Annotated in this window: 41 protein-coding genes and 1 pseudogene (1 of these 42 cut by a window edge); 26 read left to right on the top strand and 16 right to left on the bottom strand. The window is 60.3% G+C overall.

Annotated features, from left to right (window positions below):
* Positions 1-292 precede the first annotated feature (292 nt).
* The 5 genes from VQ071_RS26630 to VQ071_RS26610 all read left to right on the top strand — a co-directional run bounded on the left by VQ071_RS26630 (position 293) and on the right by VQ071_RS26610 (position 6,506).
* Positions 293-1,423 (top strand): deoxyribonuclease IV, encoded by a 1,131-nt coding sequence (locus VQ071_RS26630; protein WP_340517552.1) that lies wholly within the window; start codon positions 293-295, stop codon positions 1,421-1,423.
* 39 nt (positions 1,424-1,462) lie between these two features.
* Positions 1,463-2,365 carry a formyltetrahydrofolate deformylase gene (gene purU, locus VQ071_RS26625; RefSeq protein WP_340517550.1) on the top strand — a complete coding sequence of 301 codons (903 nt, stop codon included), beginning with the start codon at positions 1,463-1,465 and terminating at the stop codon, positions 2,363-2,365.
* 228 nt (positions 2,366-2,593) lie between these two features.
* Positions 2,594-4,606, top strand: a complete 2,013-nt coding sequence (gene tkt, locus VQ071_RS26620; RefSeq protein ID WP_340517548.1) for a transketolase — start codon at positions 2,594-2,596, stop codon at positions 4,604-4,606.
* Positions 4,607-4,802: 196 nt separating this feature from the next.
* Positions 4,803-5,120: a pyrimidine/purine nucleoside phosphorylase gene (ppnP, locus tag VQ071_RS26615; RefSeq protein ID WP_090114161.1), complete on the top strand. Its 318-nt coding sequence runs from the start codon at positions 4,803-4,805 to the stop codon at positions 5,118-5,120.
* A gap of 117 nt (positions 5,121-5,237) precedes the next feature.
* Positions 5,238-6,506, top strand: coding sequence for an IS91 family transposase (locus VQ071_RS26610; RefSeq protein WP_340517545.1), 1,269 nt, complete (start codon positions 5,238-5,240; stop codon positions 6,504-6,506).
* A 628-nt stretch (positions 6,507-7,134) separates the two neighbouring features.
* On the opposite strand, the gene VQ071_RS26605 is transcribed toward VQ071_RS26610, so the two are convergent.
* Both VQ071_RS26605 and VQ071_RS26600 read right to left on the bottom strand, forming a co-directional pair.
* A complete protein-coding gene (locus VQ071_RS26605; protein WP_340517562.1) occupies positions 7,135-7,548 on the bottom strand; it encodes a PilZ domain-containing protein in 414 nt (137 codons plus the stop codon).
* Positions 7,534-8,424, bottom strand: a pseudogene (locus tag VQ071_RS26600) (NAD(P)-dependent oxidoreductase); the annotation flags it as partial. The pseudogene VQ071_RS26600 and the gene VQ071_RS26605, both read right to left, overlap by 15 nt.
* A gap of 203 nt (positions 8,425-8,627) precedes the next feature.
* Here VQ071_RS26600 and VQ071_RS26595 point away from each other — a divergent pair.
* From VQ071_RS26595 to VQ071_RS26580, 4 genes are all read left to right on the top strand, one after another.
* Entirely contained in the window at positions 8,628-10,817 is a 2,190-nt protein-coding gene (locus VQ071_RS26595) for an alpha-galactosidase (RefSeq protein WP_340517544.1), read from the top strand.
* A 204-nt stretch (positions 10,818-11,021) separates the two neighbouring features.
* Positions 11,022-11,516, top strand: a complete 495-nt coding sequence (locus VQ071_RS26590; RefSeq protein WP_340517542.1) for a DinB family protein — start codon at positions 11,022-11,024, stop codon at positions 11,514-11,516.
* A 128-nt stretch (positions 11,517-11,644) separates the two neighbouring features.
* Positions 11,645-12,994 carry a glucose-6-phosphate isomerase gene (locus VQ071_RS26585; protein WP_340517540.1) on the top strand — a complete coding sequence of 450 codons (1,350 nt, stop codon included), beginning with the start codon at positions 11,645-11,647 and terminating at the stop codon, positions 12,992-12,994.
* A 125-nt stretch (positions 12,995-13,119) separates the two neighbouring features.
* On the top strand, positions 13,120-13,749 hold the full coding sequence (locus VQ071_RS26580) for a YigZ family protein (protein ID WP_340517538.1): 630 nt from the start codon (positions 13,120-13,122) through the stop codon (positions 13,747-13,749).
* Between the two features lie 102 nt (positions 13,750-13,851).
* On the opposite strand, the gene VQ071_RS26575 is transcribed toward VQ071_RS26580, so the two are convergent.
* Positions 13,852-14,253, bottom strand: coding sequence for a secondary thiamine-phosphate synthase enzyme YjbQ (locus VQ071_RS26575; RefSeq protein WP_340517536.1), 402 nt, complete (start codon positions 14,251-14,253; stop codon positions 13,852-13,854).
* A 172-nt stretch (positions 14,254-14,425) separates the two neighbouring features.
* On the opposite strand from VQ071_RS26575, the gene cysT reads away from it, so the two are divergent.
* The 5 genes from cysT to VQ071_RS26550 all read left to right on the top strand — a co-directional run bounded on the left by cysT (position 14,426) and on the right by VQ071_RS26550 (position 18,991).
* Entirely contained in the window at positions 14,426-15,229 is an 804-nt protein-coding gene (cysT, locus tag VQ071_RS26570; RefSeq protein ID WP_445293344.1) for a sulfate ABC transporter permease subunit CysT, read from the top strand.
* Between the two features lie 2 nt (positions 15,230-15,231).
* A complete protein-coding gene (locus VQ071_RS26565) occupies positions 15,232-16,029 on the top strand; it encodes a sulfate ABC transporter permease subunit (protein ID WP_340517560.1) in 798 nt (265 codons plus the stop codon).
* Between the two features lies 1 nt (position 16,030).
* Complete coding sequence (locus VQ071_RS26560) at positions 16,031-17,098, top strand: sulfate/molybdate ABC transporter ATP-binding protein (RefSeq protein ID WP_340517533.1); 1,068 nt, start codon at positions 16,031-16,033, stop codon at positions 17,096-17,098.
* 101 nt (positions 17,099-17,199) lie between these two features.
* On the top strand, positions 17,200-18,291 hold the full coding sequence (locus tag VQ071_RS26555) for a sulfate ABC transporter substrate-binding protein (protein WP_340517531.1): 1,092 nt from the start codon (positions 17,200-17,202) through the stop codon (positions 18,289-18,291).
* A 340-nt stretch (positions 18,292-18,631) separates the two neighbouring features.
* The gene (locus VQ071_RS26550) at positions 18,632-18,991 is read left to right on the top strand and encodes a helix-turn-helix domain-containing protein (RefSeq protein ID WP_340517529.1); all 360 of its coding nucleotides are present in this window, start codon (positions 18,632-18,634) and stop codon (positions 18,989-18,991) included.
* An 80-nt stretch (positions 18,992-19,071) separates the two neighbouring features.
* Here the strand turns inward: VQ071_RS26550 and VQ071_RS26545 are convergent, their stop codons facing one another.
* Positions 19,072-19,875 (bottom strand): Cof-type HAD-IIB family hydrolase, encoded by an 804-nt coding sequence (locus VQ071_RS26545; RefSeq protein ID WP_340517527.1) that lies wholly within the window; start codon positions 19,873-19,875, stop codon positions 19,072-19,074.
* A gap of 229 nt (positions 19,876-20,104) precedes the next feature.
* Between VQ071_RS26545 and VQ071_RS26540 the strand changes: the two genes are divergently transcribed.
* Both VQ071_RS26540 and VQ071_RS26535 read left to right on the top strand, forming a co-directional pair.
* Complete coding sequence (locus tag VQ071_RS26540; RefSeq protein WP_340517525.1) at positions 20,105-21,181, top strand: hypothetical protein; 1,077 nt, start codon at positions 20,105-20,107, stop codon at positions 21,179-21,181.
* Between the two features lie 123 nt (positions 21,182-21,304).
* Positions 21,305-22,651 carry a GH1 family beta-glucosidase gene (locus VQ071_RS26535; protein WP_340517524.1) on the top strand — a complete coding sequence of 449 codons (1,347 nt, stop codon included), beginning with the start codon at positions 21,305-21,307 and terminating at the stop codon, positions 22,649-22,651.
* A 56-nt stretch (positions 22,652-22,707) separates the two neighbouring features.
* Here VQ071_RS26535 and VQ071_RS26530 read toward each other — a convergent pair whose 3' ends face one another.
* Positions 22,708-23,643, bottom strand: a complete 936-nt coding sequence (locus VQ071_RS26530) for an Rpn family recombination-promoting nuclease/putative transposase (RefSeq protein WP_340517523.1) — start codon at positions 23,641-23,643, stop codon at positions 22,708-22,710.
* A gap of 246 nt (positions 23,644-23,889) precedes the next feature.
* Here VQ071_RS26530 and VQ071_RS26525 point away from each other — a divergent pair, with 246 nt between their 5' ends.
* Positions 23,890-25,632, top strand: coding sequence for a B12-binding domain-containing radical SAM protein (locus tag VQ071_RS26525; protein WP_340517521.1), 1,743 nt, complete (start codon positions 23,890-23,892; stop codon positions 25,630-25,632).
* An 88-nt stretch (positions 25,633-25,720) separates the two neighbouring features.
* Here VQ071_RS26525 and VQ071_RS26520 read toward each other — a convergent pair whose 3' ends face one another.
* The gene (locus VQ071_RS26520; RefSeq protein WP_340517519.1) at positions 25,721-26,293 is read right to left on the bottom strand and encodes a TetR/AcrR family transcriptional regulator; all 573 of its coding nucleotides are present in this window, start codon (positions 26,291-26,293) and stop codon (positions 25,721-25,723) included.
* A gap of 151 nt (positions 26,294-26,444) precedes the next feature.
* On the opposite strand from VQ071_RS26520, the gene VQ071_RS26515 reads away from it, so the two are divergent.
* Entirely contained in the window at positions 26,445-27,917 is a 1,473-nt protein-coding gene (locus VQ071_RS26515) for an MDR family MFS transporter (RefSeq protein WP_340517517.1), read from the top strand.
* 531 nt (positions 27,918-28,448) lie between these two features.
* Here VQ071_RS26515 and VQ071_RS26510 read toward each other — a convergent pair.
* From VQ071_RS26510 to VQ071_RS26480, 7 genes are all read right to left on the bottom strand, one after another.
* Positions 28,449-28,919: a MogA/MoaB family molybdenum cofactor biosynthesis protein gene (locus VQ071_RS26510; protein ID WP_340517515.1), complete on the bottom strand. Its 471-nt coding sequence runs from the start codon at positions 28,917-28,919 to the stop codon at positions 28,449-28,451.
* Positions 28,920-29,152: 233 nt separating this feature from the next.
* Entirely contained in the window at positions 29,153-29,635 is a 483-nt protein-coding gene (locus VQ071_RS26505; protein WP_340517513.1) for a hypothetical protein, read from the bottom strand.
* An 80-nt stretch (positions 29,636-29,715) separates the two neighbouring features.
* Positions 29,716-29,913, bottom strand: coding sequence for a hypothetical protein (locus VQ071_RS26500; RefSeq protein WP_340517511.1), 198 nt, complete (start codon positions 29,911-29,913; stop codon positions 29,716-29,718).
* Positions 29,914-30,104: 191 nt separating this feature from the next.
* Positions 30,105-31,082: a type I phosphomannose isomerase catalytic subunit gene (locus VQ071_RS26495; RefSeq protein ID WP_340517509.1), complete on the bottom strand. Its 978-nt coding sequence runs from the start codon at positions 31,080-31,082 to the stop codon at positions 30,105-30,107.
* The gene (locus tag VQ071_RS26490; protein ID WP_340517507.1) at positions 31,079-31,483 is read right to left on the bottom strand and encodes a VOC family protein; all 405 of its coding nucleotides are present in this window, start codon (positions 31,481-31,483) and stop codon (positions 31,079-31,081) included. Before VQ071_RS26490 ends, VQ071_RS26495 begins: the two co-directional genes overlap by 4 nt.
* 15 nt (positions 31,484-31,498) lie before the next feature.
* Positions 31,499-32,116 carry a tRNA (mnm(5)s(2)U34)-methyltransferase gene (locus tag VQ071_RS26485; RefSeq protein ID WP_340517505.1) on the bottom strand — a complete coding sequence of 206 codons (618 nt, stop codon included), beginning with the start codon at positions 32,114-32,116 and terminating at the stop codon, positions 31,499-31,501.
* A 4-nt stretch (positions 32,117-32,120) separates the two neighbouring features.
* Positions 32,121-33,104, bottom strand: a complete 984-nt coding sequence (locus VQ071_RS26480; RefSeq protein WP_340517504.1) for a TIGR01212 family radical SAM protein — start codon at positions 33,102-33,104, stop codon at positions 32,121-32,123.
* Positions 33,105-33,418: 314 nt separating this feature from the next.
* Between VQ071_RS26480 and VQ071_RS26475 the strand changes: the two genes are divergently transcribed.
* The 3 genes from VQ071_RS26475 (at position 33,419) to trmB (ending at position 35,499) form a co-directional block, all read left to right on the top strand.
* A complete protein-coding gene (locus tag VQ071_RS26475; protein WP_340517502.1) occupies positions 33,419-33,607 on the top strand; it encodes a hypothetical protein in 189 nt (62 codons plus the stop codon).
* Between the two features lie 173 nt (positions 33,608-33,780).
* Positions 33,781-34,605 carry an MBL fold metallo-hydrolase gene (locus VQ071_RS26470; protein ID WP_340517501.1) on the top strand — a complete coding sequence of 275 codons (825 nt, stop codon included), beginning with the start codon at positions 33,781-33,783 and terminating at the stop codon, positions 34,603-34,605.
* A gap of 87 nt (positions 34,606-34,692) precedes the next feature.
* On the top strand, positions 34,693-35,499 hold the full coding sequence (gene trmB / locus VQ071_RS26465; protein WP_340517500.1) for a tRNA (guanosine(46)-N7)-methyltransferase TrmB: 807 nt from the start codon (positions 34,693-34,695) through the stop codon (positions 35,497-35,499).
* A 160-nt stretch (positions 35,500-35,659) separates the two neighbouring features.
* Here trmB and VQ071_RS26460 read toward each other — a convergent pair whose 3' ends face one another.
* A complete protein-coding gene (locus tag VQ071_RS26460; protein ID WP_340517498.1) occupies positions 35,660-37,411 on the bottom strand; it encodes a methyl-accepting chemotaxis protein in 1,752 nt (583 codons plus the stop codon).
* 662 nt (positions 37,412-38,073) lie between these two features.
* Here VQ071_RS26460 and VQ071_RS26455 point away from each other — a divergent pair.
* Positions 38,074-39,312, top strand: a complete 1,239-nt coding sequence (locus VQ071_RS26455) for a glycosyltransferase family 2 protein (RefSeq protein WP_340517497.1) — start codon at positions 38,074-38,076, stop codon at positions 39,310-39,312.
* 122 nt (positions 39,313-39,434) lie between these two features.
* On the opposite strand, the gene VQ071_RS26450 is transcribed toward VQ071_RS26455, so the two are convergent.
* On the bottom strand, positions 39,435-39,767 hold the full coding sequence (locus VQ071_RS26450) for a hypothetical protein (protein ID WP_340517495.1): 333 nt from the start codon (positions 39,765-39,767) through the stop codon (positions 39,435-39,437).
* Between VQ071_RS26450 and infC the strand changes: the two genes are divergently transcribed.
* From infC to VQ071_RS26430, 4 genes are all read left to right on the top strand, one after another.
* Positions 39,666-40,136 carry a translation initiation factor IF-3 gene (gene infC, locus VQ071_RS26445; protein ID WP_340517558.1) on the top strand — a complete coding sequence of 157 codons (471 nt, stop codon included), beginning with the start codon at positions 39,666-39,668 and terminating at the stop codon, positions 40,134-40,136. The two genes, VQ071_RS26450 and infC, sit on opposite strands and share 102 nt — an antisense overlap.
* Positions 40,137-40,154: 18 nt before the next feature.
* Complete coding sequence (gene rpmI, locus VQ071_RS26440) at positions 40,155-40,355, top strand: 50S ribosomal protein L35 (RefSeq protein WP_090114073.1); 201 nt, start codon at positions 40,155-40,157, stop codon at positions 40,353-40,355.
* 59 nt (positions 40,356-40,414) lie between these two features.
* Complete coding sequence (gene rplT, locus VQ071_RS26435) at positions 40,415-40,774, top strand: 50S ribosomal protein L20 (protein ID WP_090114071.1); 360 nt, start codon at positions 40,415-40,417, stop codon at positions 40,772-40,774.
* A 204-nt stretch (positions 40,775-40,978) separates the two neighbouring features.
* Entirely contained in the window at positions 40,979-41,260 is a 282-nt protein-coding gene (locus VQ071_RS26430; RefSeq protein ID WP_340517491.1) for a hypothetical protein, read from the top strand.
* A 233-nt stretch (positions 41,261-41,493) separates the two neighbouring features.
* Here the strand turns inward: VQ071_RS26430 and VQ071_RS26425 are convergent, their stop codons facing one another.
* Positions 41,494-42,156 carry the 3' end of a glycoside hydrolase family 9 protein gene (locus tag VQ071_RS26425; protein ID WP_340517489.1) on the bottom strand. 3,558 nt of this gene lie beyond the right edge of the window, so the window shows 663 of its 4,221 coding nt (coding positions 3,559-4,221); the start codon falls outside the window, past its right edge; the stop codon is at positions 41,494-41,496.

The raw sequence follows: 42,156 nt of genomic DNA, 5'->3' as shown, positions 1-42,156 counted from the left end.
GTGATGCCTGAAGCCACCTGATCTGCACCAAAATCTCATACATCCTTTCAAAAAAGTCGTGTTTTTCACGTCTTATTTGTCATGCTCTTTTTCCTTACTGCCTGCTTTCACTCTTGATTTCAGACTTTGTCACCTCGTTACCGGAATTATACCGCATTTCCCCATGTCTGTCCCGTGCGATCCCCATCTCTTGTCTCCTAGATTTATTTCATTGTTCGCGCTACAATAGGTTTTGATTTCATAGGACGGGCCCGGGCAATGACGGGTGCCGCAGACGGAGGGGAGTATAGCCATGCTGAAGATCGGTTCCCATGTGTCTTTCTCGGACAAGGGGTTGCTGACGGCGACGGACGAGGCCAAGTCCTACGGCTCTAGCTCGTTCATGATTTATACGGGGGCACCGCAGAATACGAGGCGCAAGCCTATCGAGAGCTTGTATATTCCCGAGGGCAAGGAAGCGATGGCGGAGGCGGGAATCGGCGAGATTGTCGTGCATGCGCCGTACATTGTCAATCTCGGTTCTTATAAGGAAGATACGTTCGAGCTGGCGGTGAACTTCCTGCAGGAGGAAGTGCGACGGACGGACGCGATCGGCGTGAACAACATCGTGCTTCACCCGGGCGCGTACACGGAGAAGGATCCGGAGTACGGCATCGCGCGTATCGCGGAAGGACTCAACGAGGTGCTGGAAGCGACCAAGCATACGAACGTGAACATTGCGCTTGAGACGATGGCGGGCAAAGGCACGGAGATCGGCCGCAGCTTCGAGGAGCTGGCCGCCATCATCGAGCGCGTTCGCGACAACGACAGGCTCACGATCTGTCTCGATACATGCCACATTCATGATGCGGGCTACGATATCGTGGACGATCTGGACGGCGTGCTGAAGTCGTTCGACGAGACGGTCGGCCTCGATCGCATCGCGGTCATCCATCTGAACGACAGCAAGAACCCGCGCGGAGCGGGCAAGGACCGCCATACGCCGATCGGCTCGGGCTGGATCGGTTACGATGCGATCAACAATTTAGTCGGCCATCCTGCGCTGTCCGGCAAGCCTTTTATTCTCGAGACGCCTTGGATCGGCAAAAAAGCCGGCAAGGAACGTCCGATGTACGAGGCGGAGATCGCGCTGCTGCGCGGCGACGTCGACCTGCGCTTCGGCGGAGAGTTCCTCGAAGACGTCGAGCGCCTGCACCACTTCTTCGGCAAGCAGGACATCGATCACAGAGCCTTCGTCCTGAACACCTGGGAAGTGCTGAAGTCGGACGCCAAGGCACGCAAGGCAGACCCGCGCGAGCCGCTGGAGCGTCTGTACGATCTGGCGATGGAGCATCGCGTGCTGTCTGCCGACTATAGCGAGGAAGCCGTCAACCAACGCCTGACGGCTTATCTGGCGGGCAGGGAATGGCTGGCTAAAGTATAAGGAAGAGAAGTATCCGATAGAGAGGCAGAGGAAACCGTCATGACCCAGAACGTCTACCAACCGCAGGACAGCAAAGGCCGCGAAGAAAACGCGAACCGCGCCAGAATGCTGATCTCCTGCCCCGACCGGCCGGGAATCGTCGCCGCCGTATCGCAATTTTTGTATGAGCAAGGCGCGAACATCTTGCAGTCGGATCAATATACGACCGATCCGGAGAGCGGCATGTTTTTCATGCGCATCGCCTTCGATCTCGCCAATCTGGAGCACAACCTGCCCGTCCTGCAGGAGGACTTCGCGCGCATCGCCGACCGCTTCGAGATGCGGTGGAGCGTCTACCGCGCCGTCCGGCGCAAGCGCCTCGCGATCTTCGTGTCCCGCGAGGACCATTGCCTGCTCGAGCTGCTCTGGCAATGGCAGGCCGGCGATCTCGACGCCGAGATCAGCATGGTCATCAGCAATCACAACGATATGCGCGGGCTCGTCGAGTCGTTCGGCATACCGTTCCACCACATCCCGGTCACGCCGGAGACGAAGGCCGATGCCGAGAAGCGCCAGTTGGAGCTGACCGCCGGCAAGGTGGACCTGGTGATCCTCGCCAGATACATGCAGATCATCACGCCGAAGTTCATCGAGCACTTCACGAACCGGATCATCAACATCCACCATTCCTTCCTGCCCGCCTTCGTCGGGGGCAAGCCGTACCACCAGGCGTACGACCGCGGCGTCAAGCTGATCGGCGCGACGGCGCATTATGTGACCGCCGAGCTGGACGCGGGCCCGATCATCGAGCAGGACGTGCAGCGGGTCAGCCATCGCAACAATGTGGACGAGCTGCGGCGCATGGGCCGCCATATCGAACGCATCGTATTGGCGAGAGCCGTGAAGTGGCATATCGAGGACCGTCTCGTCGTGTACCAGAACAAGACGGTTGCTTTTATCTAATGCTGAGCAGGGCCGGGCGATCGGCCCTCCTCACCATGGATAAAGCGGCAGAGCGATGAGGACGATAACCGGGGAGACTTTGGGATCAGAGGCGGAGCCGGACTTGTCCGTACAAGCGTTATGGAAAACGGACAACCCCCATGGTACAATAGGCAAGGTCGAACTGCGCCGGTTTAACGGACTAATGCACCATAACAACGCAATGCAGATAAAGGAGGTCGTTTCCATATGACAGCAAACGCCAAGACGATTGAACAGCTATCCGTGACGACGATCCGTACGCTCGCGATCGACGCGATCGAAAAAGCAAAATCCGGACATCCCGGCATGCCGATGGGCGCGGCGCCGATGGGGTACCAGCTGTTCGCGAAAACGATGAAGCACAATCCTTCGCAGCCGAGCTGGATCGATCGCGACCGCTTCGTGCTGTCCGCCGGTCACGGCTCCATGCTCCTATACTCGCTGCTGCATCTCTCCGGCTACGATCTGCCGATCGAAGAGCTGCAGAACTTCCGCCAGTGGGGCTCCAAAACGCCGGGTCACCCGGAATTCGGCCACACTGCAGGCGTCGACGCGACGACAGGACCGCTCGGCCAAGGCATCGCGATGGCCGTCGGCATGGCGATGGCGGAGGCGCAGCTGTCGGCTACATACAACCGCGAAGGGTATGAGCTGATCAACCACTTCACCTATTCGATCTGCGGCGACGGCGACCTGTCCGAAGGCATCTCCTCGGAGTCCGCGTCGCTGGCCGGCCACCTGCAGCTTGGCAAGCTGGTCGTGCTGTACGATTCGAACGACATCTCGCTGGACGGCGAGCTGTCCCTGTCCTTCTCCGAATCGGTCGCGAAGCGCTTCGACGGCTACGGCTGGCAAGTGCTGCGCGTCGAGGACGGCAACGATCTGGCGGCGCTCGCCAAGGCGCTCGCCGAGGCGCAGGCCGAGACGAGCAAGCCGACGCTGATCGAAGTGAAGACGGTCATCGGCTACGGCTCGCCGAACAAGGGCGGCAAGGGCGGCCACGCTGGCCCGCACGGCTCGCCGCTCGGCACGGAAGAATCCAAGCTGACGAAGGCGTTCTACGAATGGGATCACCCCGATTTCTTCGTGCCTGACGAGGTGCGCGCGCACTTCGCCGAGGTCAAGAGCCGCGGCGAGCAGGCGTATGCCGCCTGGGAAGAGCAGTTCGCCAAGTACAAGGCGGCTCACCCCGAGCTGGCGCAGCAGTTCGAGGACGCGCTGGCGCGCAAGCTGCCGCAAGGCTGGGACGCCGACCTGCCGAAGTACACGACGGAGGACAAGCCGCTCTCGACGCGTGTCGCATCGGGCAACGCCTTGAACGGCCTCGCCAAAAACGTGCCGAACCTCGTCGGCGGCTCCGCCGACCTGGAAAGCTCCACGATGACGCATCTGAAGGGCCTGCCGGTCTACAGCGCCAAGGACTACAGCGGCCGCAATATCTACTTCGGCGTGCGCGAGTTCGGCATGGCTGCGGCGATGAACGGCATCTCGCTGCATGGCGGCCTGCGCGTGTACGGCGGCACGTTCTTCGTGTTCACGGACTACCTGCGTCCGGCCGTCCGCCTGGCCTCGATCATGGGCCAGCCCGTCGTCTACGTGCTGACCCACGATTCCATCGCCGTCGGCGAAGACGGACCGACGCACGAGCCGATCGAGCAGCTCGCGTCGATTCGCGTCATTCCCGGCCTGACCGTGCTGCGCCCCGGCGACGGCAACGAGACATCCGCAGCATGGGCCTATGCGCTTGAGAATACCGGCAACCCGGTCGCGCTCGTGCTGACGCGCCAGAACCTGCCGATTCTCGAAGGCACGGCCGAGCACGCCCGCGAAGGCATCAAGAAGGGCGGCTACGTGCTGTCCGAGGCAGCCGGCGAAGCGCAGGGCATCCTGATCGCGACCGGCTCCGAAGTCCAGCTCGCCGTCGCCTCCCAGAAGGCGCTCGCCGAGCAGGGCGTTCATGTCCGCGTCGTCAGCCTGCCGAGCTGGGATCTGTTCGAAGCCCAGTCCGCCGAGTATCGCGAGAGCGTGCTGCCGAAGGGCCTCAAGGCGCGCCTGGCGATCGAGATGGCTTCGCCTTTCGGCTGGGAGCGCTATGTCGGAGACGGCGGCGCCGTGCTCGGCATCAGCACCTTCGGCGCTTCCGCACCGGGCGACCGCGTCATCAAGGAATACGGCTTCACGGTCGACAACGTCGTGGCGCAGTTCCGCAAGCTGATCTAAAGCACACCGCGCGCTTGCGATTGCTGTTGTGCAGCGGCTGCGACGATTCAAGGCGTCTAACCGCCGCCGAGATGCCGGCCCCCCTTTGCGGGCGGCCGGCTCTCTTTCGGCCGGCGCGCGTTAGCGCATTGCAAAGGCAATGCAGCTCCGCGCCGCAACGAGATACAAGTTTTTTCATATTAGGAGGCTCTCATTCATGTCCCAATTCGATCAAGTCAGCGTCGTCAAGCAAGCGAACATCTACTTTGACGGCAAGGTCACGAGCCGTACCGTCAAGTTCGCCGACGGCACCCGCAAGACGCTCGGCATCATGCTGCCGGGCGAATACGAGTTCGGCACGGACCAGAAGGAAGTCATGGAGATTCTGGCCGGCGAGCTGACCGTACAGCTGCCGGGCAGCGAAGAGTGGATCTCGATCTCCGGCACCGGCGAATTCACCGTGCCTGCCAACGCCAAGTTCAAGCTGAAGGTGACGCAGGTCGCGGACTACGTCTGCTCGTACCTGGACGCCTGATTTACGAATGCGCCACAAAAAGCCTTCGCCGTCATGAAAATGGCTGCGAAGGCTTTTATTTACATTAAAGAAAGTATATCGCTTTCGGTTTTTAGGCTGAATGGGTAAAATAGCGATATGGAAGCGAATATCTTAAAGCGGATCTTTTTCGATGAGAACCGACATTGGGAACGATTTGTGGAAAAGAACAGATCTCGAGTCCGTACCTGCGTGTTAAAAGAAGTGGAGAAGTTCCGGAAATGCGGAGACCCGCGGAACGGCTTCAAGCTGATGGTGTACGAGGGCTGTCACGATCTGAAAATGGTGCCGTATCGTTGCAAGGGGCGATTCTGCACGACCTGCTCCTGCGGAGAGACGGAGGAATGGAGCCGACTATTGTTAGATGACGTGCTGCAGGTCCATCATCGTCACGTGGTATTTACGATTGACGAGGGGCTGTGGGATGTCTTTTTGGTACACCGTGATTTGCTGAAGAGCTACATGGATGAAGCGGTGCGAGTGGTGCAGGCGTATTTTCAGAAGAAGCGGAAGGTGACGCCGGGAATCATCGCGGGTTTACATACGTTTGGGTCAAGACTGAACTTTAATCCGCATGTACACATGCTGGTGACGATGGGAGGGATGAAGAAGAACGGAGAGTGGGTGACGTACGACTACATCCCGTTTGAGATGCTGCGCAAACAGTGGCAGACGGTGGTACTCAAGCTCATTCGGCGTCAGTTGTCGGAGGAAGAGAAGAAACGAGTACAAGGTCGCTTGCAGAAAGCTTACACGGCCAACGGCGAGGGCTTCTATGTGCATGCGCCGAAACAGCGTGGAGCCGTTCGGCAGCAGTTAGGCTATATCGGTCGGTATATCCGGCGATCGGCTATCGCGGTACACCGAATCAAGGAGTACGACGGGGAATATGTGGAGTTTAGCTACCATGACAAGACGAGCGGAGAAGAGAAGAACGAGCGAATCACGGTGGAAGAATTCATTACGCGGCTGATCCGGCATATCCCGGACGAGCAATTTAAAACGATCCGCTATTATGGGATCTATTCGCGGCGAACGAAAGGGTATAGCAAGAAGAGGATGAAGGCGTGGCAGCAAGTGAGCCGAAAATGGGCAGTAAGGATACAGCGTGCGCTCAAGCGAAGAAATTGGCGGGAGAGAGTGAAGCAAACGACGGGGAAAGACCCGCTGATCTGCCAGCGATGCGAGTGCTACTATGAATATAAGGGAGAAGTGTGTCTACAAGAAGGGGAGCTACGGGTGAAGTATGCCCGTTGCCGGACGACGCATGCCTGTTTGGAGAGGATGATTAACCATCTCACCGATATCGAAGAAACGAAAGCCAGACAAAAAGAAAAAGCCCAATCCGCTTACGAACGGGCAAGTTAAATACCTATGCCTAAGCTGTCGGGAAGCGGAACTCATTCCGTTAAAGGTGGTACGTAACTTTGACCGAATGGAAGGGGGGGATCCGTCGGTACCGCCCCAATTCACGTGTGAATCCTGTGGGGGAACGATGTACCCAGAGCATTATAAAAGCGTTCACGGATATGAATACCACATTTCGGATATTTTCCAAACCTAAAAGGACCGTCAGGGCGATCTTCCCTGACGGTTTTTCTTATTGCAATTCGGGGTTCAGTGCGTCCAGTTAAAGCCTGCATTTTTTGCAGTTTTTCTGGTTGTTGTCTGGGGCTAGGCCGGTCAGCTCCGGCGCCTGGAGATCGGGTTCATCGCGTCCGTCAACTTAAAGCCTGCATCCATACATCTTTTTCGGCCGAATCGCACGATTTTGGAGCAAAAACCTGCAATCGTGCATCCTTTTAGGCGCGCAGCGCGGATAACAGTAGCCTGTCGGACCTAAAGCCTGCATAATTGCAGGTTTTGGGGTGTATGGATCGGCGGCGTGTCTAAAGCCTGCATATTTGCAGGCTTTGGGGTGTATGAATTGGCGGCGTGTCTAAAGCCTGCATATTTGCAGGTTTTTCCGTTGACTTGTGCTGCCGAATACCGATCCCTAACCGTGCGACTCGATGTACTCCTTCAGCTGCAGGCGCTGATACAGGGCAAGTCCGGACAGCAGGCAGCCGTAGTGGAACAGCCCGTCCTTGCGTTCGATCCGGATGATGCGCGCCGTCATCGGCGGCAGGCTCGTCTCCTGCTGGAAATGGATGACGATGAACATGTCCTTCTCGAGCGGGATGGACGTCGCTACCTGAAGGCCGTCCTCGGACACGTCGCTCAGCACGGCGTCCACGCTCTGTCCGGCGAACGATCCCGCCTGCTCCCATTGATAAATGGAGATCATGAGCGGGATGTTCAGGGCGACGCGCTTCTGCCTGCGCCGGTCCGACTCCGCAGCCTCGTCGGCCGTCTCGACTGATTCGGCCGTCGCCGATGTCTGTTCGGCCGCGCCAGGTTCCCGCCCGATCCGCCCGCCGATCCATTGCTCGTACAGCTTGGCCAGCGCCGCCAGATCCTCTTCTCCGTAGCCCGCAGACGCTCCCGCCTGGAACAGGCTCTTGGACGCCTCAAGCATCGGCGTCGGCACGCCGAGCCCGTCGCTCAGCACGGACGAGAGCTTCAGATCCTTGAGCATGAGCGCCAGCGAGAATTGCACGCCGAAGTCGTGCTCGATAATTTTGCGGCCTTTGAGCTCGGCCTGCTTGCTCGCAGCGCCGCCGCCCTGCACGACCTGCAGGAAAGCGGAGGCGTCGATCCCCGCCTTGGCCGCGAGCGCCATGCCCTCGACAAGTCCGGCTGCGTTGATGCCGACGATCGTATTGTGGGCGAGCTTGGCTGCCGCGCCGCTGCCGCTCGGTCCCATGTACAGCACCTCGCGCCCCATCGCCAGCAGCAAAGGCTGCTGCTCGCGCACGATCTGCGCGTCGCCGCCGACCATGAACAGCAGCGTGCCGTCGATGGCCGCCGGCTTGCTGCCCGTCACGGGCGCGTCGAGGAAGTCGCAGAATGCGTCGGCGGCATCTCTCGCGAGCCTGCGCGCAAGCGCGGGTGACACGGTACTGCTGTCGATCAGCACCGTGCCCGGCTTCAGTCCCGCGAACACGCCTTCGGTGCCGTAATACACTTCTTCGACGGCGGCGTCGTTGCTGATCATTGTGATGACGACGTCCGCGCCGCGCGCGGCGGCCAGCGGCGTGGCCGCTTCCTCCGCGCCGAGCTCGAGCAGCTCGCCCGCCTTGCCGGGCGTCCGGTTGTATACGGTGACGGCGTAGGACTTGCGAAGCAGGTTGGCGGCCATCGGCCCGCCCATCGTACCCAGTCCGATAAATGCGATCGTTGGCATGTTTGGTTTCCCTCCACAGTCGAATAACCAGATTCTTTCATTATAGGCAAAGCGCAGGCCCGTGAAAAGCGCCGCCGGGCAGAAATCGACAGAAGCCGCCGCCCCCCACATAAAAACATATATAAGCGTCTTTATTCCATGTATCCGAGTGTTCGATTCCGGTATGCTAACGGGATAGCAATTATCATTCCGAGGAGGCTCATATGACGATTACATTCGACAACGAGCGTCAGACCTTTCATCTGCGGACGCCGAATACGAGCTACATATTGACGATAGTCGAGGGGCAGTATCCCGCGCATGTGTACTGGGGGTCTGGGCTCAGGAGCGCTTCCTGGCCGGGCGGCCTGACGCTGCGCGAGCGCGCAAGCTTCTCTCCGACACCCGATCCGGACAAGTCGCGCCTGTCGCTGGATGCGCTGCCTCAGGAATATCCGGGCTACGGCTCGGGAGACTTCCGCAACCCGGCCTATCAATTCACGCTCGCGGACGGCACGACGGTCGCCGAGCTGGTATATCGCGATCACCGGATATTTGCGGGCAAGCCCAAGCTTGAAGGCTTGCCGTCGACTTACACCGAGTCCGACGACGAGACACAGACGCTGGAGCTGACGCTGCACGACGCGCATTCCGGCATGCTCGCCGTGCTGAGCTATACGACGTTCCGCGATTCTGACGCGATCGCCCGCTCGGTGCGGTACGTCAACGAGAGCGGACAGCCGGTGCGCATCCGGCGGGCGCTCAGCGCCAGCGTGGACTTCAATCGCGACGGCTTCGAGCTGGTGCATCTGAACGGCGCCTGGGCGAACGAGCGGCATATCTCGCGCCGGGCGCTCGTGCAGGGCCAGCAGGGCATCGAGAGCCGCCGCGGCTCCAGCTCGCACCAGCACAACCCGTTCGTGGCGCTCGTATCGCCGGGTGCCGGCGAAGAGCAGGGCGACGCCTACGGCTTCAGCCTCGTATACAGCGGCAGCTTCGCCGCGTCCGCCGAGGTGGATCAATTCCATACGACGCGTGTATCGATCGGCCTCAATCCGTTCGACTTCGAATGGCAGCTTGATCCGGGCCAGTCGTTCCAGGCGCCCGAAGCGGTGCTCGTATATTCGAATGAGGGTCTCGGCGGCATGAGCCGCACGTATCACCGCTTGTATCGCACCCGCCTGTGCCGCGGCGAATTCCGGGACCGCACGCGTCCGGTGCTCGTGAACAATTGGGAGGCGACCTACTTCGACTTCAACGCGGACAAGATCGCGGCGATCGCGGAGGCGGGCAGCCGGCTCGGCATCGAGCTGTTCGTGCTGGACGACGGCTGGTTCGGCCGCCGCAACGACGACACGACATCGCTGGGCGACTGGAAGGTCGACCTGAACAAGCTGCCGCAGGGGCTGGACGATCTGGCGAAAAGGGTGAACGCTCACGGTCTCCAGTTCGGGCTCTGGTTCGAACCGGAGATGATCTCCCCGGACAGCGATCTGTACCGCGCGCATCCGGACTGGTGTCTGCACGTCGAGGGCCGCCGCAGGACGCAGGGCCGCCGTCAGCTTATCCTCGATCTGTCGCGCCAGGACGTGTGCGACTATATTATCGACACGGTCGGCGGGGTGCTGGCGTCCGCGCCGATCGCCTACGTCAAGTGGGACATGAACCGCAACATGACGGAGATCGGCTCCGCGCTGCTGCCGCCGGAGCGTCAGCGCGAGACGGCGCATCGCTACATGCTCGGCCTGTACCGGGTGCTCGAGACGATCACCTCGCGTTTCCCGCATATTTTGTTCGAGAGCTGCTCCGGCGGGGGCGGACGGTTCGATCCGGGCATGCTCCACTATATGCCGCAGACGTGGACAAGCGACAACTCGGACGCCGTCTGCCGGCTCAAGATTCAATACGGCACGAGCCTTGTCTACCCGATCAGCTCGATGGGCGCGCATGTATCGGCGGTGCCGAACCATCAGGTGCACCGGATGGCCTCGCTCAAGATGCGCGGCGACGTGGCGATGTCGGGCAACTTCGGCTACGAGCTGGATCTGACCAAGTTTACGGACGAGGAGCAGGTTGAGGTGGCCGCGCAGGTTGCCGCCTACAAGGAACTGCGCGAGTTGGTGCAATTCGGGGACCTGTATCGTCTGAAAAGTCCGTTCGAGGGCAACGATACGGCGTGGATGATCGTGTCCGCGGACAAGTCCGAGGCGTTCGTCGCATATTTCCGCGTATTGGCGCAGCCTAATGCGCCGATCGAATGGCTGCGCTTGGCCGGACTCGACCCGAAGGCGGACTACGAGGTCGACGGCGTCGAGGGCGTATTCGGCGGCGACCAGCTCATGTTCGCGGGCCTTGTGATCGACGATCTGCACGGCGACTTCCAGAGTGCGACGTGGCGGTTGAAGCGCGTCTGATCGTTGGACTGCCGCCAGTTATCTAACCGCTTAACGCAAGGCCGCTTGGGCAAAGGGATAATCCTTTGCTCAAGCGGCCTTTGATGCACGCAGATGCGAGCAGCGTTTCGATTTGCTCGCCGCGGGGTAAGCTTGGCGCAGCGGGGATGCTCTTAGCGGAGCTTCCCCGACTGCGTCATTTTAACTAGGAAGGGAAGCCTGATGATGAGCAAACGCGAACTGCTTCTGCACAGTTACGATGTCGGATACGATCAGGATGACTGGTATCCGCCGCTCAAAAACGCCCTCAGCGGCGTAAGCGAGGGCCAGGCGGATTGGAAGCCGGCCGGCGAGGCGGTCAATTCGATCCGGCAGACCGTGCATCACCTGCTGTATTACAAGCAACGCCTGCTGCGCGAGCTGCGGGGCGAACCGCAGCCTGCCGGTTCGGACGAACTGACCAACGACGACACCTTCGAGGCGGCGGCGCTCGGCAGCCCGTCCTGGGAGGAGGCGGTCCGCCTGCTCGAGGATACGCATCTTGCCGTACGCGAAGCGCTGGCCGAACGGAGCGACGAGGCGCTGGAGCAGCCCATTCCGAAGACGAGGGCATGGATGTACGCGGACAGCATCATCCGGCATGAAGCCTACCATGTCGGCCAGATCATCCAGCTGCGCAAGCTGCAAGGCTCATGGCCTGCGCACCGGTCGTTCTCATAGGCGCTGAGCGCCCGCTTCGTTGCTTTTAGCCCCGGGTCCGGTTGCTTGTACCGAAGGCGAATTTTGGTTATTCTAAAGCTACGTGCCTACCGGACGCGAACGATCGAATCTGAAAGGGGCTATACGCAATGTCAAAGAGTATTTCTCTCGATTATTCCAAAGCGCTGCAGTTCATCGGGCAGCATGAGATCGACTATCTGGCACCGGCCGTGAAGCTGGCGCATGAGCAGCTGCACAACGGTACGGGGACGGGCTCGGACTATCTGGGCTGGATCAACCTGCCCTTCGATTACGACAAGGAGGAGTTCGCACGCATCCAGGCTGCGGCCAAGCAGATCCAGTCCGATTCGGAGGCGCTCGTCGTTATCGGCATCGGCGGCTCGTACCTGGGCGCCCGCGCGGCCATCGAGATGCTGTCGCACTCCTTTTACAATACCTTGTCCAAGGAACAGCGCAAGACGCCGCAGATTTTCTTTGCCGGCAACAATATCAGCTCGACGTACGTGACGCATCTGCTGCAGGCGCTCGAGGGCAAGGACTGGTCGATCAACGTCATCTCCAAGTCGGGCACGACGACCGAGCCTGCGATCGCCTTCCGCATCTTCCGCGAAGCGCTCGAGGCGAAGTACGGCAAGGAAGCGGCCAAGAAGCGCATCTACGCGACGACGGACAAGGCGCGCGGCGCGCTCAAGACGCTGGCGAACGCCGAGGGCTACGAGTCGTTCGTCATTCCCGATGACGTGGGCGGACGCTACTCGGTGCTGACGGCGGTCGGCCTGCTGCCGATCGCGACGGCCGGCATCGACATCGAGGCGATCATGAAGGGCGCGCAGGATGCGGCCACGGCGCTGAACAATCCGAATCTCGCGGAGAACCCGGCCTACCAGTACGCCGCCATCCGCAACGCGCTGTACCGCAAGGGCAAGACGGTCGAGATTCTCGTCAATTACGAGCCGAGCCTGCATTTCGTATCCGAATGGTGGAAGCAGCTGTACGGCGAGAGCGAAGGCAAGGATTACAAAGGCATCTATCCGGCTTCCGTCGACTTCTCCACGGATCTGCACTCGATGGGGCAGTTCATCCAAGAGGGCAACCGCATCATCTTCGAGACGGTGCTGCAGGTCGGCGAGGTGGCCGAGCAGATCGAGATCAAGAGCGACGCGGACAACCTGGACGGCCTCAACTTCCTGACCGGCAAGACGCTCGACTTCGTCAACAAAAAGGCGTTCGAGGGTACGATTCTGGCGCATACGGACGGCAATGTGCCGAACCTGGTCGTGCAGCTGCCCGACATGACGCCGCACAGCTTCGGCCAGCTCGTCTACTTCTTCGAGATCGCCTGCGGCGTCAGCGGCTATCTGCTGGGCGTCAACCCGTTCGATCAGCCCGGCGTCGAGGCCTACAAAGTCAACATGTTCGCGCTGCTCGGCAAGCCCGGCTTCGAGGAGAAGAAAAAGGAGCTTGAAGCGCGTCTGTAATTGCCATCGCCAATCTGCAAGCGAGAGCCGCCACCGGACCAAGCGTCCAGGGCGGTTTTTCGTTTGCGGCGGTCATGGTAAACTGAGAGGACAAAAATAGCGGCGAGTTGAAGGGAAGTATTAGCATGCTGGCGCGATACGCCACCGTAGCGGGGTACGGAGAGCAAGAGATCGTCATCAAAAAATCGCGCTTCATCGGACATGCGAAGCCTGCGGAGTCGGAGGAAGAGGCGGTCGCTTTCATCGAGGAGATCAAAAAGCGGCATTGGAACGCCACGCACAACTGCTCGGCCTACTCGATCGGAGAGCGCGACCAGTGGCAGAAGGCGCTCGACGACGGGGAGCCGAGCGGCACGGCCGGCAGGCCGATCCTCGAGGTCATTAAAAACCGCGGCTTGAAAAATACGGTTGTCGTCGTGACGCGATACTTCGGCGGCATCATGCTCGGCGCGGGCGGGCTCGTGCGCGCCTACACGGACGGGGCCGTGGCCGGCATCGACGCGGCGGCGCCGATCGTGCGCGTGCTGCATCGGGAGATCGCGGTCGATGTGGACTATACGTGGTACGGCAAGCTGGAAAACGAGCTTCGCGGAAGAGGCGTAAAGGTGGGCGACGTTGCCTTCACGGATCGGGTGCGCGTGCTGTGCCTGCCGGAGGAGCCGGACGCCGACCGCTTCGAAGCCTGGATGATCGATCTGACGCAGGGCCAGGGCATCGTGACGCGAGGCGAGACGCAATATTATACGGAGGGCTAGAGAGCTGCCGAAGCGGTGCGGCATGTTCCGCATAGTGCGTACCAGGACACAGCGAAGCAGCCCGTCTGCGAGCAGGCGGGCTGCTTCGCTGCGCTGTTTTCGTTAGCCTTGAATGACCTTGACGACATACTCGCGGTCGCGCGGTCCGTCGAATTCGCAGAAGTAGATGCCCTGCCAGCGGCCGAGCAGCAGCTTGCCGCCGCTCACGATGACCGTCTGCGAGGTGCCGGTCGTGATCGCCTTCAGGTGGGACGCCGTGTTGCCCTCGCCGTGCCGGTACTTCGGATGCGTCCACGGGTATACCTCGTCCAGCCGCATCAGCACATCGCGCTTCACGTCCGGGTCCGCGTTCTCGTTGATCGCGATACCCGCGGTCGTATGCGGACAATAGATGACGGCGAGGCCCTCCTGCACGCCCGAGCGGCCGACGAGCGAGGCGACCTGACGGGTGATATCTACAATCTCGTCGCGCGTGCCCGTGCGCAGCTTTTCTTTGTACAGCATCTATCTTCCTCCTCCCGGGCGGCGATTAAGCGCCGTCCTTCTATCTGACAAAATACCGAATTGCCGTTGACGAATCAAGGGGCGATCTGCTACATTAGCAATACCAACTAACTTAATAGGAATTGTGGAGAGGCAACAATGCCCATCCTGGAGGTTCGCATACGTGACTAACATGCTGCAGAGCCGATGGTGGAGCTGGGGATTCCGCAGCACCGTCATGCTTTATTTTATTCTTTTGATTGTTTGCCCGATTGCCGGCATCTACGGCCAGTCGCTGTCGGGCGGCGTCCAGGCCTTCCTGGACAATGTGGGCGAGACGCTGGCTTGGAGGTCCGTGCTGCTCACCGTGAAGCTCGCGCTGATCTCCACGCTGATCAACGCCGCGATCGGTACGCTGTCGGCCTGGGTGCTCGTGCGCTATCGCTTTCCGGGCCGCAGCCTGCTGAACAGCCTGGTCGATCTGCCGTTCGCACTGCCGACGGCCGTCATCGGCCTGATGATTCTGCTGCTGCTCGGTCCGCGCAGCTGGATCGGCAGCGGGGCGGAGGCGCTCGGCACGACGATACTGTTCCACGAGCCGGCGATCGTCGTGGCGATGATCTTCGTCACGTTCCCGTTCGTCATCCGCGCGGTCCAGCCGCTGCTCGAGGAGCTGGACGCCTCCGAGGAGGAGGCGGCGTACACGATGGGCGCCTCGAAGACGCGGACGTTCCTCCGCGTCATCCTGCCCTGCATGGCGCCCGGCATCGTGAGCGGCGCCATGCTCGCCTTTTCCCGCGCGCTCGCGGAGTTCGGCGCGGTCGTGCTGGTCGCGGGCAACATCCCGGGCCGCACGCTGGTCGCATCGGTCTACATCTTCGGCGAGATCGAGAGCGACAACCCGGCAGGCGCGGCCGCCGTATCGGTGCTGCTGCTCACCCTGTCGCTGCTGATCCTGTGGACGGTCAATCTCGTCCGAAGGAGGCGGGCACGATGACGATCAGGAGACTGTGGATCGGACTTACCGTACTCATTTTTGCCGTACTGCTGGTCGTGCCTTTGCTGCGGATCGTGCAGGGCGCCTTCGACGAAGGCTGGGGCGGCTTCTCGGCCGGCATCTCGCGGCCGGAGGCGCAGCACGCGCTGCTGATGACAGGCATCATCGCCGTCTCGGTCACGGCGATTAACACGATTTTCGGCGTCATGCTCTCGCTGTACCTGGTCCGCGCGAACTGGCTCGGCAAGCGTCTCAAAGCCGTCATGAACGGCATCGTGGACCTGCCGTTCGCCGTCTCGCCCGTCATCGGAGGCCTGATGATCGTACTGCTCCTCGGCCCCGACAGCGCCGTCGGCGCGCTGCTCGGCAGAGCGGGCGTCGACATCGTCTACGCGCTTCCCGGCATGATCCTCGCCACGCTGTTCGTCACGTTTCCGATCGTGATCCGCGAGGTGATGCCCGTGCTTCAGGAGGTCGGCAGCCAGCAGGAGGAGGCGGCCCATATGATGGGAGCCTATGCCTGGACGACATTCTGGCGCGTCACCTGGCCGCTTATCCGCTGGAGCGTCGTCTACGGCGTGATTCTGACCGTCGCCCGATGTCTCGGCGAGTTCGGTGCCGTGCTCGTCGTATCCGGCAATATCATCAACAAGACGCAGACCGCGACGACGCTCGTCTACCAGGACGTGGAGAACTTCGACCTGACGGCGGCCAACGCCGTCGCGCTCGTGCTCGCGTCCGCATCCGTCCTTTTGCTGCTTATTATGGAATGGTCCAAATCCCGAAGGGAAGTGCATTGAAATGCATGTCGAGGTACGGGGACTTCATAAATCGTTCGGCTCGTTCCAGGCGGTCAAGGATGTCAACTTCAGCGTGGAAAAGGGGCAGCTCATCGGCTTGCTCGGACCGAGCGGCGGCGGCAAAACTTCGATCCTGCGCATGCTCGCCGGACTAGAGACGCCCGATTCGGGCGACATCGTCTTCCATGGCCAGCGGGTCAACGAGCTGCCGCCGCAGGAGCGGGGCATCGGCTTCGTCTTCCAGAACTACGCGCTGTTCAAGCATATGACGGTAAGCGAGAATATCGCATTCGGACTTGAAGTCAAAAAGTGGAACAAGGCGAAGATCAAGGAGCGCGTCGCCCATCTGACGGAGCTGACCGGACTCAAGGGCTTCGAGTCCCGCTATCCGCACCAGCTGTCCGGCGGCCAGCGGCAGCGCGTCGCATTCGCACGCGCCCTCGCCCCGGAGCCGCAGCTGCTGCTGCTCGACGAGCCGTTCGCCGCGATCGACGCCAAGATCCGGCACGAGCTGCGCTCCTGGCTGCGCGAGATGATCGACCGGCTCGGCATCACGTCGATCTTTGTCACTCACGACCAGGACGAGGCGATCGAGGTTGCGGACGAGATCATGATCATCAACAAAGGCAATCTGGAGCAGAAGGGCTCGCCCTGGGAGATCTACAAGGACCCGAAGACGCCGTTCGTGGCGGGTTTCATCGGGGAATCGCGGATCGTGGACAATGTCGCGTCGCTGCGCGGCTTCGGCGATGCGGCTGCATCGGCGGGCACCAGGGGGCTGATCCGTCCGGAATATATCGAGATCGGGCGCAGGGAGGAGTTCACGCAGCTGCTCTCGGCGACGGAGGCCGGGCGCGTCAGCCATATCCACTTCCGCGGCAGCGAGTGGCTCGTCGAGGTTGAGGTGGGCGGCATCAAGCTGGTGACATACCGCTCGCTTGAAAAGGAAGTGCTGCATCCGGGCGACGAGGTGCAGGTGCTCGTTCACCGCGCCTACTTGTTCAACGACAGCGACAGCTGGGTGATGGAGAACAAGCTGAAGGCGGATCAGAATTTCGTGTACATTTAATTCATGCGATTCAAACGCGGCGCCGGCAGTCCGAGAGGACTGCCTTCCGCTTGCATATACGGGAGCCTGCGGAGGCGCCGTCGGGAGGTTGACGATTTTTCATGAACAACAGGACGAGCAGACGCCGCGGCGCCGGGAGGCTGCTGCGCGCAGGGCTGCTGGCAGCGATCTTCGGCTGGTCGCTGGCCGGATGCGGCGGAGCGGGGAGTGCGGACGCGCCTGGGCCGGATGCGGTCAGCGAGTCTCAGGACAGCGGGACGGCTACGCTCGTCATCGGCGCCTATTCGGTCGCGAAGGACGCGCTGCAGCAGATTCTGCCCGCCTTCGGCAAGGAATGGGAAGCCAATACAGGGCAGAAGCTGAAGTTCCAGCAATCGTACGAAGCGTCCGGCACACAGGCGAGATCGATCGTCGGCGGCTTCAAGGCCGATGTCGCCGTGCTCTCGCTTGAAGGCGACATGGACAAGATCGTCAAGGCGGGGCTGATGAGCGACAATTGGAAAAAGACGGATACGGGCGGCATGATTACCCGCTCGCTCGTCGTTATGGGGACGCGCGAGGGAAACCCACTCGGGATCGCGGACTTCTCCGATCTGGCGAGGCCGGGCGTCAAGGTGCTGTTCCCCAATCCGAAGGTGTCGGGGGGCGCGCAGTGGGATATCAACGCCATCTACGGCGCCGGATTGAAGCAGGCGGAGCGGAAGACAGGGCGCAAGGACAAGGAGGCGGCCAAAGCCTTCCTGTCCGCCGTCTACGACAACGTCGAGTCGATGGACAAGAGCGGGCGCGCATCGATGGCGGCCTTCGAGTACGGGGTCGGCGACGTGATCGTCACCTATGAGAACGAGCTGCTCGCCCGTGTGGCGCAGGGGGTTCACTACGATATCGTGACGCCCGGGGATACGATACTGATCGAGAATCCCGCGGGTGTCGTCGATGCCAATGCCGACGAGCACGGCGTGCGGGAGGCGGCTGAAGCGCTCGTGGCCTACCTGCGCGGCGAGGCGGCGCAGGAAGTATTCGCCGAGAAGGGCTTCAGACCCGTGAATGCAGAGGTTGCGGCGCGCCACAAGGACAAGTACAAGACGCCGGAAGGCCTGTTCGATATTGGCTATCTCGGCGGCTGGAGCCAGGTCCGCGCCAATCTGTACGCCAAGCGGGGCGTATGGTATCAGGTGCTGGCAGGTCAGTAGCACGGCATAAGCGGGCCGCAAGCGATTGAAAGGACGAGAGCGACGTTCAGCCCTCGTCCTTTTTTGCGTTCTTTCCTTTATGTCTCTTTTTGTATTCGCTGTACACGAGGCCCCCCAATAGGATAAGCACGATCGTCAGACTGGCCACCCAGTAATACAAAGGATAAGGCTGTTCGCTGATAAAAATGAAATTCCCCTCCAATTGACGTTACTTCATGTATTTATTTTATATTATATAAAAATTGTAAAAAATGCAAGTAACCACTTGAATTATATGCAAGTGTGTTCGTAGCCGAATTCAAATCTCTTATACTGAATCAAAAAGCGCGGGGTGCAACCGTTGACATTCGGCAAACGCTTGAAGCAAGCCAGACAAGAAAAGCATATGACGCAAAACGAAGTCGCCGGCGCGCTGGGCGTCGACTTCACGACGATATCCAAATACGAGAACAACCGGTCGCAGCCCGACAATGAAATCTTGCGGGAATTGGCGAGCATCTATGAAGTATCGCTGGACTGGCTGCTGACGGGCATCAACAAGGAGCAGCCGACGCCCGAGCCCAACCGGTTCGTACGGCGGGGCGTCGAAGAAGTGCTGACGGAAGCGGAGGCGGATCATCTGCAGGACAGTCTCGAGATGTACCGGCTGCTGCAGGAAAAGCGCAAAAAAGAAAAGAACGCCGAGCGGCGTAAAACATAAAAGGCTTCCGGCTTGCTCTGAAGAAGAGCGCGCGGGAAGCCTTTGTTAGTTTGAAAATACGGTTAAGCAACAAACGAAGGTTAGAGCTTCAAAATAAACTTGTCGACGACATGCTTGACGCCGTCCTCGTTGTTGCTGAGCGTGACGAAGTCCGCGATCTCCCGCAATGCCGGCACCGCATTCGCCATCGCCACACCCAGTCCCGCGGCTTCGATCATCTCACGGTCGTTCCAGGAATCCCCGATGGCGATCGTCTCGTCGATGGAGATGCCGAAGTGCTCGGCCAGAAACTTCAGCGCATGGCCCTTGGTGCCTTCGCGGTGCGTAAATTCCAGATAGTGCGGCTTGGACTTGGTGATGTGAACCTCCGGACCGAGGAGCGCGTGCAGCTCGGGCGCGATCTGATCCAGCAAGGCGGGTTCGTCGATGATGATCAGCTTCGTATGGCGGCCGATCGGCAGCGCGTCCAGCTCGGGCTCGACGATATAGGGAATATTCGATTGCTTGGCATAGGCGGCCAGCCTGTCGCCGTCGTCGAAGGAATAAAGCTTGTCGTCGATATACGTCTGCAAGTGCAGCTGCCGGTCGCGCGTATAGGCGTACAGCTTGCGGACCGCTTCGAGGTCGACGGAGCGCTCGTACAGCGTACGCTCGTCCAGCAGGTTGCGGACGAGGGAGCCTTGATACGTAATGAGCGGTACATTCAGGCCGACCTGTGCGGCCGTCTGCTTGGCCGAAGCGAACATGCGACCGGTCGCGAGGGTCACATGTACGCCTCGGGACAGCGCCTCGGCAAGCGCGCCGCGCGTCGCTTCGGTGACCTCGAGTTCGTCGTTCAGCAGCGTATCGTCGAGATCGATGGCAATGAGCTTGTACGAAGGCATAGCGGTTTCTCTCCTTTTATATGGGCGGACATGACTTCTCGATTGTAACGCATTTGACCGAACGGCGACAATCAGGGCCGCTGCCGGTCGCTGGCCGGGCCAGTGTTCGACGTGGTCAATTTTTCCAAGGTGGAACCATTTTCGGGTTCGAGGCGTCTACAAGTTGAAAGGCGGCCGAAGCCTTTGGAGGCAACCGGTCATCAACAGAGGCAAGGAAAGGATGAATCCGATGAACGATTCGACGAAAAACATAACGCTGAAAGCAGGAAGGCGGCTGCCCGCCTTGGGCGCCGTACTGCTGCTCGCCGCGGGGCTGACGGCTTGCGGCGGCGGCAAGGACAATGCCGGTCCTGGCGCCTCGGGGTCTGCCCCCGCATCCTCGCCGGTGCAGTCGGAGAGCGCCTCGGCGTCCGCGACGCCCGCTGCCAGCCCTACATCCGATGCCAATAACGATGCCGCGCTGCTGGAATCCTTCAAGAAGCTCGCCCAATCCGACGTATCCGCGGCCGAGCTGAGCAAAGCGCTTGACGACAAGCTGGCGCAGGCGTCGCCGGAGACGGGCGACGCGCTGATGCGCGAGATGCTCGCTTATTACGAGCGGCGTATTTCTGACGTGCAGGAGAAGTTCAACCCGCAGAACGTTCAGCAGGCGCTGCAGAAGCTCGAATGGCCGCCGACGGACGATCAGATCGCCAAGCTCGAGGATGAAAAGGTCCGCGCGCTCGTACAGGAGACGACGGACGGCGGATACAAGCTGGAGACGGCCGAGGGCATGTACTTTCCGGTCGTGGACTTCGCCAAGCTGAAGCGGGCCGATACGCATGTCACCGCCGCGATGAAGGATTATATCGCGCTGCTGGCCGTCGAATCGGACCATAAGTCGGCTTCGGACGGGGGACTCGTCATCGATTGGGCCGAGGTCGCCGCGCGCGCCGCGCAGGCGGAGGCGTATGTGGCGGCGTATCCGACATCGCCCGAGCGCGACCAGGCCGAGTCATTGTTTGCGACGCGTTACATTCCCTTTTTGCTGATGGGACTGAGCAATACGCCCGTATTCGACCACGAGACGTTCAAGCTCGATCCGAAGGTCAAGGCGGCACAGCAGCAGGCGATCGCAGATTATCCCGGCACCGTCACGGCGAAGCTGACCCGGCAATTCCTGGACGTGATGGAGAAGACGGGCGGTGCGGTATACAAGAAAGGCAAAAACGGGCAGCAGGTCGATATTCCCGAAGTCAAGGCGTTCTACGACAGTCTCGAGAGCCATGCCCGCGAGCTGCTGGACGAAGCCAATCCGAATAAATAAGCGCCAATATCGCACAGCATATCGTATGGTCGTTCGCTGCGTTTTTCGTATAAAATAGAGATGGAAAACGTTTTACATGAGCGAACGAATGCAGGACGATTATGAAGTGCGGAGGGGTAAGCAATGGCTTCGATCCAATTTCCGAAAGACTTCGTGTGGGGAACGGCTACAGCATCCTATCAAATCGAAGGTGCTTACAACGAGGACGGACGGGGAATGTCGATCTGGGATACGTTCTCCCGTACGCCGGGCAAAGTCGTCGGCGGCGACACGGGCGATGTGGCCTGCGACAGCTATCATCGGTACGAGGAAGATATCGAGCTGCTTAAAAACCTGGGCGTCAAGGCTTACCGCTTTTCGATCGCATGGCCGCGCATCTACCCGGACGGCGACGGCGAACTGAACCAGAAGGGACTTGACTACTACGCGAAGGTGATCGATGGCTTGCTGGCGGCGGGCATCGAGCCTTGCGTGACGCTGTATCACTGGGATCTGCCGCAGGCGCTCCAGGACAAGGGCGGCTGGGACAACCGCGATACGATCCGCGCGTTCGTACGCTACGCGGAGACGGCGTTCAAGGCGTTCGGCGGCAAGGTCAAGCAGTGGATCACCTTCAACGAGACCTGGTGCGTGTCGTTCCTGTCCAACTATATCGGCGCGCATGCGCCGGGCAACACCGACCTGCAGCTCGCCGTCAACGTCGCGCACAACTGCATGGTCGCGCACGGCGAAGCCGTCAAGGCATTCCGCGCGCTCGGCATCTCGGGCGAGATCGGCACGACGCACAATCTGTACTGGTTCGAGCCGTACACGACCAAGCCGGAGGACGTCGCCGCCGCGCACCGCAACCGCGCCTTCAACAACGAATGGTTCATGGACCCGACCTTCAAGGGCGAATATCCGCAGTTCATGGTCGACTGGTTCAAGGGCAAGGGCGTCGAGGTGCCGGTCCAGCCGGGCGACATGGAGACGATCGCGCAGCCGATCGACTTCATCGGCGTGAACTTCTACAGCGGCGGCTTCGGCCGGTACAAGGCAGGCGAGGGCCTGTTCGACTGCGAGGAAGTGCAGGTCGGCTTCGACAAGACGTTCATGAACTGGAACGTCTATTCCGAGGGACTGTACAAGGTGCTGTCCTGGGTGCACGAAGCATACGGCGACGTGCCGATCTACATTACCGAGAACGGCGCATGCTACGAGGACGTGCTGACACCGGAGGGCCGGGTGCACGATGCGGGACGCGCCGATTACTTCAAGAAGCACTTCATCCAATGCCATCGTCTGATCGAGTCCGGCGTGCCGCTCAAGGGCTACTTCGCCTGGTCGCTGCTCGACAACTTCGAGTGGGCGGAAGGCTACGCCAAGCGCTTCGGCATCGTATACACCGACTATGAGACGCTGAAGCGTTATCCGAAGGACAGCTACCGCTTCATCCAGGAAGTTATTGCGGAGAGCGGATTCGAAGCTTGATCTTCAATAAGAACGAACAAGCGGCAGCCGGATTCGTCCGGTCTGCCGCTTGATTTTTACACTTCTGTATTCGATGTGGCGATGTCCTCCGGCGGCAGGCCGAGGAGGTCCGCGATTTCCGCATCGGAAAAGCCTCTCGACCGCATGCGTCCGATGGTGGCTGACTGCAAGGCTTTTTTTCCTAGTTCAATGCCTTGCTCAATGCCTTGCTCAATGCCTTGTTCAATACCTTGTTCGATGCCCTCTTTCATGCCTCTCTCGTAGCCCCAGCGTTCCCATGCCGGCATCAATTCCATGATTGTTTCCTCCTCCTCGGGATGCAAGTCGACGAATTCCCGCCATATCGATTTCTCTTCGCGCGCTTCGGGTACGAAATACAGGTCGGCGACGGACCTCACGAGCGCCAGCCTGGCGCCGTCAAGCTTGTCTCTCATACGAAGCAGCATGGTCAAATAGGCAAGACGCAGGCTTCGCCTGTCCTTTTGATTATAGCCCATTTTGGCCAGCAGCGCAGCGGCTACGGGATTGTCCGAGCCGATAAATCTGCGCCAGTCCTGCCGGCCAAGCTCGAGCTTCAGCATCTGGAACCGGAGGATCTCATGCCACGGCAGCGCCATCGACACCGTGTCGGGCTCGTCCTTCAGATCGGCTCTTGTGAAAATGGCGATCGGCACGATGAGCTTGTGCTCGGCCCGGTATTTCTCGTAGAGACGGCTGAAGTAAATGTACATGCGTTCGGCGAACTTCGGATCGCGGTAAGATTGCGGCTCCAGATGAATCAGGATGTAAGCGTTTTGTCCTTTGAGCTTGGTCTCGATGAGCAAGTCGAGCTGCCGCGCCTCGGCGCCTACGATATCGACGAGCAGCTCCTGCATGAGCAGGCGGGTGTGCGAATAGTCGATCCATTCGTCCAGCTCGGGAAAAAACAGTTCGATGAATTCGTTGAAAAAGGTTTGCAGCAGCTTTTTGAACGCTTCGTCATGCGGTGCCATTTAGCCCCTCCTTTTTCCGCTCCGGACGCAAAAAAACCGCAAGCTCTCCTGGGAGAGGCCTGCGGCGCATGCTTTGCTGCCGTGAACGGGATATTCATTGCATCGATCATAACACGCGAATCCCGGCTCGGGCAATCTTAAATTGCCTCGCGCGAGCTGGGGTTCCCGCTGCCCGCTTTTACACGGCAACCGCAATCCCGTACAATAGAAAGAGTAGAAGTCTGATTTAAAAAGAGAGGGACAAGCATGAAGGTCGTCCTCGCGACGCTGAACGCCAAGTACATCCATACGTCGCTTGCCCTGCGCTGCCTGAAGGCGTACAGCCAGGACGAGTTCCCGATGGAGATCGCCGAATACACAATCAAGGACCCACCGATGTCCGTCGTCTCCGACCTGTTCGCCAAGCGGCCGGATGTCATCGGATTCTCCTGCTACATATGGAACATTGAAGAGACGATCACGATTATCGACATGCTGCGCAAGGTACTGCCGGAGACGACGATCGTCCTCGGCGGTCCGGAGGTGTCGTACGATACGGCACATTGGATGGAGCGTCTGCCCGCCGTCGACCATATTATTATGGGCGAGGGAGAGGAGACGCTGCGCGATCTGCTGCGGGAGCTGTCCGGCAGCCGCAAGTTCCACTTCGTGTTCGGTCTCGCCTACCGCAAAGGGGAGGAGATCGTCGTCAATCCCGGCCGTCCGAAGCTGGATCTGGCGACGCTGCCTTCGCCGTACAGATTCGCTGAGGACGTGCCGAGCCTCGCCAATCGCGTCGTCTATTTCGAGACGAGCCGCGGCTGTCCGTTCAGCTGCCAGTTCTGTCTGTCGAGCATCGAGGTCGGCGTCCGCTACTTCGACATGGACCGGGTGAAGGCCGACATTCTGTATCTGATCGACAGCGGGGCCAAGCTGATCAAGTTCGTGGATCGCACATTCAACATCAAGCGGGATTACGCGCTTGAGATGTTCCGGTTTCTCATAGAGAATCATCGGAGCTGCGTCTTCCAGTTCGAGATCACGGCCGACATCATGCGCCCGGAGGTGTTGGATTATCTGGCGGAGCATGCGCCGCCCGGGGTGTTCCGCTTCGAGATCGGCGTGCAGTCGACCAACGATGTCACCAACCTGGCGGTACAGCGGCGGCAGAACTGGAGCAAGCTCGTGCGCACGGTCACGAAGGTCAAGGACAGCGGCAAGATCGCCCAGCATCTCGACCTGATCGCCGGCCTGCCGCATGAGGACTACGACACGTTCCGGCGGACGTTCAACGACGTATTCGCTCTGCGGCCGGAGGAGCTTCAGCTCGGCTTCCTGAAGATGCTGCGGGGAACGGGGCTGAGGCAGGACGCGGACAAGTTCGGCTATATTTATATGGACAGGGCGCCCTACGAGATGCTCGGCAACGACCTGATGCCGTTCGCGGACATCGTTCGCATCAAACGCGTCGAGGACGTGCTGGAAAAGTACTGGAACGCGCATCGCATGGACCGCACGATCGAATATTTGGTGCATACCGCGTACCCGTCGCCGTTCGACTTTTTCCAGCGGTTCGGCGATTACTGGGAAGCGCGCGGCTGGCAGCGGATCGGACATCAGCTGGAGGATCTGTTCGTCCGGCTGATGGCATTCCTCCAGGACGACCGTCATCCTGCGCTTGATCCGGACGTGACGCTCGGTCTGCTCAAGATCGATTATTACCTCCAGCACAAGTACAAGCCCCGCAAGCTCTGGTGGGAGGAACGGCTGGACAAGGACGACTGGTCGGCGCGGATGAAGCAGGCGGCCGGCGAGCTTGGCACTACCGAGCGCGAGCTGGCCAAGATGGCGACGATCGACCGGCTGCCGTTCGATTATGCGATATGGGAGCGCGAGGGACGTGTCGATCGCTCGCGCGAGTCGACGCTCGTCTTCCTGTACGGCGGCGAAGAGGCGCCGGCGCGTATGGTCCCGCTGGCAGGGCCGGTACGGGTCGCCTCGGGCGGCTGAACAGACGATGCGACAAGGTGGCGCTACACATAAAGACGGCTTCGCGCGATGGCGGAGCCGTCTTTATGTGTGCGCACGGTGAGGCCAATTACGTGGACTGGCGGTTAAAGATCGCCGGATTCAGCAGTTCGCCGATATAACGGTCCATCGTCTCCGCAGAGATATCCGTGCCATGCTGCACCCACCAGGCGCCGAGCCCCGTTAGGCCGCCCGCGTAAAACTCGGCGATAATCTCGGCGGGGACCGGAAAAGGACCCTCCCTGCGCTCAAGCTCCATAAAATCGTTTCTCATGAACCCGGCGCCGATGCGCTGTATGAAGCTTTTGACCGAGGGCGAATCCTGTTCGGACTTCATGATCGTGCGGAACTGATGCTGATGGCCGACACGCTCAAGCAGCTGCATCGGACGCCGCATCCGTTCTTCCAGGTCCATGGCGGCCAGATCCTTGTTCAGATCTTCGAGAGCCGCGCCCAGCAAATGATACTTATCTTCAAAATGTTTGTAAAACGTCGTCCGGTGAACCATGGCCCGTTCGCAAATCTCGCCTACCGTCAGCGATTCGAACGTCCTGCCGTTCTCGCCGAGCAGCGCCATGAGCGCATTCGCAAGCAGCTTTCTCGTACGCCTTACCCGCAGATCGGTAGATGCGTCGCTTTTCATATACATTAATGCCCCCGTTGTAGATTAAACTACATTTTGCGCGAATTGATGCTTGACCATAGACGGCGAATGCATTGTATAGTAAAGACTAACACTTGTACAAATAAACATACAAGTGTAGAAAAAGAGAACGGGATAGGAGGCTTCACCAATGAACGCGGCAACACCGTCGTCCGGAGGGGCGGCAATCGATTTAAGCAAAATCCGCAGGGGACCGATCGTCTTCTCGCTCATCATCGGGGCGTTTGTGGCTATTCTGAACGAGACGCTGCTTGGTAATGCGCTGCCTGACCTCATGCGAGAGTTTGAGGTCGGCGCGACGACGATCCAGTGGCTCAGCACCGCGTATATGCTCGTCATCGGCGTGCTGGTGCCGATCACGGCGCTGCTGCAGCAATGGTTTACGACACGGCAAATGTTCCTGTCCGCGATGTCGCTGTTCTTCGTCGGCACGGCGATCTCGGCCTTCGCGCCAGAGTTCGGCGTACTGCTTGCGGGTCGGGTCGTGCAGGCGATGGGGACGGGCTTGATGCTGCCCGTGCTGATGAACACGATTCTCGTTATTTTTCCGGTCGAGAAGCGGGGGGCCGCGATGGGCCTGATCGGCCTCGTCATCATGTTCGCGCCCGCGATCGGGCCGACATTGTCCGGAGTCATTATCGACTCGCTCAACTGGCGCTGGCTGTTTTACCTCGTGCTGCCGCTGGCCGCCTTCTCCATCGTTTTTGCGGCGGCATTCCTGCGCAATGTCACCGATCTGACGAAGCCGAAGGTGGATATCGTCTCAATCCTGCTGTCGACGCTCGGCTTCGGCGGCATCGTATACGGCTTCAGCAAGGCCGGGGAGAGCGGCTGGGGCGACACGGAAGTCGTCTGGTCGCTGGCCGTGGGCGGCCTCGCCCTGCTGCTGTTCATCTGGCGGCAGCTGGTCGTGAAGGAGCCGATCCTCGATCTGCGCGCCTTCAAGTATCCGATGTTCAGTCTCGTGACGGTGCTGTTGTTCGTCGTCATGATGACGATGTTCTCCACGATGACCATTCTGCCGATGTTCCTCCAGGGCGCGCTGCTGCTGACCGCCTTCAAGTCGGGCCTGCTCATGCTGCCCGGCAGCATTATCAACGGGATCATGGCGCCGGTGTCGGGCAAGCTGTTCGACAAGTTCGGCCCGCGCGTGCTCGTCATTCCCGGCCTGGCGCTGACCGCGCTATCGGTCTGGATGTTCACCGGCATCGATACGGATGTGTCCAAGGGCTACGTCATCTTCATCCACATCATCATGCTGATCGGCATCTCGATGGTGATGATGCCCGCGCAGACGACGGGTCTGAACCAGCTGCCGCGCCACCTGTATCCGCACGGCACGGCGATTCTGAACACGCTGCAGCAGGTGTCCGGCGCTATCGGCACGGCGCTGTTCATCAGCATCATGTCGAGCGGGAGCAAGGAATATCTGGCCGGCTCGAGCGATCCGGAAGCGCCGACGGAGGTCGTCGCCGGCTTGATGGCGGGCCTGCACGACGCCTTCTGGATCGGCTTCATCGTCGCCCTCGTCGCGCTGGTCGTCGGCCTGTTCATCCGCCGGACGAAGGCGCCGGAGGAGCAGAATTCCAAGCAGGCGGCTTGACTCGACTGATACAAAAAAAGCATGGCAGGATCCGCATTTGGCGGGCCGGCCATGCTTTTTTAATTGAATGAACGCAGCTGCATGCCGCGAAAGTAGTCCTAGCCAGGACTACTTAGGGGGAGGCCGGGTGCGTCGACGCGAAAGTAGTCCTAGCCAGGACTACTTCGGGGGAGGCCGGATGCGTCGGCACGAAAGTAGTCCTAGCCAGGACTACTTCGGTGGAGGCCGGGTGCGTCGGCGCGAAAGTAGTCTCAATCAGGACTAATTCGGGGGAGGCCGAGTGTGTCGACGCAAAAGTAGTCCTAGCCAGGACTACTTCGGGGGAGGCCGGATGCGTCGGCACGAAAGTAGTCTCAACCAGGACTACTTAGGGGGAGGCCGGGTGCGTCGACGCGAAAGTAGTCCTAGCAGGACTACTTAGGGGGAGGCCGGGTGCGTCGGCGCGAAAGTAGTCCTAGCCAGGACTACTTCGGAGGAGGCCGGATGCGTCGGCGCGAAAGTAGTCTCAACCGAACTACTTCGTCATGCGCGTCACTTCGGATTGTCCTTGTAAATCTCCCGCATGACATGGCCAAGCTCCGGCAGGATAAGCCTGGTCATCGCCAGGCGGACGGCGCCGGTCGAGCCCGGCATGGAGAAAACCGCCGTGCGGTCGATCGTGCCGGCGATCGCGCGTGACAGAATGGCTGCAGAGCCGATGTCCTCGGTGAAGCTGAGCATGCGAAAAATCTCGCCGAAGCCGGGCATTTCCTTGCTCAGCATGCCTGCGACGGCTTCGCAGGTCGTGTCGCGCGCGGCAATGCCGGTGCCTCCGTTCAGGAGCACCGCCTCGATCGCAGGATCGTCAGCGGCTTCCCGCAGCAGATTCCGGATGCGGTCATATTCGTCCGCAACGATGAGCGCCGATCGGACTTCATGACCGTGCGCTTCGAGCAGCTCGCGAATGAGCCGGCCGCTCTTGTCTGTCTCGATGGTGCGCGTATCCGAGACGGTGATAATCATGCAGGCGACGGAAGCAGGGGCCTCGCGCCGGTGCTGCTCGGTCGAAGTCAGGGAATTGATGAGCGCCTACCTCCTTGTCAGCAGATAAAAAAACGAACCCGCCAGGCGGACTGTCGATCCGCCGATATCGGGTTCGCCATGTGTAGCCGAACTGGCGGTCAGACTGTGAGCAGCGCCGTCAATCGGGCTGTCGGCGGAACAGGCAACTGAACCGGCAGCCGGACGGGGAATCGTTATTCTGGGCGGTAGGTATCCGGCTCTTCCTGCGCATGCAGGATGTCGTCGCCAGCACGGTCGTGCATGGCGCGGCCGGAGCCCGTCCGGATAAGCCGATCCGCGATGGCGGGCAGAAGTAAGAAAAGGGCATAGGCGAGTGTCATCCATATTGTAAACGTATGATACTGCCCTTCATCAAGATCGTACAGCACTTTATCTCTGTAGAGCAGTACGAACGTGTCGAGCAGCAGGCCGATCGTCGCGCCGATGAAGCCGAAGCGGGTCGCGGAGCCCGCTTCGGGGAACAGGCGCAGTCGCACGACGAGCGCCACGCCGAGAATTACGAGCGCCGTCAGCGCCTCCAGCAGGAAAAGCGAAGCGCCGAACTGCCGGTCTTCCGCGGCGACGAGCACCCAGTCGCCGAAAAGCATGAAAAAGAGCGTCCCGAGCGCCCACATCGCGACGCCCAGCCCGGATAAAATCAGCATTTGTCTCAGCATGCCACGGATCTTTCCTTTCGCGTCCGCTCAAGGGACGCGGGAGTGGTCTGGCAAAATGCAGCGCCAAGCGCAGCACGGCATCAGGCAGGCGCAGCGCCATCCGCCATAGGCAGCGCCGAGCGCAGCACGGCATCAGGTGCAGCGCCATCCGCCATAGGCAGCGCCAAGCGCAGCACGGCATCAGGCGCAGCGCCATCCGCCATAGGCAGCGCCAGGCGCAGCACGGCATCCAGGCGCAGCGCCATCCGCCATAGGCCGCGCCAAGCGCAGCACGGCATCAGGCGCAGCGCCAAGCGCCATAGGCAGCGCCGAGCGCAGCACAGCATCAGGCGCAGCGCCATCCGCCATAGACAGCGCCAAGCGCAGCACGGCATCAGGCGCAGCGCCATCCGCCATAGGCAGCGCCGAGCGCAGCACGGCATCAGGCATCAGGCGTAGCGCCATCCGCCATAGGCAGCGCCAGGCGCGCTTAAGGCAGCTGGCTGCGCAGCACGGTCATGTCGCCGCCGAGCCGGTAGGCGCCGAGATTGGCGGGCAGGAGCAGGCAGTCGCCCGCCTTCACGTCCAGGCTGCCGCCGTCCCAGGCAAGCGAGCCCTGGCCTTGCACGGCGATCAGGATGACGAAGCTGTCGGACGGGGTCGCCAGCTCCCAGTCGCCATGCACGACGCCCTTGTCGGTCTCGAAGTATGGCGACGAGGCGAGGCGCAGCCATTCTCCGGCCGGCGTGCCTGCGGTGGACATGCGGCTCGCGCCTGCGCCCTCGTAGTCGGTCACGTTCAGCGAGTCTTCGATATGGAGCTCGCGTGGTTTGCCGTCGAGTCCGGGACGGTCGTAGTCGTACAGCCGGTAGGTCGTGTCCGAGTTCTGCTGAATCTCGGCGACCAGCACACCCGCGCACAGGGCGTGAACCGTGCCCGCAGGAATGTAGAACGTATCTCCTGCCTTGACGGATACCTCCTGCAGCGTGTCCATGATCTTGCCTTCCTCGATGGCCGCCGCCAGCTTGTCGCGGGTCGTGCCCGGCTTCAGGCCGTAGATGATCTTGGCGTCCGGCGCGGCGTCGATGACGTACCACATCTCGGTCTTGCCCAGCTCGCCTTTGGGCAGGCCGGCATAATGATCGTTCGGATGAACCTGGACGGACAGATCGTCATTGCAGTCGAGCAGCTTGATGAGCAGCGGGAAGCGGCCGAGGCCCGCGACGGCTCCCTTCGCGCCGAACCACTGCGCGCCGAAGCGCTCGCGAATCTCGTCTAGGCCGAGCCCTGCCAGCTCGCCGTTCTGCACATGCGATACGCCGTTCGGATGGTCGGCGATCATCCAGCCTTCGCCGATATGTCCCGGCGGCACGTCGAAGCCGAACTGCTCGAGCGCGCGGCCGCCCCATACGCGTTCCTTGAATTCGGGCTTGAAGTGCAGCGGGTAAGGTCTGATCGATTGGGTCATGCTTGGTTGCCTCCTCTGGTCGATTGGAAAAATTCAAGCGATTCGCCGTCCGGTCCGCGGAAGAAGAAGTAGCGGCTCCCGTTCGGCAGCGTCGTAATCTCGGCGTCGAGCCCGTCGACGTCCAGCATCGAGATGCGCGAGTATTCGGCTTCGATGTCGTCGACGTTAAAGGCGACGTGATGCACGCGCCCTTCAGGGGCGAGCGTCACGTCGTAGCCTTCGATGAGCTCGAGCTCCGTCTCGTCGGCGCCAGGGAAGGACAGGAATGCGAGGCGGATGACGCCGTTCGTATGCGGCAGCGTCTCCGTATGTGCGAGTCCGACGGTCTGGGCGTAGAAGGCGATGGAGCGCTCCAGATCGCTTGTCATAATGCCGACATGCTCGATTTTTCTGACAGCCATGAATAACAGCCTCCTTTATTTTTTCTCCAGGGCATACAAATAGGGCGAGGCGGGCCGCTTCGGGAAGCGGTACAGCAGCGCCTGCGCAGTCTCGTCCGGCAGCAGTGCGATCCAAGCATCCACGGCCGCCGCCTCGTCCCGACCGCCCTCGTGGCCGGGGTAGACGACGACCGTCGCGATCCCGCCCGGCGCGAGCAGCCGGAGGGCGGCATCGAGCGCGGCCAGCGTCGTGTCAGGCTTTGTGATGACCGGGCCCGGGACATCGCCGGGCGAAGCGCCGCCGGGTCCGCCCGGCAGGTAGCCGAGGTTGAACATGACGGCGCCGATCCGCCCGTGCAGCTCCGCGGGAATCAGCGCCGCCATCTCCTCGTGGCCGGCGTGCAGCAGCGTCGCCTCGCCCAGCGCGCCGGCCACGCTCCCGCGGGCGGCGGCCTCCTGCAGTCTGGCGCGCGTGCGCGCCAGCGCCTCCTCCTGCACGTCGAAGGCGTACACCCGGCCGCCCGGCCCGACGGTCCGGGCGAGAAACAACGTGTCCACGCCGCCGCCCGCCGTGGCGTCGATGACCGTCGAGCCCGGCGGCGTACGCTCGGCTACGAGCCGCTGAGCCGTCGTCAGCACGGAGTGGAAGCCCATGCGCTCAGCGTCCCTCCCAGTGCTTACCCTGCCAGCTGTCGCGGCGCACCAGCTCGGCATCGATGGCGTTCAGCACTTCCCACTTGTTGAGGCTCCACATCGGCCCGATCAACAGATCTCGCGGCGCGTCGCCCGTCAGACGGTGGACGATCATGTCCGGCGGCAGCAGCTCCAGTGAATCGACGATCAGCTTGATATACTCGTCCATCTCCAGGAACCGCAGCAGGCCTTCCCGCCACTGCCGCACCATCGGCGTCTTGCGCATCAGGTGCAGCAGATGGATCTTGACGCCCTGGACGTCCATTGCGGCCGTCTGGCGCAGCGTCTCCATCATCATAGATTCATCCTCGCCCGGGAGCCCGTAGATGATGTGCGTGCACACCCGGATTCCTCGGGCGCGCAGGCGCGCGACGGCATCGAGATAGCAGGCCGTGTCGTGAGCGCGGTTGATGAGCTGCGAGGTGCTCTCGTGCACCGTCTGAAGGCCCATTTCGACCCACAGATAAGTCCGCTCGTTCAGCTCCGCCAGATAGTCGACGACATCGTCGGGCAGACAATCCGGCCGCGTGGCGATCGAGAGGCCGACCAGACCCGGCTGCTCCAGAATGACTTCGTAGTACTCCTTCAGCGTCACCAGCGGCGCGTATGTGTTCGTGTACGCCTGGAAGTAACCGATGTACTTCGCTTCGGGCCACTTGAGATGCTGACGGTCGCGGATCGTGTTGAACTGGGTGACCAGATCCTGCCTGCGGCTGCCGGCGAAGTCGCCGGAGCCCCGGGCGCTGCAGAACGTGCAGCCGCCGGCCGCGATCGACCCGTCGCGGTTCGGGCAGGTGAAGCCCGCGTCCAGCATCACCTTGAACACCTTCGTGCCGAATTGCTCCCGCATTTCGTGGTTCCACGTGTGGAATCGCTTGCCGCTCCATTCGCGCGACCCAAGCGGTGCGAGCCCGGGGCCGGAGGCGGCCGTATTTTCAATGATCGGCATGATTGGATCGCCGCTCCTTGTGCGTTTAAAATTTAAGCTTCTTCTATTGTAGCTGAAAATAGTCCCGCGCACCATTTTCATCGATTCATTTTGTATAGAGGGGCGATTTCAATAAAGAACTTTTGTGGCCGAAAAGGCTTGAAAGAGGCGTTCGCCTCCTTGCTAAACCTGACATGACCTGTTATATTAAAAGTACGTCAGATCAATAAAAATATCTGACATGAAACGATACTAAGCCGTCTGTCGGTTACGGTCGCATAAGCTCGGATAAGCTAGTCACAATCAACCTTATTTTCAGAAAGCGAGTGAACAATATGAACACTTCCGTACGCATCCCGCAAGGCGACGACACGATGAAGGTCGAACTCACGGTCAAGGAAATGATGGCGCTTGCAGGCATCAAGTTCAACAACAATCACGGCGTAGGCACTTCCGCGAAGAAGAAGCTTCAGGAGGCGCTCGAGCACCACTATCATATCGAAGATTCGCGTCCGCTCAACTAATCCGAATAATCCGCACCACAGCCGCAGACCTTTCATGAACCGCCTGTCCCATTTTAACGGGAGGGCGGTTTTATTTGTGTCGGGACGATCGGCAGTTTCGCCGCAGTCTTCTTTTCTCGAGGACCAGGTTGTCCTATACTGTTGCAAGGCGCATACATAAAGGAGGCGGACGGATGCTGTGGATCGATGACGGTGCCGTGAAGGTGTTCATGAGCGAGCTGTACCGGACGACGTCGACTGTCGTCGTGACCGATTCGCATATCGTCGTCGCCGACCCCTGCTGGCTGCCGCGCGAGGTGGACGAGATTCGCGCACATGTCGAGCGGGAGCGGGGAGACAGGCAGATCGTGCTGCTGTTCACGCATTCGGACTTCGACCATATCATCGGGCAGGGCGCGTTCCCGGAAGCCATCGTCGTCGCAAGCGGCAGCTTCGCCCGTAATTCCCAGGAGGAGCGCGAGCTGCAGGTGGCGCAAATTCGGGAATTCGACGACAAGTACTATTTGAAAAGGGGATACGACGTCGGCTACCCCGAGACGGATCATGCGATGGACGGGGACGGCGCCGTGCTGGAGCTGGGAGCTGCAAGGCTCGTCTGCTATCAGGCGCCCGGCCACAAAGCGGACAGCATGATGACGGTCGTCGAGCCGCACGGCATCCTGATCATGGGGGACTACTTGTCGGATGCCGAATTTCCCTTTATCTACGACGACAGCCGCGCGTACGAGCGGACGCTGCTTAAGCTCGATGCGATGCTGGAGCGGCACGAGATCAAGCTGTTTGTGCCCGGGCACGGCTCGCCGTCGACGGACGCGGGAGAGATGCGGTCGCGCCGCGACGCGGATCTGCGTTATATTCGCGAGCTGCGCCAGGCCGTGGCGGCGGGCGACGGCGCAGGCATCGAGCGGCTCATGGCGGATGCTCCGTTTCCGATCGGGCAGCGCGGGTCCCATGAAGATAACGCCAAAAAGATTGCGCTGGAGCTGGCGGAAGACTGAGGTTGAAGGGGACGCTTTACAAAGGCGGCCGGAGCCTGCACAATGGATGCGGCACGGTTTTAATATGGGCGATACGGGAGGATATACATGCGATTGCGCGGCAGGAAGTTTAAGCAAGGGCTGGAAGAGCAAGCCGATCTGGTAGTGCTCGAGCCGCAGAAGCTGAAGGGGCGTTGGCACACGTTCTTCGGCAACGACCGTCCGATCATGATCGAGATCGGGATGGGCAAGGGCCGGTTCATCACGCAGATGAGCGCGAGAAACCCGGACATCAACTTCATCGGCATGGATATGTTCGACGAGCTGCTGCAGCGAGGCAGCGAGAAGGCGCGGGCGGTCTGGCGGGAAAAAGGCGAGGAGCGCGTGCCCAATCTTGCGCTCGTGCGCGGCAATGCCGAATTTCTCGAGGAGATGTTCGAGCCGGGCGAGCTGACGCGGATCTATCTGAACTTCAGCGATCCCTGGCCCAAGAGCAAGCACGGCAAGCGGCGCCTGACCCATCCGCTGTTTCTGATGCGGTACAAGCGGCTGCTGTCGGATATCGGCGAGATTCACTTCAAGACCGACTCGCTCAGCCTGTTTGAATTTTCCTTGAACAGCTTCGCGGATGCGGGGCTCCAGCTGCGCAATATCTCGCTGCATCTGCACCGGGACGAGCTGCGCGAGGACCTCGTCATGACGGAGTACGAGACGAAGTTCGTGGGTCTGGGCCAGCCGATCTACAGGCTCGAGGCCGTTATCGGCGCGCGTGCGCTCGCCGCGTATCGCGAGCAGCTTGACGCCGGGCACGCGGAGCAGGAGCGCCGCGCCGAGGAGGCGCTCGCGCGCCGCAGGTCCGGACAGGCCGCCGTGCCGGACGAGGATGAGGACGAGGAGCGGGAAGCGGACGAATAGCGGATCGGCCGACAGCCGACGGACGCAAAAATGGATGTCTCTGGGTCCTAACGGACCAAAGACATCCATTTTTTTGATTCTTGCAAGTTATTCCCGCAATGCCCTGACCGGGGCCGGAAATCGCATGGAAATCCCGTCACGACACGGCCCCCGGACTCGCCTACAGCTTGAACTTGTGCGCCATGAGCTGCAGATCCGATGCCAGTGCGCGCAGCGAATCGGCGGACGCGCTCAGCTCCTCCATCTCCGCCAGCTGTTCTTCGGTAGCCGAGGAGATGACCTGCGACAGCTCGTTGGCGTGACCGGCGACGCGATCCATCTCCTGCATCGAGGCGGCCAGTTCCTCGGAGCTCGCCGCCATCTGCTGCGCGGAGGAGGACGATTCCTGGATCTGCATCGCCACGCTCTGCGTAGCTTTGACGATGGCGGCGAACGAATCGCCCGTGAGCGAGAGTGCCTGCACCCCCGCTTCGACCGCCCGATGGCTCAGCTCCATCTTATCACCGGCCTCGGACACATCCTTTTGCACGGTCTGAATGAGATGGGCGACCTCGGCCGCGGAGTCGCTGGAGCGCTGCGCCAGCTTTTTGACCTCGGCGGCGACGACGGCGAAGCCCCCGCCTTCTTCGCCCGCGCGGGCGGCTTCGATCGAAGCGTTGAGCGCGAGCAGGTTCGTCTGGCTCGCCAGCTCCGCGATGGCCTCGGCGACGCCGCCGATCTGCGAAGAACGCTCTGTCAGGCGGGCGAGGATGCCGGCCAGCTGTTCGGTCGCCTCGCTGATCGCGCGCATCCTGGCATCGGTAGACTGCAGGAGCCGATTGCCCTCGACCGCTTCGAACAAAGTCGACTCCGACGAATCGAACGCTTCGGAGGACGTGTCCGCGATGCGCTGGACCCCCTGCGTCATCTCCTCCATCGCCTGCGAGCTCTCTGCGGCGGCGCGCGCCTGTGTCTCGTTGCCGGTGGCGATCTCCTGAGCAGCGACGGCCATCTGTCTGCTGGCCTGCGTCGTCTCCGCGACGGCGAGGCTCATCGTGCCCGATGCCGCGTTCAGCCGGTCGGCGTTCGTCAGCAGCAGCTTGACGATATCCCGCAGGTTGTCGTGCATACGGATGAATGAGCTCGCCAGGTCTCCGATCTCGTCACGGTTGCGGACGGAGAGACGCAGCTGGCTCAGATCGCCGGACGCCATGCGCCCGGCTTCGGCTGTGATCCGCTTGATGGGATTGACGATTGAGCGGATCAGCATCCATAGGAAGGGTGCAAAAACGAGCCAGCAGATCGCGATCGTGATCCAGATGGCGTTCAGAATACGGCCTTCGCCCGAATTGTAATCCTTCATATAGGAGCCGGCCGCGATGATCCAGCCCCATTCGCCGGGGGCCTTAAGCGCATAGGTGATCTTCTGGGCTTCCTTCGTCGATTTGGGGAGCGGCCAGTCGTACAGGGTGAAGCCGCCGCCCTGCGTGCTTTTGGCGATGATGTCCTTTATGTAATAGAAGCCGGAGCTCGTTTTCTTGTCGATAATGTTCTGGCCCTCGAGCTGCGGATGTCCGACCAGGTCGCCTTGCTCGTTCAAAATGAAAAAGTAGCCGTTCTTGCCCAAGTCGAATGACTTCGTAATGGCTCGCGTTTCTCCCGTCTTGTCGCCGATAAGCTGCTTTTTGACGTATTCTTGGGCTTCGGCGGCTTTCATGCGGCCGCTGGCCGTCTCCGCCTCGAAGCTTTCCGTGATGCTTACGGCCATGTTGACGAGATTTTGCAGATTTTTCTCGATGAGGCGGCTGGATTCGTCGTCGTAAATCCGGTAACTGACTACGCCCAGCGCGGACACCGGAATAACCAGCGTCAGCAGAAACAATGGAATAAGCTTGAGTCTGATCGAGCGTCGCCACGAACTTGCAATACTCACTTTCTTTTCCCTCCCTATGACTATTAAACTAGGACTTAAGACATATCTATCGCTATTATATTCGAAATTGGACAGAGATTCCAATCGTTTCGCCAGTCGTCGTCAATTTTAATGTCGGGCCAGGTTTTCCAAAATAGTGCCGACGACCCGGAAACCCGCGCGCCCCGGATTTCGTCTTATCAAAGGACGACTTTTCATGGACTTGCAGGCTTGCGCCGATGAAAGGCCGTATCGGCAAACAGATCGGGGAGGGATGCCTGACTCCGCGAATGCCTCGCGGTCGGCCCGGGCTGGCAAGGGCCGTTTAACATGACCGGACGTATGGGTACACTTCTATGGAGATATTTTGCGCGCATCCGGAAAATACCGCCAAAACCATTTGCCGCGGTTGCCGTCGAATGGAGAATCAGGTGAGTCTGCAGTCGCTTAAACGGAGAATTCGGGTGCAAGAGGAGGATATAAACAAGCATTCGGGAACACGCCAACAATGATTGCGGTTAAATCCGCATATCCGGTCCGAGAGCGCCGGATACGGCGGCCTGCCGGTTTTGACAAAGCGAACCGAAGGTAAGACAATCAAGCGTATGCTTTCGGACTCTCCGAGCTTGGTTGCACAAAGAGAGAAATCATGAAAAATAGGGGTCCAGGGGGTAATACCGCATATGTTAAACAACCTGCTGCTCATCGTTCAGGTGTTCTTTTTCCTGATCGGAGCCTACCAAGTGATCTTGTCCTTCTTCGGCTGGTACCGCAAAAAGGAGACGATCACGCACAAGCCGACCAAATCGTTCGCCCTTCTTGTGGCCGCTCACAACGAAGAGACCGTCGTCGGCGCTCTTATCGAGAACTTGCTGAAAATGAAATATCCGCGCGAACTGTTCGATATTTTTGTGATCTGCGACAACTGCACGGACGGCACGGCCAATATCGTCCGCGGCTACGAAGGCGTCTACGCCTGCGAGCGCAACAATCCGGCACAGCGCGGCAAGGGCTTCGCCATCGAATGGATGCTGAAGGAGCTGTGGAAGCGGCCGCGCCAGTACGATGCCGTCGTCATGTTCGACGCCGACAACCTGGTCGCCACCGATTTCCTCCAGTACATGAACGAGGATCTGTGCAACGGTCACCGCGTCATCCAGGGGTATCTCGATACGAAGAACCCGCATGACAGCTGGGTCAGTGCGGCCAACGGGATCAACTACTGGTTCTGCAACCGCCTGTGGCAGCTCCCGCGCTACAATCTCGGCCTGTCCAACTTCCTGGGCGGCACGGGCATGACGTTCGAGACGAAGCTGCTCAAGGAGATGGGTTGGGGCGCGACGAGTCTCGTCGAGGATCTGGAGTTCACGGTTCGCTGTATCCAACGCGGCATCAAACCGAAGTTCAACTTCGAAGCCCGCGTGTACGACGAGAAGCCGATTACGTTCCGCGCGTCCTCGCGTCAGCGTCTGCGCTGGATGCAGGGGCACTTCGACATTACCCGCCGCTACATGCTGTCCACGCTGTGGCAGGGCATCCGCGAGCGCAGCTGGGTGAAGATCGACGCAGCCATCTATATTTTTAACGCGTACAACTTCCTGATCGGCTTCCTGCTGACGTTCACGCTCTGGTTCGACCTGCTGCTGCCGGGCGCGCCGCACTTCGATTCGATCTACTCGGTCGCGCCTGCCTGGATCGCGGTGCCGATCTCGCTGTACATCTACGCGCAGCTGCCGCTGTCGATGCTGCTCGAGAAGGTCAACTGGAAGCTGTACTTCAGGCTGATCACGTTCCCGATCTTCTTCTTCTCCTGGTGGCCGGTGACGTTCTGGGCGTTCTTCACGCAGAACAACAAGCAGTGGAGCCACACGGAGCACACGCGCGTGCTGCGGCTGGAAGAAGTGCAAGGCAAGCAGATGTAGTCGTGCGTCAATTATAATTGACATCTTCGGCCGAGCGTGATACAGTAGTTCGGTAGCTGTTGAATAACAGTGCTATCAAGAAGAAGCTCCCGCTTCTCACCTGTTCGGCGGACGCCGGCTGGTCAGCGTAGCCTACGTACCCGGTCCGACCGGGCGAGCTTGCTCGCCGCCGGCGGCCAACTAACGTTAGCGAGCGGAATGCGGGCGATGATGCCCGCATTTTTTATTTGCTTCTTCAAGCTTCGAATTTGGTTGCCCAGGTTGCAACGACGACCTTTTTCCATTAATGGAGGTGGAACGTTATTAGCAAGGATCATCAAATCAATGAGGAAATCCGGGCGAAGGAAGTCCGTCTGGTAGGCGCTGAAGGCGAACAGATCGGCATCAAGCCGTTCAGGGAAGCGATGCAGATGGCGATCGACGCCAATCTCGATCTCGTCAATGTAGCTCCGCAAGCGAAGCCGCCGGTATGCCGCATCATGGACTACGGCAAATTCCGCTACGAGCAGCAGAAGAAAGAGAAGGAAGCCCGGAAGAATCAGAAGATCGTCGATCTGAAGGAAGTCTGGTTCCGTGCGAACATCGATGAGCATGATTATCAGACCAAGATGCGCAACGTGATCAAGTTTCTCAAGGAAGGCGACAAGGTCAAGTGCTCCGTGCGGTTCCGCGGTCGTGAGATTGCCCACGCCAACATCGGCCAGAAAATTCTCGAGCGCGTCGCGCAGGAGGCCACGGGCGAAGACCTGTGCGTCATCGAACGCGTGCCGAAGCTCGAAGGCCGCAGCATGATTATGATTCTGGCCCCCAAGGCCGTCCATTGACGACAGGAGGAAATACAGATGCCTAAGATGAAAACACACAGCAGCCTGAAGGACCGCTTCAAGATCACCGGCACCGGCAAGGTCAAGCGTTTCAAGGCTTACAAGAATCACTTGCTGTCCCACAAGTCCGGCCGCCAAAAGCGCGTTCTGGGCACGCAGCCTCTGCTGGCCGACGGCGACGTCCGCCGCATGAAGCAGCAGCTGGCTAACCTGAAGTAAACGATACGATTCGCTGCGCCGCGCAGCGGACTTACACATTCACCGGGAGGTAATCTCAAATGGCAAGAGTCAAAGGCGGGTTCGTAACGCGCCGCCGTCGCAATAGAGTCCTGAAACTGGCTAAAGGTTACTGGGGCGCCAAGCACCGCCTCTTCAAGAAAGCCAACGAGCAAGTTCTGAAGTCCCTGACGTACGCATACCGCGACCGTCGCCAGACCAAGCGCAACTTCCGCAAGCTGTGGATCGTGCGTATCAACGCAGCCGCTCGCCAGAACGGCCTGTCCTACAGCAAGCTGATGTACGGCCTGAAGCTGGCCGGCATCGAAGTAAACCGCAAGATCCTCGCCGACCTGGCCGTGAACGACATCACCGCGTTCAACTCGCTGGCCGGCACCGCCAAGGAAAAAATCAACGCGTAATCAATCGCGTTTAAGACGCCGTCCCTTCGCCGGGGCGGCGTTTTTTGCGTTTCGTGCGACTCTCGGCCGCCGATGCGGATCGCACGACCCGACTAGGCTGCGCGCAAGGCTCGCAACTCCGCGATTCGCCGCGTACAAGCGTACAGCCAGAGCGGCCTCTGCCGCCATATAATGAACGGACCAACGGTGAAGGGAGGAGTTCGCATGGCACGCGTGACCAAATCGCAAGCGCAAAAGCTCGTCGGACACCATATCTATGCCGTACGCAAGGATCGTTCCGTCGTCTACGGCAAGCTGGTGGCGATCAAGGGCGATTCGCTCATCCTGGAGCGGAGAAAAGGCAAGCAGGTGCAGACCAAAGCCATTATCCCGCTGGTTCTGTTCGATCTGCTCGCCATCGGCACGGCCCCTTACGCTTTCGGCGGTTGGGGAGGTTGGGGCGGAGGCTTCGGAGGCTGGGGCGGCGGTTTAGGCGGCTGGTGGTAAGCCGGTCGTCCGTCGATGACGCGCGCTGCAGCAGCCATTCGTTCAATCGCGTATGACGTTCCTATAGCGAATTCTGATGGGGGGAAGCGGCGTGATGCCCGCTTCTTCCCGTTTTTATGGAGATGTCGTGCCTTTTCTGGATTCTCCGGCATTATGCACCACATAGGCGAGGCAGCATGCAACGGATACGCGCGCAGAGAAAAGGGAGCCGTTTTTTCCGGCTCCCCATCTGCTTAACGCTTGACGGTCACATTGTCGAAGTAGGCTTTGGTGTTGGCGTACACCCGCGCCCCGATGCGTCCGGAGGCGAGCGCGCCGTCCGTGACGGCGAACTGGAGGACGTCGTTCTGATACACCGAGAGGCTCGAACCGTTCGCCACGATTTTGTAAGTGTAAAACGTATCGGCGGCGACGCTCGGATTTGCGTACCCGAGCGTCGTTTTTACGCCGCCGACCGACTTGACGAGCTCCAGCTTCCGTCCGGTGCGATCGTTGTTTTTCAGGTACAGCACGTAGTAGTTGTCGCTGTCGACGTAGCGGAACAGCAGACCCGCATCCTTGTTGCCGTTCGTATTATTCGTGACGCTGACATCTGCCTGCAAAGTATAGTCGGTCCAGGCCGCATCGCCCGCCACGGAGAAGCTGTTGCCGCTGCCCGCCTGGCCGGCGTACCGGCCGGATTGCACCGACCACGTGCCGCTCGTGGGCGTCCAGCCGTCCGCATTGCCGTCCTCGAAGTCGTCGGCCAGCAGCGTCGCGCTCACGGCGGGACCCGATTGAACCGCGCTGCTCACTGCATCCCTCGTCGTATCCGTCGTATGGAAATAATACGAATGAACGCCGAGCGGCAGCTTCGTCGTATAAGCGTACACTTTGCCGTCCGTATACGTCGTATC

Origin of the sequence: Cohnella sp. 56 (assembly GCF_037963805.1) — a bacterium.
In the GTDB taxonomy this organism is placed as follows: domain Bacteria; phylum Bacillota; class Bacilli; order Paenibacillales; family Paenibacillaceae; genus Cohnella.
Note: the sequence above shows the minus strand (reverse complement) of the source record. Positions and strands in the feature narration are given on the sequence as shown.

Coding starts and splice junctions, on each gene's coding strand:
- VQ071_RS26630 (WP_340517552.1), top strand. CDS start 293: ATGCTGAAGATCGGTTCCCATGTGTCTTTCTCGGACAAGGGGTTGCTG.
- purU (WP_340517550.1), top strand. CDS start 1,463: ATGACCCAGAACGTCTACCAACCGCAGGACAGCAAAGGCCGCGAAGAA.
- tkt (WP_340517548.1), top strand. CDS start 2,594: ATGACAGCAAACGCCAAGACGATTGAACAGCTATCCGTGACGACGATC.
- ppnP (WP_090114161.1), top strand. CDS start 4,803: ATGTCCCAATTCGATCAAGTCAGCGTCGTCAAGCAAGCGAACATCTAC.
- VQ071_RS26610 (WP_340517545.1), top strand. CDS start 5,238: ATGGAAGCGAATATCTTAAAGCGGATCTTTTTCGATGAGAACCGACAT.
- VQ071_RS26595 (WP_340517544.1), top strand. CDS start 8,628: ATGACGATTACATTCGACAACGAGCGTCAGACCTTTCATCTGCGGACG.
- VQ071_RS26590 (WP_340517542.1), top strand. CDS start 11,022: ATGAGCAAACGCGAACTGCTTCTGCACAGTTACGATGTCGGATACGAT.
- VQ071_RS26585 (WP_340517540.1), top strand. CDS start 11,645: ATGTCAAAGAGTATTTCTCTCGATTATTCCAAAGCGCTGCAGTTCATC.
- VQ071_RS26580 (WP_340517538.1), top strand. CDS start 13,120: ATGCTGGCGCGATACGCCACCGTAGCGGGGTACGGAGAGCAAGAGATC.
- VQ071_RS26575 (WP_340517536.1), bottom strand. CDS start 14,253: ATGCTGTACAAAGAAAAGCTGCGCACGGGCACGCGCGACGAGATTGTA.
- cysT (WP_445293344.1), top strand. CDS start 14,426: ATGCTGCAGAGCCGATGGTGGAGCTGGGGATTCCGCAGCACCGTCATG.
- VQ071_RS26560 (WP_340517533.1), top strand. CDS start 16,031: ATGCATGTCGAGGTACGGGGACTTCATAAATCGTTCGGCTCGTTCCAG.
- VQ071_RS26555 (WP_340517531.1), top strand. CDS start 17,200: ATGAACAACAGGACGAGCAGACGCCGCGGCGCCGGGAGGCTGCTGCGC.
- VQ071_RS26545 (WP_340517527.1), bottom strand. CDS start 19,875: ATGCCTTCGTACAAGCTCATTGCCATCGATCTCGACGATACGCTGCTG.
- VQ071_RS26540 (WP_340517525.1), top strand. CDS start 20,105: ATGAACGATTCGACGAAAAACATAACGCTGAAAGCAGGAAGGCGGCTG.
- VQ071_RS26535 (WP_340517524.1), top strand. CDS start 21,305: ATGGCTTCGATCCAATTTCCGAAAGACTTCGTGTGGGGAACGGCTACA.
- VQ071_RS26530 (WP_340517523.1), bottom strand. CDS start 23,643: ATGGCACCGCATGACGAAGCGTTCAAAAAGCTGCTGCAAACCTTTTTC.
- VQ071_RS26525 (WP_340517521.1), top strand. CDS start 23,890: ATGAAGGTCGTCCTCGCGACGCTGAACGCCAAGTACATCCATACGTCG.
- VQ071_RS26520 (WP_340517519.1), bottom strand. CDS start 26,293: ATGAAAAGCGACGCATCTACCGATCTGCGGGTAAGGCGTACGAGAAAG.
- VQ071_RS26515 (WP_340517517.1), top strand. CDS start 26,445: ATGAACGCGGCAACACCGTCGTCCGGAGGGGCGGCAATCGATTTAAGC.
- VQ071_RS26510 (WP_340517515.1), bottom strand. CDS start 28,919: ATGATTATCACCGTCTCGGATACGCGCACCATCGAGACAGACAAGAGC.
- VQ071_RS26505 (WP_340517513.1), bottom strand. CDS start 29,635: ATGCTGAGACAAATGCTGATTTTATCCGGGCTGGGCGTCGCGATGTGG.
- VQ071_RS26500 (WP_340517511.1), bottom strand. CDS start 29,913: ATGCCGTGCTGCGCTTGGCGCGGCCTATGGCGGATGGCGCTGCGCCTG.
- VQ071_RS26495 (WP_340517509.1), bottom strand. CDS start 31,082: ATGACCCAATCGATCAGACCTTACCCGCTGCACTTCAAGCCCGAATTC.
- VQ071_RS26490 (WP_340517507.1), bottom strand. CDS start 31,483: ATGGCTGTCAGAAAAATCGAGCATGTCGGCATTATGACAAGCGATCTG.
- VQ071_RS26485 (WP_340517505.1), bottom strand. CDS start 32,116: ATGGGCTTCCACTCCGTGCTGACGACGGCTCAGCGGCTCGTAGCCGAG.
- VQ071_RS26480 (WP_340517504.1), bottom strand. CDS start 33,104: ATGCCGATCATTGAAAATACGGCCGCCTCCGGCCCCGGGCTCGCACCG.
- VQ071_RS26475 (WP_340517502.1), top strand. CDS start 33,419: ATGAACACTTCCGTACGCATCCCGCAAGGCGACGACACGATGAAGGTC.
- VQ071_RS26470 (WP_340517501.1), top strand. CDS start 33,781: ATGCTGTGGATCGATGACGGTGCCGTGAAGGTGTTCATGAGCGAGCTG.
- trmB (WP_340517500.1), top strand. CDS start 34,693: ATGCGATTGCGCGGCAGGAAGTTTAAGCAAGGGCTGGAAGAGCAAGCC.
- VQ071_RS26455 (WP_340517497.1), top strand. CDS start 38,074: ATGTTAAACAACCTGCTGCTCATCGTTCAGGTGTTCTTTTTCCTGATC.
- rpmI (WP_090114073.1), top strand. CDS start 40,155: ATGCCTAAGATGAAAACACACAGCAGCCTGAAGGACCGCTTCAAGATC.
- rplT (WP_090114071.1), top strand. CDS start 40,415: ATGGCAAGAGTCAAAGGCGGGTTCGTAACGCGCCGCCGTCGCAATAGA.
- VQ071_RS26430 (WP_340517491.1), top strand. CDS start 40,979: ATGGCACGCGTGACCAAATCGCAAGCGCAAAAGCTCGTCGGACACCAT.